This window comes from Arundinibacter roseus, assembly GCF_004348825.1.
Lineage (GTDB): Bacteria > Bacteroidota > Bacteroidia > Cytophagales > Spirosomataceae > Arundinibacter > Arundinibacter roseus.
The window spans coordinates 515,841-573,511 of sequence record NZ_SMJU01000001.1; the positions used below are offsets into that span (position 1 = coordinate 515,841).

At 47.3% G+C, this 57,671-nt stretch carries 43 protein-coding genes and 1 tRNA gene (2 of these 44 cut by a window edge); 27 read left to right on the forward strand and 17 right to left on the reverse strand.

Going from position 1 to position 57,671, the window contains the following annotated elements; genetic code table 11:
* A protein-coding gene (gene arsN2 / locus EZE20_RS24580; RefSeq protein ID WP_132114038.1) for an arsenic resistance N-acetyltransferase ArsN2 crosses the window boundary here: on the reverse strand, positions 1-641 show its beginning. The gene continues 673 nt to the left of window position 1, outside the view; the window shows 641 of its 1,314 coding nt (coding positions 1-641); the start codon lies at positions 639-641; its stop codon lies beyond the left edge, outside the window.
* 72 nt (positions 642-713) lie between these two features.
* Positions 714-1,046, reverse strand: coding sequence for an ArsR/SmtB family transcription factor (locus EZE20_RS02320; RefSeq protein WP_132114040.1), 333 nt, complete (start codon positions 1,044-1,046; stop codon positions 714-716).
* Positions 1,047-1,406: 360 nt separating this feature from the next.
* Here EZE20_RS02320 and EZE20_RS02325 point away from each other — a divergent pair, with 360 nt between their 5' ends.
* Together EZE20_RS02325 and EZE20_RS02330 are read left to right on the forward strand one after the other, a co-directional pair.
* Positions 1,407-3,911 carry a TonB-dependent receptor domain-containing protein gene (locus EZE20_RS02325; RefSeq protein WP_165933389.1) on the forward strand — a complete coding sequence of 835 codons (2,505 nt, stop codon included), beginning with the start codon at positions 1,407-1,409 and terminating at the stop codon, positions 3,909-3,911.
* Between the two features lie 209 nt (positions 3,912-4,120).
* Complete coding sequence (locus tag EZE20_RS02330; protein WP_132114044.1) at positions 4,121-6,532, forward strand: PAS domain-containing sensor histidine kinase; 2,412 nt, start codon at positions 4,121-4,123, stop codon at positions 6,530-6,532.
* Positions 6,533-6,547: 15 nt separating this feature from the next.
* Here the strand turns inward: EZE20_RS02330 and EZE20_RS02335 are convergent, their stop codons facing one another.
* Positions 6,548-7,918 (reverse strand): methyltransferase RsmF C-terminal domain-like protein, encoded by a 1,371-nt coding sequence (locus EZE20_RS02335; RefSeq protein ID WP_228713499.1) that lies wholly within the window; start codon positions 7,916-7,918, stop codon positions 6,548-6,550.
* Between the two features lie 33 nt (positions 7,919-7,951).
* Positions 7,952-9,541 carry a M28 family peptidase gene (locus tag EZE20_RS02340; RefSeq protein ID WP_132114046.1) on the reverse strand — a complete coding sequence of 530 codons (1,590 nt, stop codon included), beginning with the start codon at positions 9,539-9,541 and terminating at the stop codon, positions 7,952-7,954.
* Between the two features lie 210 nt (positions 9,542-9,751).
* Here EZE20_RS02340 and EZE20_RS02345 point away from each other — a divergent pair, with 210 nt between their 5' ends.
* The 5 genes from EZE20_RS02345 (at position 9,752) to EZE20_RS24270 (ending at position 12,271) form a co-directional block, all read left to right on the forward strand.
* Complete coding sequence (locus EZE20_RS02345) at positions 9,752-9,940, forward strand: hypothetical protein (RefSeq protein WP_132114048.1); 189 nt, start codon at positions 9,752-9,754, stop codon at positions 9,938-9,940.
* Positions 9,937-10,194, forward strand: coding sequence for a hypothetical protein (locus EZE20_RS02350; protein WP_132114050.1), 258 nt, complete (start codon positions 9,937-9,939; stop codon positions 10,192-10,194). The genes EZE20_RS02345 and EZE20_RS02350 overlap by 4 nt, the downstream gene beginning before the upstream one ends.
* Entirely contained in the window at positions 10,110-10,331 is a 222-nt protein-coding gene (locus tag EZE20_RS02355) for a type II toxin-antitoxin system death-on-curing family toxin (protein WP_132114052.1), read from the forward strand. Before EZE20_RS02350 ends, EZE20_RS02355 begins: the two co-directional genes overlap by 85 nt.
* Positions 10,332-10,659: 328 nt before the next feature.
* A complete protein-coding gene (locus EZE20_RS02360; RefSeq protein ID WP_132114054.1) occupies positions 10,660-11,436 on the forward strand; it encodes a helix-turn-helix transcriptional regulator in 777 nt (258 codons plus the stop codon).
* Positions 11,437-11,452: 16 nt separating this feature from the next.
* Positions 11,453-12,271: a response regulator transcription factor gene (locus tag EZE20_RS24270; RefSeq protein WP_132114056.1), complete on the forward strand. Its 819-nt coding sequence runs from the start codon at positions 11,453-11,455 to the stop codon at positions 12,269-12,271.
* Here the strand turns inward: EZE20_RS24270 and EZE20_RS02370 are convergent.
* Entirely contained in the window at positions 12,260-12,871 is a 612-nt protein-coding gene (locus tag EZE20_RS02370) for an RNA polymerase sigma factor (RefSeq protein WP_132114058.1), read from the reverse strand. The two genes, EZE20_RS24270 and EZE20_RS02370, sit on opposite strands and share 12 nt — an antisense overlap.
* A 459-nt stretch (positions 12,872-13,330) precedes the next feature.
* Between EZE20_RS02370 and EZE20_RS02375 the strand changes: the two genes are divergently transcribed.
* The 4 genes from EZE20_RS02375 (at position 13,331) to typA (ending at position 21,241) form a co-directional block, all read left to right on the forward strand.
* Positions 13,331-16,936, forward strand: a complete 3,606-nt coding sequence (locus EZE20_RS02375; protein ID WP_132114060.1) for a PAS domain S-box protein — start codon at positions 13,331-13,333, stop codon at positions 16,934-16,936.
* Between the two features lie 129 nt (positions 16,937-17,065).
* Complete coding sequence (locus EZE20_RS02380) at positions 17,066-18,163, forward strand: hybrid sensor histidine kinase/response regulator (RefSeq protein ID WP_132114062.1); 1,098 nt, start codon at positions 17,066-17,068, stop codon at positions 18,161-18,163.
* A 110-nt stretch (positions 18,164-18,273) separates the two neighbouring features.
* On the forward strand, positions 18,274-19,149 hold the full coding sequence (locus EZE20_RS02385; RefSeq protein ID WP_132114064.1) for a bifunctional transcriptional activator/DNA repair enzyme AdaA: 876 nt from the start codon (positions 18,274-18,276) through the stop codon (positions 19,147-19,149).
* A 277-nt stretch (positions 19,150-19,426) separates the two neighbouring features.
* Entirely contained in the window at positions 19,427-21,241 is a 1,815-nt protein-coding gene (gene typA / locus EZE20_RS02390) for a translational GTPase TypA (RefSeq protein ID WP_132114066.1), read from the forward strand.
* A 68-nt stretch (positions 21,242-21,309) separates the two neighbouring features.
* On the opposite strand, the gene EZE20_RS02395 is transcribed toward typA, so the two are convergent.
* Complete coding sequence (locus EZE20_RS02395) at positions 21,310-21,750, reverse strand: NUDIX domain-containing protein (protein WP_132114068.1); 441 nt, start codon at positions 21,748-21,750, stop codon at positions 21,310-21,312.
* Between the two features lie 268 nt (positions 21,751-22,018).
* Here EZE20_RS02395 and EZE20_RS02400 point away from each other — a divergent pair, with 268 nt between their 5' ends.
* A complete protein-coding gene (locus EZE20_RS02400; protein ID WP_132114070.1) occupies positions 22,019-22,741 on the forward strand; it encodes a ThuA domain-containing protein in 723 nt (240 codons plus the stop codon).
* 60 nt (positions 22,742-22,801) lie between these two features.
* Here EZE20_RS02400 and lpcA read toward each other — a convergent pair whose 3' ends face one another.
* Together lpcA and EZE20_RS02410 are read right to left on the reverse strand one after the other, a co-directional pair.
* The gene (gene lpcA, locus EZE20_RS02405; protein ID WP_132114072.1) at positions 22,802-23,386 is read right to left on the reverse strand and encodes a D-sedoheptulose 7-phosphate isomerase; all 585 of its coding nucleotides are present in this window, start codon (positions 23,384-23,386) and stop codon (positions 22,802-22,804) included.
* A 36-nt stretch (positions 23,387-23,422) separates the two neighbouring features.
* Entirely contained in the window at positions 23,423-25,033 is a 1,611-nt protein-coding gene (locus EZE20_RS02410) for a hypothetical protein (protein WP_228713500.1), read from the reverse strand.
* Between the two features lie 280 nt (positions 25,034-25,313).
* Between EZE20_RS02410 and upp the strand changes: the two genes are divergently transcribed.
* Both upp and EZE20_RS02420 read left to right on the forward strand, forming a co-directional pair.
* Positions 25,314-25,958: a uracil phosphoribosyltransferase gene (gene upp, locus EZE20_RS02415; protein WP_132114076.1), complete on the forward strand. Its 645-nt coding sequence runs from the start codon at positions 25,314-25,316 to the stop codon at positions 25,956-25,958.
* A gap of 116 nt (positions 25,959-26,074) precedes the next feature.
* Positions 26,075-26,572: a pyridoxamine 5'-phosphate oxidase family protein gene (locus EZE20_RS02420; RefSeq protein WP_132114078.1), complete on the forward strand. Its 498-nt coding sequence runs from the start codon at positions 26,075-26,077 to the stop codon at positions 26,570-26,572.
* A gap of 82 nt (positions 26,573-26,654) precedes the next feature.
* Here the strand turns inward: EZE20_RS02420 and EZE20_RS02425 are convergent, their stop codons facing one another.
* Positions 26,655-29,699, reverse strand: coding sequence for a TonB-dependent receptor (locus tag EZE20_RS02425; RefSeq protein ID WP_132114080.1), 3,045 nt, complete (start codon positions 29,697-29,699; stop codon positions 26,655-26,657).
* Positions 29,700-30,012: 313 nt separating this feature from the next.
* Here EZE20_RS02425 and EZE20_RS02430 point away from each other — a divergent pair, with 313 nt between their 5' ends.
* Positions 30,013-31,080 (forward strand): mannose-1-phosphate guanylyltransferase, encoded by a 1,068-nt coding sequence (locus EZE20_RS02430; protein ID WP_132114082.1) that lies wholly within the window; start codon positions 30,013-30,015, stop codon positions 31,078-31,080.
* Positions 31,081-31,197: 117 nt separating this feature from the next.
* Here the strand turns inward: EZE20_RS02430 and thiL are convergent, their stop codons facing one another.
* A complete protein-coding gene (thiL, locus tag EZE20_RS02435) occupies positions 31,198-32,232 on the reverse strand; it encodes a thiamine-phosphate kinase (RefSeq protein WP_132114084.1) in 1,035 nt (344 codons plus the stop codon).
* A gap of 81 nt (positions 32,233-32,313) precedes the next feature.
* Complete coding sequence (locus tag EZE20_RS02440) at positions 32,314-32,760, reverse strand: hypothetical protein (RefSeq protein WP_132114086.1); 447 nt, start codon at positions 32,758-32,760, stop codon at positions 32,314-32,316.
* Positions 32,761-32,917: 157 nt separating this feature from the next.
* On the opposite strand from EZE20_RS02440, the gene EZE20_RS02445 reads away from it, so the two are divergent.
* Together EZE20_RS02445 and EZE20_RS02450 are read left to right on the forward strand one after the other, a co-directional pair.
* Positions 32,918-33,145 (forward strand): cytochrome b5 domain-containing protein, encoded by a 228-nt coding sequence (locus EZE20_RS02445; RefSeq protein WP_132114088.1) that lies wholly within the window; start codon positions 32,918-32,920, stop codon positions 33,143-33,145.
* Positions 33,142-33,978, forward strand: a complete 837-nt coding sequence (locus EZE20_RS02450; protein WP_132114090.1) for an N-acetylglucosamine kinase — start codon at positions 33,142-33,144, stop codon at positions 33,976-33,978. Before EZE20_RS02445 ends, EZE20_RS02450 begins: the two co-directional genes overlap by 4 nt.
* 16 nt (positions 33,979-33,994) lie before the next feature.
* Here EZE20_RS02450 and EZE20_RS02455 read toward each other — a convergent pair whose 3' ends face one another.
* Complete coding sequence (locus EZE20_RS02455) at positions 33,995-37,753, reverse strand: putative Ig domain-containing protein (protein WP_132114092.1); 3,759 nt, start codon at positions 37,751-37,753, stop codon at positions 33,995-33,997.
* Positions 37,754-38,782: 1,029 nt separating this feature from the next.
* On the opposite strand from EZE20_RS02455, the gene EZE20_RS02460 reads away from it, so the two are divergent.
* A complete protein-coding gene (locus tag EZE20_RS02460; protein WP_132114094.1) occupies positions 38,783-39,805 on the forward strand; it encodes a hypothetical protein in 1,023 nt (340 codons plus the stop codon).
* A gap of 67 nt (positions 39,806-39,872) precedes the next feature.
* Positions 39,873-39,946: transfer RNA gene (locus tag EZE20_RS02465), tRNA-Pro, on the forward strand.
* 1,091 nt (positions 39,947-41,037) lie between these two features.
* Here the strand turns inward: EZE20_RS02465 and EZE20_RS02470 are convergent.
* The 3 genes from EZE20_RS02470 to folK all read right to left on the reverse strand — a co-directional run bounded on the left by EZE20_RS02470 (position 41,038) and on the right by folK (position 43,796).
* On the reverse strand, positions 41,038-42,201 hold the full coding sequence (locus EZE20_RS02470; RefSeq protein WP_132114096.1) for an AIR synthase related protein: 1,164 nt from the start codon (positions 42,199-42,201) through the stop codon (positions 41,038-41,040).
* Positions 42,202-42,281: 80 nt separating this feature from the next.
* Positions 42,282-43,256 carry a Gfo/Idh/MocA family protein gene (locus EZE20_RS02475; protein ID WP_132114098.1) on the reverse strand — a complete coding sequence of 325 codons (975 nt, stop codon included), beginning with the start codon at positions 43,254-43,256 and terminating at the stop codon, positions 42,282-42,284.
* A gap of 54 nt (positions 43,257-43,310) precedes the next feature.
* Positions 43,311-43,796: a 2-amino-4-hydroxy-6-hydroxymethyldihydropteridine diphosphokinase gene (folK, locus tag EZE20_RS02480; protein ID WP_132114100.1), complete on the reverse strand. Its 486-nt coding sequence runs from the start codon at positions 43,794-43,796 to the stop codon at positions 43,311-43,313.
* 124 nt (positions 43,797-43,920) lie between these two features.
* Between folK and recQ the strand changes: the two genes are divergently transcribed.
* The 5 genes from recQ to EZE20_RS23935 all read left to right on the forward strand — a co-directional run bounded on the left by recQ (position 43,921) and on the right by EZE20_RS23935 (position 49,609).
* Complete coding sequence (recQ, locus tag EZE20_RS02485; protein ID WP_132114102.1) at positions 43,921-46,065, forward strand: DNA helicase RecQ; 2,145 nt, start codon at positions 43,921-43,923, stop codon at positions 46,063-46,065.
* A 106-nt stretch (positions 46,066-46,171) separates the two neighbouring features.
* On the forward strand, positions 46,172-46,450 hold the full coding sequence (locus EZE20_RS02490) for a carboxypeptidase-like regulatory domain-containing protein (RefSeq protein ID WP_207104696.1): 279 nt from the start codon (positions 46,172-46,174) through the stop codon (positions 46,448-46,450).
* Between the two features lie 76 nt (positions 46,451-46,526).
* On the forward strand, positions 46,527-48,302 hold the full coding sequence (locus EZE20_RS02495) for a glycoside hydrolase family 9 protein (RefSeq protein ID WP_132114106.1): 1,776 nt from the start codon (positions 46,527-46,529) through the stop codon (positions 48,300-48,302).
* Between the two features lie 86 nt (positions 48,303-48,388).
* A complete protein-coding gene (locus EZE20_RS02500; RefSeq protein ID WP_132114108.1) occupies positions 48,389-49,375 on the forward strand; it encodes an aldo/keto reductase in 987 nt (328 codons plus the stop codon).
* Positions 49,376-49,435: 60 nt separating this feature from the next.
* Complete coding sequence (locus EZE20_RS23935; protein ID WP_165933390.1) at positions 49,436-49,609, forward strand: hypothetical protein; 174 nt, start codon at positions 49,436-49,438, stop codon at positions 49,607-49,609.
* Positions 49,610-49,786: 177 nt separating this feature from the next.
* On the opposite strand, the gene EZE20_RS02505 is transcribed toward EZE20_RS23935, so the two are convergent.
* Positions 49,787-50,719, reverse strand: coding sequence for a M20/M25/M40 family metallo-hydrolase (locus tag EZE20_RS02505; RefSeq protein WP_132114110.1), 933 nt, complete (start codon positions 50,717-50,719; stop codon positions 49,787-49,789).
* A gap of 415 nt (positions 50,720-51,134) precedes the next feature.
* Between EZE20_RS02505 and gndA the strand changes: the two genes are divergently transcribed.
* From gndA to pgl, 3 genes are read left to right on the forward strand one after another with little or no spacing between them, the layout of a single operon-like run.
* A complete protein-coding gene (gndA, locus tag EZE20_RS02510; protein ID WP_132114112.1) occupies positions 51,135-52,547 on the forward strand; it encodes an NADP-dependent phosphogluconate dehydrogenase in 1,413 nt (470 codons plus the stop codon).
* Between the two features lie 58 nt (positions 52,548-52,605).
* Entirely contained in the window at positions 52,606-54,114 is a 1,509-nt protein-coding gene (gene zwf / locus EZE20_RS02515) for a glucose-6-phosphate dehydrogenase (RefSeq protein WP_132114114.1), read from the forward strand.
* 15 nt (positions 54,115-54,129) lie between these two features.
* The gene (pgl, locus tag EZE20_RS02520) at positions 54,130-54,873 is read left to right on the forward strand and encodes a 6-phosphogluconolactonase (protein ID WP_132114116.1); all 744 of its coding nucleotides are present in this window, start codon (positions 54,130-54,132) and stop codon (positions 54,871-54,873) included.
* A 344-nt stretch (positions 54,874-55,217) separates the two neighbouring features.
* Here pgl and gcvP read toward each other — a convergent pair whose 3' ends face one another.
* Positions 55,218-57,671: the 3' portion of an aminomethyl-transferring glycine dehydrogenase gene (gcvP, locus tag EZE20_RS02530; RefSeq protein ID WP_132114118.1), read on the reverse strand. 435 nt of this gene lie beyond the right edge of the window; only the last 2,454 of its 2,889 coding nucleotides appear in the window; its start codon lies off the right edge, out of view; its stop codon occupies positions 55,218-55,220.

Consider the following 57,671-nt stretch of genomic DNA (forward strand, 5'->3'; position numbering starts at 1 on the left):
AGATAATCGTCTTTCATAATGGCGCCTGACACGCAGCCTGCATACATTTCAGCCGCTTGTCGGAGGTTTTCGGGCAGTTCGCCCGTCAGCACAATGTCCGAAATACTAAAATGCCCGCCGGGCTTCGTTACCCGAAAAATTTCCTTAAAAACATTCCGTTTGTTAGGCACAAGGTTCAGCACGCAGTTGCTCACAACTACATCGGCCACGTTGTCGTTGACGGGCATTTGCTCAATGTCGCCCTGCCGAAACTCTACATTATGGAAGCCCAGTTTCTCAGCATTGGTGCGAGCCCGCTGAATCATTTCTTCCGTAAAATCGACACCAATCACCTTCCCTTCGGCTCCCGTTTCGTGGCGCGCGACAAAGCAATCGTTACCTGCTCCCGAACCCAGGTCAATGACCACATCACCTTTTTTAATATGGGCAAACTGCGTAGGCAACCCGCAGCCTAAACCCAGATTCGCTTCTGACGCATAGCCTTCAAACTGACTATAATCGTCGGCCATGATGTTGTACACTTTGGTTGATACGGGGCCGGAGCCACAGCAGGAAGCCGCATTGAGGGCGGGATCTTGTCCGGCTATTTCGGCATATTTTTGACGAACTATTTCTTTTAGCGCCTGCTCTTGATTTTCCATTGAAGATAATTTTTAGTAAAAAAGAGATAGATTTTTCAATTGTAATATTGCGATCAAAAGGAGTAAATTTTTTTAACAACAGCCTTGTTTCTGAATCTTAATAGCCTCGAATAATACTCCAAAAGCTACCTGTGCTTCTTCCCAAACGGGTTCATTGATGCAGTAACACACTCGTGGCGGGTCGATTTCTCCTTTGATGATACCGATGCGTTTGAGTTCTTTTAGGTGTTGTGAAACAGTGGCCTGCGACAACGGAAGCTCATCGACCAAATCGCCGCAAACACAGGCTTTGCGCTCGGCCAACAGCCGCAAAATAGCTACGCGGGCAGGATGTGCAAACGCTTTGGCTAGTTCGGCGGTACGGTTGTCGGCAATGGTAAATTCTTCGCTTTTGGTAAGTCCCATGACAATTATTACTAATACATCGCAATATTACGATTAATAGTTGTCGAAATCTACTTTTAGACCATTTATTTTCTTTAATGGTCAAATTTTAAATAAAATCCGTGTGGAACAACTTGCTCATTTCGTTGGAAAAAGTGCCAGTTACAAATTTGCTTCTAATTGATTTACAGGCTTTTATTTTATTTTACTTCAAAAAAAATATTGATTAGACGGAAGTCGGGCATGAACGGTCCTGGTTTGGTCCGATAAGCAATCCGGGAAGGAATGAAATTTTTAGTCTCTACTTTCTATTCAAAATTTTTCAAAACTTTTTCCCCTGAAAACAAGTCCTGTTTAGGAAAAAAGATAATCCAACTATTCATGAAGCAATTAATTATCAGTCTATTATCCTTGTTCGTAGTCCTCATCAGAACCACAGCATCTGCACAAAGTATACCTGCTGCCGATTCTGTTCAAACTCAGCAGCAGTCAGCTGTGGAAGGGTTGCTTCAAGGGTTGCTGACCTATGAAGATGACGGAAAAACGCTTCCCGTGGAATTTGCCAGCGTAGCGCTTTTTCGTTCGGCTGACTCAACGGCTGCGGGCGGAGCTATCAGCGATGAAACAGGAGTTTTTCGCATAACAGGCATAGCCGAAGGGAGTTATTATCTGATGGTTCAAACGCTTGGATTCAAAGATTTTATCAAAAAAAATATAACTGTTTCTACTACCAAGCCAACCATTAATCTTGGTACACTGAATCTCACCGAAACCGCTCGCCAATTGGATGCCGTCACGGTAACCGGCCAAAAGGAACTGATTGAGTATTCGCTGGATCGAAAAATTATTAACGTGGATAAACTCCCGGCCACGCTCGGAGGAAGTGCGCTGGATATTATGCAAAATGTGCCTTCGGTAACGGTAGACATTGACGGAAATCTGAGCCTGCGAGGCAGCGAAAATGTGATTATTCTGGTCGATGGAAAGCCTTCCGGCCTGACGGGTCTGGATCGGCAGGCTGTGCTGGATCAGATTCCGGCAAGCAGCATTGAAACTATTGAGGTAATTACCAACCCTTCCTCCAAATTTGACGCTGATGGAGCTGCCGGGATCATTAATATTGTTTTGAAAAAAGAAAAAGCCGAAGGTTTTAACGGAAGCGCTGACCTGAATATCGGTACCCGTGACAAATACAACGCCTCCGTCAATCTGAACAATCGGTTCAAATCACTCAATATGTTTGCGAGTTATAACTTCCGGGAAACGCGCCGGTTTTCGTATCGGGACAATTTTCGCGATAATTTCAATAACGACGAACTGCGTTTTCTGGAACAGCGACAGGACGGAACGAGCCGTGACCTGAATCATAATCTCCGCCTCGGATTTGACTGGGATATTGGCAAACAACTCCAAATGACCGGGTCGATCCTGTACCGTCCTGAGTACGACCGCGACCGCGACACCGGAACATACCGCTACTATAATTCTAACCGCGAAATTTCACAACTGATTAATCGTATTTCAGACGAAGAAGAAACCGGCGACGGGCTTGATTATGTAGTAGGTTTTCGCAAGAAATTTGATAAACCCAATCGTTTGCTCACGCTCGACGCTACCCTATCAACTTCAAAAAGTACGCAGGTATCGCTGTTTGAACAAACCACAACCGATGTTTTTGGCAGTCCACTAACGGATGATTTGTACCAACGAAACAACCGCCTCAACAACAACCGCGTGGGCGTAGTTCAGCTGGATTTTGTAGAGCCACTACAAAACAAGGGCAAAATTGAAACGGGTCTGAAATATACCAACCGTTTTCTGGATGGAGATTTTCAGTTTGAAAACCGCCTCGGCGACTCTCCTACGTGGGTCCCTGATCCGTTACTATCCAACCGCTTTGTGTACGACGAACACACCACAGCGGCCTATACCAACTACGGAAAAGAACACGAAAAATGGAGCTATCAGGTAGGGCTTCGGCTCGAAAATACCTCGCTGATAACTGAGCAACGAACCACAGGCGAAAAAAATACGCAAAACTATACCTATCTGTTCCCAAGTGCTTTCTTGAATTATAACCTTAGCAAGGCACAAAAAATGCAGGTCAACTACACGCGCCGGATCAACCGGCCGTGGGTACGTGCGCTAAACCCGTTCGTAGATATCTCGGACCCACTCAACATTCGCTTCGGAAATCCCGACCTGCGGCCTGAGTTGATCAACTCCTTTGAACTGAGCCACCTGTGGTATGGAAAAACTACTTCGCTTACATCCACGGCTTTTTATCGGGCAACAGTCGACAACGTGACGCGGTATCGTCGTCTGCGCGACGATGGCGTGACGGAACAAACCTACCTGAACCTGGCGCGGTCGTATTCGTACGGTCTCGAATTTGTGGTCAATCAGGACATTACGCGCTGGTGGAAAACCAATGGAAATTTTTCGTACTTCATGGCGACGATTGAGGGCGACCCCGGCGTACCCGACGTGCTGACGCAGTCTAACCGGAGCTGGAGCGCTCGTGTCAACTCTAATTTTACTTTTTGGAAAGGTTTCGAAAGTCAGGTCAGCGTCAACTACCGCTCGCCGTTTATTATCCCTCAGGGAGAAATTCAGTCGTTTTTCAATGTAGATGTAGGTTTCAAAAAGGACGTATTGAAAGGTCGGGGAGCCATTAGCCTGCGGGTGAGTGATATTTTTGACACCTTGCGATTCCGAATCAACACTTTTGGCGAAGGTTTTACGAGTTCTACAACTGCCAAGCGCGAAACGCGCATTGCCTTTTTGGGCTTTACCTACCGATTCGGCAAACAGGTACAGCAACTACAAAAAGAACGTCAGCAACGCGATGGCGGAGATGGCTCGCCCGGCGGAGAAGATTTTTAAAATCCCCAAAAAAAGGAGTTGCCGGCACAGGCAGCTCCTTTTTTCTGTTTCTCAAAGTGAACATAAAACAAAAAAAGTTATAAATTTGACTTAGTAAACCTCTCTCAATCTCGTCTGCTTTTGGCAGTTTCCAGTGCAATTTTTCAGTTGTTAAATAGCCAGAATTTTAATATTTCACTCGAATTATAGGTACATGATTTCCAAATTATATGGAAATAAATCGTGAGCATAGGGTTGAAAATCTGGCAAACAAATCAATCGACAGCCGGGCGTTGTTTGCCCTGGAAGCGGTTGAAATGGGTATTTGGGATATTGACCTGACCGATCATTCGTATTGGTGCAATGAGCGTTGCCGACAGCTGTGCGGCATGAGTTCCGAAGACGTGTGGTCGTATAAACAACTGCTGAAAAGCCTGCATCCGACGGACCGCCTCCGGCTCAACACCCGGATTCAGGAAGCGCTTACCAATCCGGCGCAAAAACGATTTGACGTGGAGTTCAGAATGTCTTCTGAAAATGACCAAACAGAATCGTGGTTTTACGGCAGCGGACAGGTATTTTTTGATACAAATGGAAATGCCTGCCGACTCACCGGAACGCTCCAGAAAAAGACCGAATCCTGCCTGGATCAGCAAACGGCAGTGCAAAGGCAAGTAGAAGTTGAACAACAGAAACTGGTTGCCATTCTGGATGTTAGTCATGAGTTTATTGGATTGGCAGGCGTAGATTTAACCATTCAATATCTCAATCCGGAAGCGTTACATATGCTGGGATGGGACAACTGGCAAGGCAAAAAAATGCTGGATTGTGTATATATCGACGACCTGCCCGTAGCCCAAAAAGCATTGGCTGAGATTTGGGCAGAAGGACATTCCTCGCTGGAAATACGGTTTGTAAATACCCGAAACAAAAGGCCGTTTTGGCTGCACTGGAACATAGCCGTGGTCAGGGATTCGTCTTCGGATGCGATTATTGGCCTGGCTACCGTAAGTACCAATATCAATGAGCGTAAAAAAAATGAACTGGCTTTGCGCGAAAGTGAGGAGCGCTTCCGGGCCGTTGCCGACGATTCGCCCGCCTTTGTTTTTATTGCAAGCCCAACCATTGAGATTGAGTTCTTTAACAAAACATTCCTGCATTATGTTGGGCTGTCGCTACACGAAATAAAAGCAGCTACCTGGAAACAATACACGCACCCGGAAGACATTCAGCGGATTCAGGTTATTTATTCAGAATCCGTACGCGACAAGAAACCATTTACGCTCGAAGTACGTCAGCGCAGGGCCCTTGATGGTGAATACCGCTGGATTTTGTGGAAAGGAATTCCCCGCTTTGGCTGTAATGGAAAATTACTGGGTTTTATGGGCAGCGGTATAGACATTCACGAACATCAGCTTACCGCCGAAACCCTCAAATTTAATGAGTCACGGTTCAGAACCTTAATCGAAGAAGCCCCTGTAGCAACCTGCCTGTTTGTGGGCAGAGACATGATTATTGAGGTAGCCAACGAAATCATGATTGGCTATTGGGGAAAAGATGAATCCGTGATTGGAAAACCCCTTGCAGAGGCAGTGCCCGAGTTAATTGGGCAGCCTTTTCTGGATATTCTGGATGAGGTATACACGACCGGCCTTACCTACGAAGCCAAAGCCACCGAGGTACAACTGGAAGTGAACGGCACCCTGGGTACCTACTTTTTTGATTTTACCTATAAACCCCTGCGAAATGACGCTGGCGAAGTATATGCCATCATGGACATGGCGATTGATGCTACGGAGGAGGTACTGGCAAAACAAGCTCTTAAAGCAAGTGAAGAACGCTACCGCAGACTAACGGCTGATTTGGAATTACAGGTACAGCAACGGACCCGCCAATTGCAGGAATTTAATGAAGACTTGAAGCGATCCAACGAAAACCTGCAACGCTTTGCCTACGTTGCGAGCCACGATTTGCAGGAGCCACTACGAAAGGTGCAGCAGTTTGGCAGCTTACTTAAAAACCGCTACGCAGCTAATCTCGGGGACGGAAGCGAATACATTGATCGCATGCAACTTGCCGCTGAGCGTATGTCAAAGTTAATTGATGACTTGCTCGTATTTTCGCGTATTTCTACACATCGGGAAGAAAGAACCGTCGTTTCTCTGCCTGATTTACTTCAATTGGTAATCAATGATCTTGAATTAAAAATTCTGGAAACGAACGCGCAGATTTTTGTGGGGGCATTGCCAACGGTACAGGGCGACCGCACCCAACTAGGCCAACTGTTTCAGAATCTGCTGAGCAATGCTCTTAAATTTCATCAGCCTGAACGGCCCGTTAAAATTGAAATTAAAGCAAGTACCCTGCTCTTTACAGAGCTGCCGCCCGGCGTTAAGCCTATTCGGGTAAGTCGGGCTTACCAGTGTATTGAAGTAATTGATAATGGTATTGGGTTTGACGAAAAATACCTGGATCGAATTTTTCAGGTTTTTCAGCGGCTGCATGGCAAAGAAGAATTTGCCGGAACGGGCATCGGCCTGGCTATTTGTGAAAAGGTGGCAACCAACCACGGCGGGGCCATCACGGCAAGCAGTCAGCCGGGGCAGGGCGCTACGTTTCGGGTATATCTTCCGATGCAGTAGCGCCCGGCGAGGCCTCTAAATTTCGCGAATATCCATCCGGATTCGCCAGTCTTTGGGTAAATAATTGTTGGTTCGGTTGCCCAGATTTTTCATCCATCCCAGTCCAAGGCCCTTATGCTGTGCCAACAGCCACCCTTTGGGCGCGTCGGGAAGCAGCAAACTCTCTTTTTTCAGAAACTGCAGGCTATTCACTCTGTTTAGTTCTACGGTCGGCACTGCGGTGTGAAGTGCCGTACTCATGGCAAGGCCCTGCGCCGGAATGAAATCTTTGCCTTTAAACTCCCCTGCTTCGCGCAGCCACACCCCCTGCGGCAGCGCTGCGTCCAGCATCATCAATTCTTCATGAAGATTTTTGGGTGCAAAAAGTACAGTACCGTCCGGGCGTTGCAGGTAAAAAAAGTCTTTGGGATTTTGCACCCAATCCTGAATAGCCGCCGCATTTTTTTTGGGAACATCGTACAGCTTGCCCATGTAGCGCGAGGGCTTTCCCTGAAACGTTATGCCTTCTTTTTTCCGAAAAGCCGCCAGATAAAACCCTTCACCCGACAGCCGATGCGGATAGCACTGATAGCCTTTGGCGCGGGCAGTCAGCCCCCATTCTTTCGGAAAATCAAGTAGAAGGTGCGTCAGGCCCTGCGCCGTAGCGAGCCACTCGGCATTCTGATCATTTTCAAATTCATTGTAGGTGCAGGTGCTGTACAGCAGCACACCGCCGGGCGCCACCAACGCATTGGCCGCGGCCAGAATCCGTTGCTGACGAGCGGCACATAACTGCACGTGCTCCGCTGACCATTCCTGAATGGCATCAGGATCTTTGCGAAAAAGCCCTTCGCCAGAGCAGGGCGCATCGACCAGCACCACATCAAAAAAACCGGTAAGTTTTTGAAACGAATCCGGGTCGTAGCTACTTGTGAAGGTTCCGGCATGCCCCCATCGTTCCAGGTTTTCTTTCAGGACCGTTACCCGGCTGCGAATCACTTCATTGGCCAGCAAAAGACTTCCTTCGGGCATCCACGAAGCCAGGAGCGTCGATTTTCCACCGGGTGCAGCGCACAAATCGAGAATCCGCAGCGGATGCTTTCGCGACACGCATTGCGACAAAGCCTCATGAATTATCATGGAAGATGCCTCTTGTACGTAATATCCGCCCGCATGAAACACGGGATCAAGCGTAAAAACCGGTCGCCTGGGCAAATAGAACCCGTCCGGGTGCCAGGGCACCCGGCTTAGCCCGGACGGGTCGTAGGCGGCTTTGGCCGGATTGAGCCGGATACTCACGGGCGACTCGTGCGCGAGTGCGTCAGCAAAGGCCGGGAAATCGGCCCCAAGCTGCGCTTTCATCGACTCCTGAAATGCCGGAGGTAAAGAAGGTTGGTGGTTTGTCAAAATAAGAATCGTTGGATAAATCTCCCGTTCAGCTTAGGGTTTGTTACTGTCAACCTTGATCCGGGCTTCGCGGTTGGTAAGGTCCCAGGCGGTGTAAAATACGAGCTGAACAATGGGTGCCTGTTTTTCAAACATTATTTTCTCGACATCATCACCCGGCCGGTGGTAATCTTCATGAACACCTGTAAAATAAAAGATCACCGGAATACCCTTTTTGGCAAAATTGTAGTGATCTGAGCGGTAGTAAAAACGATTCGGATCCTTGGGGTCGTTAAACGTATAGTCTAGATCGTACTTAATATATTTCTCGTTGGCAGCTTCACTAATGGCGTGCAACTCTGACGAAAGCTTATCAGAACCAATCAAATACACATACTTAGGATCCTTTTCGTGCGCCGTATCCACACGCCCGATCATGTCAATATTCAGGTTGGCTACGGTATTGGCCAACGGCAAAAGCGGATTTTCGGAATAGTAAGCCGATCCAAACAACCCCTTCTCTTCACCCGTTACGTTCAGAAACAGGATACTGCGGCGCGGGCCGTGGCCATTGGCCTTGGCTTTGCTGAATGCTTCGGCCAATTCGAGCAGCGAAACCGTACCGGAGCCGTCGTCGTCGGCACCATTGTTGATTTGTCCGTCCGCCGAAATCCCGATATGGTCAATGTGAGCCGAAATTACCAGTACCTCGTCTTTTTTATCTGTACCTTCCAAAAAGGCCGCAATGTTTTCCGTTTCGATGGTTTCGCTGTTGCGTTCTACCCGCAGCGCAACGTTGCCTTGGGGAGCTTTGCTTACCGGCGTTCCTTTTTTGGAAATATCGGCCTTTAAGCCCTCCACTTTTTTTAGCGAGGTTCCCAGCAGTTTGGCGCCCATTTCGCCAGACACCGTAAATACGGCCACGTTGCTCAGCGACTCATCTACGGGCTTCATCGTCAGGCGGCTCACACGTTGTGACATCACGGCCCGCTGCCGAACGAGCTGCTCAAAATCGTTACCGCTTTTTTCAGAAATCATAAAGACATATTTAGCTCCTTTGGCAAAGGCCGCCGTAGCTTTGCGTTGCCAGGCCGTCGGATTATTCCAGCTTGACTTTTCTTCGTTGCCATTCACAAGGTATTTTCCGTTGGCATCCTGCGGCTCACCTTCCAGAATAACCACCGCTTTCCCCGTCACATCCAGTTCTTTATAGTCGTTATACTGCGCGGCGTCTATCCCATAACCGGCAAAAACCGTGGGTACCGACACCTCGCCATCGGTGGTAAGCAGGCCATTCAGAAAAAAATCTTTGTTGAACTCAAACGATTTCCCTTCGGCCTTAACCGCCACATCGCCCCAGGTTTTGCGATAGAGATTATATTTCTGGAAATAGCTTTTGGACCCGTCGGCTTCTGTCACAAGGGGAGTCAGGCCGTAGGATTTGAAATATTTAGCTACATACTCTGCGGCTTTTTTCTGTCCGGGCGAGCCCGTATCGCGGCCTTCGAGGCTGTCAGAAGCAATAATTACCAGGTGCTTTTTGAGATCTGCCGGCGTGATGCTTTCGGCATATTGGGTGGCCACATCCTGCGCCTGTCCAAGTGTTGCGGTCAGAAGCAGACCACCCAAGAGGTATTTGTTCATTGAAAAGTGTTTGATTTAGATGGTTAGATCCACAAAACGGTGGCTCATTATTTGTTTGTATGACAAATAACGTAATTCTGCCCGTGAATGTGAAATGAGCATGTAAACAGCACCTGACTTACGCGCAGCAAACGCCAATGCCTCTGCAAAACTTTGTGTATCTTTGATTTGTTAGATCTAAATGGTGTAACTGGTTAAACGTGATTTCTTATGAGAGTGATTGACAAAGTAATATTCAAAAAAGCACTCATTGAGTTAGCAAGTAATGATCCTGTGTATTTGCGGGAACTATTGCTGGAAGTAAAGGATGACTTAAAAAAGGCAAAACGTAAACGACTTGAAGAAATCGTAAATGAAGATTTCGAGGAATACGAGGAGGTATTTAGAGCATTAGCATGATTGTAGATTATCTTGATAAAGACGACATTGTCTTCATAAATAAAAGAACAGTATCAGAGCATGGAGGCAATTTTATGCCTCCGGCAAATTTCCTCCATGAAGAAAATCTGGATTACCTGTTGGAAGCCGTACAGGCTGAGATGTTTGGCGAGCCGCTGTATCAGCTGCGTTGTACTGCCTCAACATCATTGGCAATCACATATTCACCGATGGCAACAAACGTACCGGGCTTGGGGCAGCTCTTGCATTCCTAAAATTGAATGGAATGCGTTTGGATAAAAGCATGTCTAATGAATATCTGTATGAGTTTATCATTCGGACCGCCTCCGGCCAATCGAGCCTGGACGAATGCCGATTCTGGTTTGCATCGCATGTAGTAGCTACATCCTAAGTTTTTCAAAAACAATTTCTTCTGAATTTTCAAGTTTTTTGTACTAACCTTGTAATAAATTATAGGTTACTTTTTATACAAATAAAATTGTATACAATAGATACTTATTTTTTCATAAAAAACACTTTTTACTCACCTGATTTTAGATCTATTTCCTAAGTACCAGATACATAATTTTTGTTTTATTGAATTAAACAAATAAAAATTATCAATAATCATTTAATATAAGCCAACAAACCTACGCTACATTTTGTTATTTAAGATAAAGATAAATAACTTACATTTACATATTTTTTAAATCAAAGCACTCACTAAATATAACTTACCGGTGATTTTAGATGATTCGATCAGTTCTATTCTTAATTACTGGGAAACGCTCAATCCTCGTTTTTCAGATCAGGAGTTAGAAAAGGCCATTCTACCTTTAAAAAACTTCGGGCAGTTGTCGCAGTTGACAGAAGGCTACAAAGCTTTTCTGAATACCCGCAGCAAAAGTACCCTGATAGCTTTTGGTGAGAGTGATTATCTGTTGGGTATCCCTACCTACATTTTTCATAATGACCCAATCCGGATATTGGTAAGTAAACTGAGTAGCTCTGCCCAACAAGATCTACATTTTCTACTCAATGAACTAGGCCGCCACCTTCATCAAAAGCAACTTGCTCCGTCTGCGATGCAGGAGATAACTCTGGGTGGAGTGGAGATATGGAGTAGTCATCTGGTTAAAAAGAAATTGCTCATCAGGCTACGTTCGTTAATGAAAGATGCAGATCACACACCTGCGCTTGCGCTACTTTCTATATGGGATGTTTCTCATCTGATGCGCCCTGCTGCCTGTTGGGGAAAGTTTGTTGTGAAGCAGGGCGCTGATACGCAGCTGCTCTTTTCGAGAGAGGGTAAATCTTTCGAGAAAAACATTTTCACAACGCGGGAATCAGCCATTATGCAACAGTTCATGAAGCAGAAAAGTAATGAATACATTGCCCGAAAATTTGAAATCAGCCTTCATACGGTGTGGCAGCATCAAAAAAACATGATTGCCAAAACGGGTACGATCAATCGTACTTCTCTGATATCCTTAGCTCAGATTGCCGATATTGCCTAATCAACTAACTATACACATGCCCGACAACTTCGCCATAAAGCAGAAACGTTTCCCGATTCCTCCCGAGAGTGGCTTGACTGGTATGATCCCTATACCTAAGGAGTCTCAAAAAGTCATTCCCATTTCTTACCCTTTGCCCGAAGGGCTCGACCTGCCGGGAGAATTTTCGACTTTTCAACTAACAGATATACTGCACGGGGCTGTGCTATTGGCAGATAGCGCTACGCTGCACGTACATCCAACGTCCAACGGAACAACCCACTTTTTGGGAAGAACCCTGGATGAATCTATCCTGACTTATTTATATAAAAATGCCACAATTGAGCAATTTCATGTAGTCGACCAGCTGGCTCAATGGCTAGACATGCACAAAGCACAGATTCCCTTTTTTTATAAAGACAAATTTGAACTTATCGTGAGCGGCATCAAAATTCAGCATGCAGACGGGCATTGGGTAAGCCTGCACGCACATGTGATTCCGTATCATGGTTCCAAAAAACCAACAGCAACTTTCTGCATTACGCTGCGCGAAATTACCTACCTTCTAGACTCGCGGGACGTGTGGGCGCGGCTTAGCTTTGGCGGCCTCGAAAAGACAGCCTTTGCCTGGCATTCGTCCTACGAAATTCAAAAGAATAAAGACCTGCTGAGTGACCGCGAAAAACAGATTTTGTTTTTGATCCGGCAACAAAAAACCGATCAGGAGATCGGCGACCTCCTGTATATCAGCAAACATACGGTGCATCAGCATCGCAAAAACATGATTGCACGGCTGGGAGTCGTCGACTCTACTGCCCTGATTGAACTTGCCCTGCTGACTCGCTTACTGAACTAACTCTCTAAAAATAACCGCAGACGACGGAATACTCTCCCGGAGTTTTTTCAGGCATTTCTTTTTCATCCGTATGGTAGCGGGAAGATTGTAGATCCGCATTTTACGGTCAATTTCACTATCGTTCAGGTTGTCGATGCATATCAGATGCAGCATTTCGCGGTAGTGCGGTTCCTGCTGTGAAATATGCTTCATGAGCAGCTTTTTGAGAGCAATGCTCGTTTCTTCGGGCAGATCGCTCGGTTCGGTTTCTGCCAAAGTATCGCTTACTTCTTCAATGGATACGCAGGGGTTTTCGCTGAAAAACTGAATCGTTCGACGAGCTTTATTTCGAAAAATTCCGCAAAAGTAGGTTGCGAGCCGGGCATCTTCCCGAAACTGATCCTTTTGAAGGTTTTCAATCAAGGTCAGAAAACTATCCATAAACAAATCCTCAAAGAGGCTGTCACGGTCGGGGGCGTCAATCCGGAACTGCATACTGAGAGCCTGACGATGCTTCGTACAGGCAGTAAATAAGGCCTCTATTGCCTTACTACGGGACATTTCATCTCCTTTCAACGCCTGAATAAGGAGTTGATCCGGTGGTATCGGTGCGTTTTTCATTACTTAAAAGGGCGCTATTCATTGGGAGTTTACATTGGCAACAAAGGTAAGTCCCAATACGGAACCATAAACTACCCAAAAAGGGTATTTTGCAATTCAGTTTACATACATATGTGCAATTTTTAATACCTTATACATCAGAACATTAACCCGTAATTTCTATCATTTGGCTTTTTTTCTGCCTTTAAAAAAAAGAACTGCCTGGTACTAAAGAACAGAAGGGAATATTTAACTCTCTGATTACGTATACATTAGGATACAAATCAGAGGATCTATATTACTTTATTAGTGTGTGTGTAGTTCTTAAAGGTGTAAACGACAAATAGGTGATCATAAGCACCATGGGTTTACACCTTTTTTGTTTTTCCAGGAAAGCGCTAACGGGTCAGGCTGATAAACACAAAACTCTTTTTTGTAAAGAAAAGAGCTGTGAAGGAGAACGATACAGGTAAACCAAGCATGGTACAGACTATACAAATACTATATATTCAGCAGACTCCACCCCCTCGGTTGGATGAGCTAATGCAGGAAGCTGCTCCTGAGGCAACTTTACAGTATCAGCAGGTACTTAATTTCCAGGAATTGCCTGATACGGATGCAGCCCTGATTATTTGCTACCAAGAGGCCGCTATTACCAAAACAACTTTTGCATCAATTCCCCGGCAACTTCTGATAGCTGTACCGCTGATTCTGATTACGCCTCATCCACAACCCTACATTCAGGAGCAGTGGCCCGCCTTTGGGTTTCAGGATTATCTTTCGCTCCACACAGCTACCGCATCTCAGGTAAAGGCTACGATACATGCTGCTTTGGGCCGGATTGCCTGTCTCAGGCAGTTGGCACAGGAGACAAATTCACAGGCTAAATCTACGGGCGAGCACACATTTCCTGGCAAAAGTACCCTTGAAGAACTTGTGGCAAGTATTTCCACCGAATTTATCAGCCTTCGAGCCGACGGACTGGATCGTACGATTGATAAATCACTGGAATTGGTAGGCCGCGTAGTGGATGTCGACCGCGTGTACATTTTTCTCTATCATACCAAAGCAGCAACGATGAGCTGCATGTACGAATGGTGTGGGGAAGGTATTTCGGTCGAAAAAGACAACCTCAAAGACCTTCCGATTGATCTTTTCCCCTGGTGGAATGCACAACAGCACCTGGGCAATATTATTAATTTATTTGAACTTGACGATCTTCCGCCGCAGGCAGTTCAGGAAAAGGAGATTCTGGAAGCGCAGTATATTCTTTCCCTGCTGGTCATGCCGCTCACTTTTGAAGGCCGTGCCATTGGTTTTGTGGGCTACGATTCCGTGAAACATCACCGCCGGTGGGTTGAAAAGGAAATTCGACTGTTGAAATCTTTTTCAGAAATAATTTCAAACGCACTCAAAAGGCGTGAATATGAATCTGAACTGAAAAAACACGGCTTTGAATCGATCTTTTTTGCTACGGTTGACCTCCACGCAATTCTGGATCATCAGGGCGAGTTTCTGATGGTAAATAAATCCTGGGAAACCGAACTATCTGAAAAAGAATTGGTTGAAAAATACATTTGGGATTTCCTTCCGTCGGTAGCAGCCGGGCAAATGAAGCAACAATGGCAGGAAATGCTCGACTTGTCGGAATCTCGGTTTCTGGTTACAGAATGGGTCGGAACTACCGGAGAAAAGCGACTCATGGAGTGGAAAATGGTACCCGACGAAAACTCCCTGGTTATTATGGTGGCCCGCGATATAACCACAAGGCAGGAAGTAGAGAATCAACTAGCGCTGGCCGGGGAGCGGCTCCGATTGGCTACACAGGCAGCCAAACAGGGCGTGTGGGAATGGGACATCAAAAACAATCATCTCATTTGGGATGAGTATATGTTTGAACTTTACGGGGTTCTGGAAAGTGAATTTTCATCAAACTTAGAAGATTGGCTTCTTACTATTCATCCCGACGATCGTGATGAACAGGTTCAGGAGGTCTCCAAAACGCTGGAAGACGGATTGGGCGTATTTGATACAGCCTTCCGAATTATCAAATACGGGGAAATCCGGCATTTGCTCGGCAAGGGCATGCTTTTATTCGATGAAAATAAACAACCCGACCGGCTCATTGGTATCAACTGGGACGTAACCAATGAACATCTGACCCGGCAAAAGCTGAGACAGAGCGAGGAAAAATACCGCGCTCTGGTCAACAACCTGAGTGAAGTCGTATTTCAGACTACGCCCGACGGCCGATGGGTATTTCTCAGTCAGGCATGGGAACGCTGCATGGGCTATGCGGTAGAAGATACCCTACAGCGCCAAGTGGAAGACTTTCTGATGTATCCCGAAGAAGACAGCCTGGGGCTACACCACCAAATTCAGACCATTAAAGATGAGCGCCTTCTGAACGTAAAAATTGAGGTGAGGTTTCGCCACAAAAACGGTCATAAGTGCTGGATGGAGGTCTTTGCCAACGCAATTGAGGAACAGGGAAAAGTGGTCGGAATTGTGGGTACGATGCTGGATATTTCGGCACAGAAAAAGGCACAAAAAGAACTTCATTTAACTGAACAGCGTTTCAGCGCCATTTTTCATTCGTCTATTCATTTCATCGGACTTATGGAGCCCGACGGGCGAATGATTGAGGTAAACCAAACGGCTATGCGTTTTGCCGGCCATGCGGATGCAACGAGCATTATTGGCAAACCGTTCTGGGAAGGGCCGTGGTGGCGTCACAAGCCAGAACTTATTCAGCAACTTAGAAAGTCCGTAGAAGAAGCAGCTCAGGGAAAAACCGTACGCTATGACATGGAGGTTATTGGCGTACACGATATCGTCCGTACCATCGACTTTTCGATCAAGCCCATGTACGATCAGGGGGGTAAGGTATACATGCTCATCCCGGAAGGACGAGACATAACCGAAATTCTCCAAACCCAACAAAAACTGGCGACCAACGAAAATATACTTCGGGAACTTACCGAAAATGTAGATGAAATCTTTTGGGTACATTCCAAGCGTCCATTCAGGCTATTGTTCGTCAATCGAATGTATGAAGAAATCCTTGGCCGGACGCGTCAGGAACTTTATGACGACCCTCTTTCGTGCATGGCCGATATTGCCGAAACACATCGCCAACTCGCTCAGGATACGCTCATGCGCTATGTTGCAGGTGAAAGCATAGACGAAGAATTTCTGATCGTTCCGCCTGCTCAGTCACCCCGTTGGATCAGACTCCGCACGTTTAACATTACCAATGAGGACGGACAAATCGTCCGGCAAATGGGCATAGCCACTAATATTTCGGATCGAAAAGAAAAAGAGCTGATGTTGCAAAATGCTCTTGAACAGGAAAAAGAACTGAACCGCCAAAAATCGCAGTTTGTGGCCACGGCTTCGCATCAGTTCCGGACACCGCTTACCTCCATTCAGTCGAGTGTAGAAATTCTAAAACTTTTGTCTAAACAGCAACTCAACAGCCCACCGGACCTCATTGGGCATTATTTGCAGGTCATTGAAGGAGAAATAATAAAATTCCGTGAACTCATGACCGACATTTTGACTCTTGGCAGCATCGAAAACGGAAAGGTTCCGTTCACACCCAATTATCATCATGTGGTGCAGATATGCCGGGAAATTGTGGAATCTTACTTTATGCACGAGGAGGAATGCCGAATCGTGTGCCATTTCCCGGAGGAAGAAATTCCGATATTTTGTGATCAAAAACTAATTCGGCACTGCGTCATGAACCTGCTGTCCAATGCCGTAAAATTCTCCAACGGAAAAGTAGAGTTAACCATAGAATTTGATGAAACAGAGGTTTCCATTCGTATTAAAGATCAGGGAATCGGAATCGATGAGCTGGAACTTCCGTTTTTGTTCGATTCCTTTTACCGGGCCAAAAACGCCACCAATATTCAGGGGACCGGGCTGGGGCTAACCATCACCAAACAATTTGTAGAAATTCATGAGGGTAAGATATATGTAGAATCCGTTCTCAATCAAGGTACTTGCTTTACCATTGTTTTGCCTATTCTGCCGATCCACGAAAACCCTCCGATGGATCAGTCTTTACTTTACGTATAAAAATAGTTACACAATCGCACACTTTTAAAACATCCATTCTTTCCACACATTCCCAGGGGGTATGTGTGGAAACCCGTTTGTATGCATGTAAACTTAGTTAATTAGTACAATTAAAAATTCTCCAACAACATGAAAGAGAAAATACTCATAATCGAAGATGAAAAAGTAATTCGTGAGAATGTAGCGTTTTTGTTAAACGCCTCCGGTTTTGAGGTTAGCACGGCACCAAATGGCAGCGAAGGCATCAAACACGCCTCGCAATTTCAGCCCGATTTGATCCTGTGTGACATCATGATGCCCGAAATGGATGGCTTTGAGGTAATTGATCAAATTCGTCAAAATAAAGCTCTGGCCATGGTTCCCTTTATTTTTCTGACCGCCAAAAGTGAACTTTCGGATATGCGCAAAGGCATGATTTTGGGCGCCGACGACTACCTGACCAAACCCTTCACACTCGAAGAATTGCTGGGGGCCATCGAAGCCCGGCTGCGCCGTCGCATTGTCATTGATCAGGTCGTTCAGCAACGCATTCAGCATATTTACAACAACCTCAACAATAACTCGACCCATGAATTTAACACCTCGCTCAACAGCATCATGGGGTTCACGGAGTTTCTGAAAGACCACTACCCAACCCTGGATGAGAGCGAGATTCAGGAGATGTTTGACATGGTGCTGGTCTCATCCAATCGTTTGAAGCGCAACCTGGAAAGCCTCATGATGTTTTCTGAAATTCAGGCACTCACTTCTTCACCAGACACACCAATTCCTTCCTTAGGAACAAGTACCATCAATCAGAATTTTGTACAGACGGTCTGGCAGGAAGTTTCGCATTCTTTCGAAAACGTTCATCCTGCGTTTGAGCTGCATGTAGAAGAAGCTGATTTGCCATTGGATGCGCGATTTCTAAAAAAAATTCTGGTAGAAGTATTCGACAATGCGATTCGTTATGCCCAATCGGAGCCCGTTGTACAGGTTACAGGGCGTCCTACACTAGCGGGCTATTTACTTTCGATTCAGGATAACGGGCAGGGATTTGAAGAGGAAGAGCTGTCAAAAATCCTTCCTTTTCACCAGTTTGAGCGTGTCGTTCAGGAAAAACAAGGCCTTGGGCTAGGGCTCTACCTCAGTCGATTACTCATAGAAAGCATTGGCGGAAGTTTAGTCATTTCAGGTAAAACAGACGGAGAAACCCAGGTGCAGCTTTCGTTTCCCCGCACATCCTGACCTTGAATTAAACCAAAAAGCTTTGGGGAAAATCGACCGGCAAAACCGCAAGTTTCGGATTGTGAGCCTTTGCGCAGGGCTGTATCTTTGCTGAAAATCCTGTTGTAAAAATGGAAGAGCCCCAAAGCTATTTGGCCGATTATCAGCGCATCGAAAAAGCCATTCGTTTCATAGAGTCCAACATCAAAAATCAGCCGGGCTTACGGCAAATTGCAGAGCACGTAGGGCTGTCAGAATTTCATTTTCAGCGGTTGTTTACCCGTTGGGCAGGCACGAGTCCGCATCGGTTTTTACGTTTTCTTACCAAAGAATACGCCAAACAACAGCTGGCACAATCGGCCAACCTGCTCGACGCCACGCTCGAATTGGGCCTTTCGAGTCCCAGCCGTCTGCATGATCTTTTCGTAACCTACGAAGCCATGACTCCGGCTGAGTTTCGGGCGCTGGGCGAGGGCGTCACGATGCGCTACGGCCTGCACAACACGCCTCTGGGCACTTGCCTGATGGTGGTCACGGAGCGCGGCCTTACCGACCTTCGGTTTTTGGATGAGGCTGAATCCGGCGAAACAGCGCTACAAAACCTGCAGACCGAATGGCCGCAGGCCCGTTGGCTTGCCGACCCGGGCGCCGGCCTGCCCTACCTCCAACCGCTTTTTGACGTCTCTTCATCCGCTCAAACCCCTTTGCCGCTGCTGCTTAGGGGAACTAATTTTCAGATCAAAGTCTGGGAAGCGCTGCTACGGATTCCGGCCGGAAAACTCGTCAGCTACGACGACATAGCCCGTACTATCGGACAGCCCACCGCAAGCCGGGCTGTTGGTACGGCAATTGGCAGCAACCGCATTGCCCTGTTGATTCCCTGCCACCGGGTGCTTCAAAAAACCGGTGGATTGGGTGGCTACCGCTGGGGTACGGCTCGCAAACTGGCATTGATTGGCCGGGAGGCTGGCCAACTCGCAGAAATCTCTGATCCTGAATTGTTCTAGCTTTTATACAACTCTCGGTTTTCACGAAACAGGCTAATTCAAAGTTTTTTTTGTATCTAATTATCATACAAAAAAACATTATTTATGTGTGTACCTTCTTTTTTGTACTTCTTTTAGTCAGATGAACGTTTTTTCGTTGTTTACGATTATTTAATTGTAAAAAACTGTTATTCAGGTAAAAAGTCCGTACTTTTGCGGTTTGTTTTGCAGTAAATAACCGAAGCTCGGTGTATGACCTCTGCGAACTAAAAATATAAACTGTTGACTTTAAAAAGAGATGCAATCCATTCGTAACATCGCAATTATTGCGCACGTTGACCACGGTAAAACCACATTGGTTGACAAAATCATTCACGCTTCCAAGCTGTTTAGAGATAATCAGGAATTTGACGACCTGATTCTGGACAACAACGATCTGGAACGTGAACGTGGCATTACTATCGTTTCCAAAAACGTGTCAGTTCGCTATAAAGATGTAAAAATCAATGTAATAGATACACCGGGCCACGCCGACTTTGGTGGAGAAGTTGAGCGTGTACTCAAAATGGCCGACGGCGTGTTGCTGCTTGTAGATGCCTTTGAAGGACCAATGCCACAAACCCGCTTTGTACTAGGCAAAGCAATTGAGCTTGGATTGAAACCTATCGTGGTTGTAAACAAAGTAGACAAAGAAAATTGCCGCCCCGAAGAAGTTCAGGAAAATGTATTTGACCTGATGTTTAACCTCGGTGCTTCGGAAGACCAGCTAGATTTTGTAACTGTATACGGCTCTTCCAAGCAGGGCTGGATGGGGGCCGACTGGAAAACTCCAACGGATAACATTACGTTTTTGCTCGACACCATTATTGAGCAAATTCCATCTGCGCCAATCAACGAAGGTACTGCCCAAATGCAGATTACCTCCCTTGATTATAACGCTTTCGTTGGCCGGATTGCCATCGGGCGTGTGTTGCGTGGCACCATGAAAGAAGGGGTGCAAATGACGCTTTGCAAAGCAAATGGCGTGATGAAAAAGGTAAAAGTAAAAGAACTGCAAATTTTTGAAGGACTGGGACGTCAGAAAGTGTCGGAAGTAGGCGCCGGAGATATTTGCGCCGTAACGGGCATCGACGACTTCGAAATCGGTGATACGCTTGCCGATGCCGAAAACCCCGAAGCGCTGCCCCGTATTGCGGTAGACGAGCCAACAATGAACATGCTCTTTACCATCAACAACTCTCCGTTCTTTGGTAAAGAAGGCAAGTTTGTTACTTCACGCCACCTGCGTGACCGCCTGATGAAAGAAACCGAGAAAAACCTCGCTCTCCGCGTAGAACAAGCCGGAAGCGAAGATAAATTTTTGGTTTATGGCCGGGGTATTCTTCACTTGTCAGTACTGATCGAAACGATGCGTCGCGAGGGCTACGAATTGCAGGTAGGTCAGCCACAGGTACTTTTCAAAGAAGACGAAAACGGACAGCGCCTCGAACCAATCGAAACGATGGTTGTCGATGTGCCTGAAACAACAGCTGGTAAGGTAATCGAACTGGCCACTCAGCGCAAGGGTGAACTGCTCGTGATGGAGCCCAAAGGTGATTTGCAACACCTGGAATTTGAAATCCCATCACGCGGGTTGATTGGTCTGCGCTCTAACGTACTGACAGCCACGCAGGGAGAAGCCGTGATGACACACCGCTTCAAAATGTTTGACGCGTTCCGTGGTCCGATTGCCGGCCGGAACAGCGGCTCAATTATTTCTAAGGGAACAGGCATGGCTACGGGCTATACCATTGATAAATTGCAGGATCGCGGTCGCTTCTTTGTTGATCCGGGTGAAGAAATTTATGGTGGACAGGTGGTTGGTGAGCATAATCGCCCGAACGACATCGTGGTAAATTTGCAGGAAGCTAAAAAACTGACCAACATGCGGGCTTCGGGCTCAGACGACGGGCTGCGTATTGCTCCGAAAATCAACTTTTCTCTGGAAGAATCCATGGAATACATTCAGAAGGATGAATACCTGGAAGTAACTCCACAAAGCATTCGGATGCGGAAAATCTTCCTGGAAGAAACTGATCGCAAGCGGAACGCCGGAAAGCTTGAACTCGTGTAGGAAACTATCAGGTCATATATTTTAATAAAACGCTGTCGGGGCTTCAAAATCCTGACAGCGTTTTTTTATTACTCCACATAGGGCTGATCTATTTTACCCAAATAGGTACCGACGGGCTTACCTTCCAGAAAAGCCCGGATTTCCGGCCCCACATTGGGGTACATATGAGTACTGAGCAGCTCCGAAAGCGAAAGCCATTTTACGTCCAAAGCACTCGTGTGCTCCGGATTCAGTACAGGCATACCCGCAATCAGGTGTACCAGAAATATGGCATGCAGCGCATCCTTGCGGCCGTCTTCTCCGATTACTTCTCCACAAAGCACAAGTTGATCTACCTCCGTCTCGATGCCCAATTCTTCCCGCAATTCCCTCACAATCACTTCCGAAAGGCTTTCTCCTGGGTCAGGATTTCCACCGGGCAGGGCATATACGTCTGTGTCGCCGTATCGGTATTTCATCGTCAGCACGCTATTCCGTTCTATAATCAGGGCACAGGGTCTTACTCGCATAGGATATTTTACTTGTTAAATCAGAATGAGTGAAAACTGAATAATATTCAATGCTATAAATAGGAACATTATCCGCAGAATTCAACGTTTAAAATTATTTTTTTCAAATCAATAATTCTACACCAGGGTAAGTCTACACTTGTTTTTATTGTCTAAAAAAATCATGAAACAGCGCTCATGAAGCCGTAAACAGCTTCTTTGGCTCAGGCAAGTAGAGTTTAACTACTACATTCTTTGGCTTTCAGCTTTTACATAACCTTCTATCTTTATGAAAAAAATTTCCTTTCTGATCTGCTTATTCAGCTTTCTGATTCTTACTTCTCAGGCAGCTCCCGTTCGGGATGCTATTCTGGTTTTTTCAAAAACCAAAGGCTTTCGGCATGCGTCTATTCCGGCAGGAAAGCGGGCGCTCATGAAACTTGGAACTGAAAATCGGTTTCGGGTCGATACTACCGAAGATGCTTCGGCTTTTACGCTCGAAAATTTGAAAAAATATAAATCTGTAATTTTTCTAAGCACAACCGGCGATATTCTAAACCCTGAGCAGCAAGCTGCGTTTGAAGCCTACATTCGTGGCGGCGGTGGCTTCATGGGGATACATGCGGCAGCTGATACGGAGTACGATTGGCCCTGGTACAATAAACTGGTTGGCGCCTATTTTTTGCATCATCCCAAACAACAAAATGTCGATATTGACGTCTGGAACAAGACGCACCCTGCCACAAGTTTTTTGCCCAATCGCTGGCGGCGATTTGACGAACTTTATAGCTACAAAAGCATTCAACCCGGCATTATTGTGCTGGCCACGCTGGACGAAGGCAGTTACGAAGGTGGTCGTAATGGACGGATACACCCGTTTATCTGGTACCACGAGTTTGAAGGAGGTCGTGCTTTTTATACCGGTGGCGGCCACACCGATGAGTCATTCGAAGAACCGCTTTTTGTCCGGCATTTGCTCGAAGGAATCAAATGGACAATGAAGAAGAAGTAAGAGACGCAACAGGTTGAAAAAAGCGTAGAAACGAAATTTTTTCGTCTCTACGCTTTGGTATTATTTTTCAACAACCATCTTTTCAATCAGCAAAATAAAAATGTGAATCACCTTAATATGTATTTCCTGAATCCGGTCGGCGTAGCCACTATGCGGCACCCTGATTTCTACATCGGCCATTCCGGCTAGTTTTCCTCCATCTTTACCAGATAAAATCACCACTTTCATTCCTTTTTGGCGAGCCGCTTCTACTGCCCGGATAATGTTGGCTGAATTGCCGCTCGTACTAATTCCCAACAGCACATCGCCGGCTTGTCCCAGGCCTTCTATAAATCGGGAAAAAACGTATTCATAGCCAAAGTCATTGCTGACGCAGCTTATGTGGCTTGGGTCCGAAATAGCAAGGGCCGGCAAAGCGCGGCGGTTGTCGCGGTAGCGACCCGAAAGCTCTTCGGCAAAATGCATCGCATCACAGTGCGAGCCGCCATTGCCGCAGGAAATAATTTTACGATCCTGACCAATCGCCTCGGCCATAAGCGTAGCGGCTTGTTCGATGACCTGACTATTGGCTGGATTTTGCAGGAAGTCATCCACGACCTGGCGGGCTTCGGTAAGCTCCTGTTGAATGATAGCTTGATATGTCATGAAGTAGTTGATAGCTGCTGTACGCAGGAATTTTGATCAAAAAGTTTGCTGACGATAGGGCAGATTATAGCGCAGCGCCAGCGTACTCAGGCGGGTATTTTGCCGCAGCGTGTAGCGAGGCGACTCTTCCTGTCGGCGCAAAACCCGGCCTTCCAGAAATAGATTGTGGGCGAGCATGTACGACACGCGCAGATCCAGAAAGCGTGTAAAGAGCGGCACTCCCTGCGCAATGACGTTGCCCAAATCGCCAACCCGGGTTTCATAGTCGAGCAGCAAATTCCCCCCCCAGTTTTGTCCGTCAAAATCCATACCCTGTTTGGTCCACATAATGGTTCCATAGGTGGTGAGACGAGGCGTAATTTTATAGCGGATAATGCCGAGAAACTCCCTGAAATTTGCCCCCAAAGGATGTGCCAGTGGCTGCCGGAAATGCGTGTAGTTGCGGGCGCCATCGCGGTGCGTATAGGTGTAGGGCCTGGCAACGTTGTACTCGCCCTGCAAGTCAAAATTCGGAATTCCGAAAGCATCTACGTACTTGAAGCCAAGTTGTCCGCCATATTTTTTGGTCCACGAACCTTCGTTACTAAAAAAATATTTAGTTAAAAATTCATCCAGCATAAACTGCCCGTAAAGCGAAACGCGGCGCCCCATGAGCCAGCGAAAATCCACGCCAAGCAGGGCGTTATCTTCGCTACCGAGGTAAGATTCAACGAAACGATAGAAAATTATAGGATTGAGGTAATTCAGTTCATAGCCTCCACCTACGCTGTCACGATTAAACACTTCGGATTCAAAAATACCCACATTGAACTTATCGCTCAGATTGACGCTCAGGTGGTGCATTGCCGTATACTTCTTCCCTCGCAGCAGATCATTGCCAAAAAAATTCTGGTAATTGATCATGCTCGTAAACAGGTTGGTATACTGAAACTTACCCAAATGCGTATCAATGCGCATGAACAGATACGGGCTGCTGTTGTCCGATAAAATCATGGAGCGGTAGCCATTTCCTATAAAATTACGGTCGTGGCCAAACTGTATATTGATGCTTTTCAAAGGTCGGAATGTGATATACCCTCTCCCCGAAAAGAAATCGACTCCGGTCCGGCGCAGGGTTTTGGCCAGCCCTTCGTTGGGAAAGTTGTAACGATCTGAATACTGACGTACGTAGTTGGCGAAGGTGCCCTGATTGTCCGAAATAAAGGTATAAAAGCCTAATTTTTGATTGATCAGCCCCCTGATTTCAACCCCTCTGCCGGTAAACCACAAACCGGTTTCGGTGTTGTTTTCCCGTCCGACATAATTATTTGTGGCAAAATTCACATGCAGATCCAGATCTTCCGTTTGAAGGCTATACAAATCGGCAGGATGGCTGAAAAATGTTCGTTCTTTTTTAACAGGCGCCGTTTTAATGGTTGGGATAGACCCCATACGGGACAGGTTCAAGGGTACGCTGTCCTCCGCTGTCAGGGCGGGCGCAGGTTCTTCAACAATCCACTCGCGGCTATCCTGCCGCAGGTAATTGATTGTGGCGCGATCTACCCGTGTAAGTTTTATTTTATCGTCCTTCGCAATGCTATCGGTAAGTGCCACTACGGCCTTTCGTTCGTAGGGCTTCAGGGTAGCATGAAATCCTTCTGAAAACATACCCCTCTTGATTTCAAGGCGATCTATAAGATGGTAGTAATCATCATTTAGTGGAATAAACGTACTTTGTCCAAAGCTGTGGGAAGACCCTAAGACGGCAAATATAATACAGGTAAAAAAAGCAACACTATGTTTACTCATGACAGCAAAAGGTCCAGAATTCGGAATAAAGAAATAACCACACAAAAAATGCCAAACAAAAATTCCGTAGCTTTAAAAGTGCCAAATTAGAGAATCAATTTGTATAATCGTTACAGTTTTGATCAAAACCTTTCCCGCTATGTTTATTCTTTCCCAAACTCCTTCCATTGCAAATCATTTTCTGGCTGAACTTCGTGACGTTTCGGTCCAAACCGACCGCATGCGTTTTCGTCGGAATCTGGAACGTTTGGGTGAGTTGCTGGCATACGAAATATCGAAGTCTTTGTCGTACCGTACTGAAACTGTACAGACTCCTTTGGCCGAATCAAAAACCTTTTTACTGCGGCAGCCGGTGGTATTGGCCACCATTCTTCGGGCAAGTTTGCCGTTTCATCAGGGTTTTTTGAACATGTTCGATCAGGCCGAAAATGCCTTTATCGGGGCTTATCGCGGGCATCATCTCAACGACGATACGTTTGAGGTAGAAATGGACTACATCACAAGTCCGAACCTTCAGGGCAAAACGCTCATTCTGATGGATCCCATGCTGGCTACCGGGCGCTCGCTCGAAAAAGTATACCATGCGCTGCTTCGTTTTGGTGTACCGGCCCAAACCCACATTGCGTCCATCATTGCCAGTCAGGAAGGAGTCCGGTATCTTAAAGCCCGAATGCCCGAGTGCAGACTATGGCTGGGGGCCGTTGACGATACCCTCAACGAGCATTTCTACATTGTGCCGGGCCTGGGCGATGCCGGAGATCTTGCCTTTGGCCCAAAAGAGTAAAAATAGGCGGTGGAAGAGATGGTTTGGGGATTATAGATCAGGATTACTCACAGGCCCTGGCATTGTTTTAGTGTCTTTCGGAAGTAGAAGCATGTTACATTTAAACGCTGATTCTGATGAAAACCGAAGAACTTAACAAAGGGCTTAATAAAGTACAAGAGTTGATTGACTCCATTGAAGTAGCCATGATTACATCTATGGAAGCAAACGGCGACCACCGGAGCCGCCCCATGCAAACCCAAAAACTTGACGCAGACGGTTGTCTATGGTTTTTGACTACCAAAACTTCCCATAAAACCGAAACGCTTAAAGAGTTTCCTCAGGTAAATGTGAGCTATGCCGACAAACAAAATCAATCCTACCTTTCGTTAACGGGTACGGCCTCGCTTACCGACGACCCGGAAATTAAAAAAGAACTTTGGAATCCGATTGCCAAAGCATGGTTTCCAAAGGGTCTGGAAGACCCCGATCTGACGATTTTGAAAGTACAGATAAAAGATGCCGAATACTGGGATAGCTCCTCATCAAAAATGGTACAGGCTTTTGAAATTGCGAAAGCACTCATTACGGGCGACACCTACGAAGAGGGTGAACATGGAAAAGTAACGCTTTGAGTTACGTATCTCATAACCAAAAAGCGCTGCCCGAGACCGGGCAGCGCTTTTTGGTTATTCAGGCAGTAAAGCTTGTGAAAAATTAATTCAGAAGCTCGTCAAAAGTAAGCGAGATGTAGTACATAGAACCAACTGCTGCGCTTCCGTAGGCCTGCACGTAAGGCTTGCCAAACAGGTTGGTACCTCCTACTTTCAGAATTGACTTAATACCGGGCATCTTCATGCTTACCTGCGCGTCAATGTTGTTGATTGCCTGCACGGTGGTGTTTGAGAAAAGCGGTACGGTGGTAGTTGTAGGCTGTACAAATCCTGCTTCCCACACGAATGCATCCTGATGACGGTACGATACCGTAAATCCAACCTTATTGGCAGCGCCAATGCGACGACCGAATTTCAGGTTATAGCGGTTTGTCGGCGTGTTAAATCCGGCGTACTGCTGCTCAGGCGTGGGCACAAAGCGTCCCAGTTCATTATTAGCCATATTACCACCGACGTAGTAGCCTTTCGCAAGGGAATAATCAGCGCTGATGGCAAAGCCCTGTACATTGATAGACTCGTTGGTATTGGCCGGCCGCGAGTACGCAATACGTGTGCTCGCACTTCCTACACCCGATTCAATGGGTAGTCCGGGACCAGCCGGAGCGGTGGGTACGATAATTACGGTTGAGCCAATGAAGTTGGTGTATTTGCTGAAATAGTAGTAGGCATCTACAAAAAGTTTCTTTCCGATCACACCTTTATACCCAATTTCATACGAAGCAATGCGCTCGGGTTTTAGCTCAGGTGCCTGATACTTTGGAACTGCGGCCAAAGCAAAGGCAGGCAATACCTGCGCTACAACTCCCGGCAAATTTGCCTGCAAAGCGCCCGGTAACTGTGCGGCTACTCCCTGCTGAATAGCTCCGGCAATGACCTGCGGATTATTCGGAATTTGCCCTGCAGTAACAGCAGCATTGACGGCGGCTGTTACCGCGGCGTTTACCTGTTGTGTAATGGCAGCGGTGGCATATTGCTGAGCCTGCTGCTGAACAGCCGGCTGCGCGGCATACTGAGCAATTACGGCAGGATCAAGATTCTGACGCAGTATTCCATTTTGCAGATTATAGCGATTATTGAATTCATCCAAACCACCAATCAAAATGGCGTTTGGTGTACGAAGATCGATGTACTGATTCTGCGTGGTCGGAATCCGGAATCCTGACTGATACGACAGGCGGATGTTGTGATTTCCGAACGTAGTCACGGCTGACAGACGCGGGGTAAACTGTCCGTCAAAATTCTCGTTTTTATCATAGCGCAACGAACCGGACAATTTCAGGTGATCTTTGAAAAGTTGCTTACCTGCCTGTACAAAGGCACCGTACTCCGTAATACCAATGCTGCCATCGCGGCCGTCTTTGGTATCGGCAAACAGCGTTCCGTTGGAGCGCAGCTGATACTGACGTACATTGGCACCTACCAACAGCTCAACGACCTTGATTTCATTCTTGAAGTTATAAAGACCTTCAGCATGATACATATTCGTCCGATCCAGGAAGTTACTGCCATTTTCCGAAATCGGCGTATCACGCCATTTATTCAATAGTGAATTAAACCGCTCTGAACCCGGTGCGGGCATATCCCGATCAGCAAACTGACGAGCCAGCAAAAACGCCTGCTCCTGCGCAGCACCCTGCGCACGTGCCTGTACAAAAGCTCCGGCATATTCGCCAAACCAGGTGGCGTGCGGTTTGATTTCGTTCAGCATCGACACAGCCGCCAGGCCTGCAAGGTATGAGTCGCCGGAGCGCTCCTGTGTGGTGTAGGCACGAACGGTGAAGTTGTCGCCCCGAAGTTCAAGTTTGCCTTGTGCCAGATTAAAATTACGCAACGAGTAGCGACCCGTGCCCGTGTACACTGTTGTACCGTAGCCGTAGTTAAACTGCCCGATTGCCTCAATTTTATCATTAATCCGATAGTGTAAGGCAAGGTTTGTTTTAAAAGACTTAGTATTATAATCTACCAAATCCCGCTCCGCAAATCCTGTCCGGCTCACGTTCGTGCTTGGTAACAGTCCCAGGGCATTGGCAGGAAGCAACCCGGCACCGACGAGGCTTTGCCCTACGGTATTGAGGTTGGCCTGTACTTCATCCCCGTAGTAGTTCATGCCGTCGTAGTCGTTGTTGACACCTGCGCCGCGGGTTCCGTCCTGCACACCGCCTACGTTGAGGTTGGTGGCGTCGCTTGCCTGCCAATCCTGCGCCTGTATGTACGAAACGTTTACCTTGTAGGCCCACTTGTTATTGAACGCTTTGGCATACCGAATAGAGGCATCGTAAAATGGCGTGTTGACTACATCACGGTTGTTAGCGCTCATAATTCCGGTCTTAACCGACGCACTTAGTCCCTGATACAAAAACGGGCTTTTGCTATTCATCAAAACCAAACCATTGATGGCGTTTGGGCCATACAATGCCGAAGCAGCGCCGGGCAATACATCCACGCTTTCGAGGTCGAGTTCGGGAATTCCTACGATGTTATCAATCGGGAAATTCAGCCCCGGAGCGGAGTTGTCCATTCCGTCAATCATCTGTACGGTCCGTGGGTTTCCGGTTGCGCCAAAACCCCGCATGTTGATTGATTTGAAGAGCAAACCCTGCGTGGTAAGGTCAATACCTTTAAGATTGGCCAAACCGTCATAAAAACTGCCCGCCGGGTTATCCCGAATTGCCCGGATGTCCATCCGTTCTACAGCAACCGGCGACTTCATGACGCTTTCTTCTACCCGTGAAGCCGATACAATGACTTCCTGTCCCATAATCGCCTGCTCTTTCAGGCTAATTTCCAGATCCGACCGATTACCCGAAATCTCAACTTCCTGGGACTCATACCCAACCGAACTGATAATGATCTGAAACGGAGGGCGAGTAGTAGTGGTCAGTTCAAACGTTCCGGAAGCATCAGTAATTGTTCCGATTACTTTTCCTTTAACCTGAATACTCACGCCAATCAGACCGTCGCGAGTTCCTGCATCCAACACTTTTCCGGCAATGGTAACAGAGCCATTCTGACCATATGAAAATGAGGAGTTCATGAGAATTAACAGCACCGTGATGTACGATACTGTCTTTTTTAATACTTTCAGCATAAATTGTTTAGTGGGGGTTAATTGTTTGTTGTTCGCATATAAAATGTAATATTAAAAATAAGTATTATTATTATACCATTTTTTCTCAAAATCATCAAAAAATTACAATTCAGCCGCATTAAAATTATTTAAATAGTACAAAATCAGCCCTTTGCTTTGTAACTCAGGTCCCTAGACGTAAAATATATGTAACTGAATTTAAAGTTGTTTCTAAAAAATCTATTGAGATCGTTTTCTAAAAAACAACAACCTCCGACAAGAAAAGTAATAGATTTGTTTTATTAGTCCTTATCATCAAAATGCACTTCCAATCATGCAAAATACCTATGTAATCATTATGGCCGGTGGTGTCGGAACCCGTTTCTGGCCTTTTAGCCGCACCAACTATCCTAAGCAATTTCATGATGTACTGGGCACCGGAAAATCAATGCTCCAACAAACCGTTGAGCGATTTGAAGGAATATGCCCCATCGAAAATATTTATGTAGTAACCAATCATGAATATGAACAACTGGTTACGGAGCAGCTTCCATTGCTCATGCCGGACCAGATTTTACTGGAACCTCACCGCCGCAATACCGCTCCCTGCATTGCCTACGCCTGCTACAAAATCGGGGCCAAAAATCCCGACGCTAACATTGTGGTAGCACCCGCCGATCACATTATTCTGAAAGAGGAAACTTTTCGCGATACGATCCGGGTGGCTTTGGGAGCCACGCGACAGGAAGATATTCTGGTAACATTGGGGATTCAGCCCACGCGGCCCGATACGGGCTATGGGTATATTCAGTACATTCCGGATAAGCGAATGGTAAAAAAGGTAAAAACTTTTACCGAAAAGCCCCACCTCGACCTGGCTATTCAGTTTCTGGAAAGCGGTGATTTTGTCTGGAATGCCGGGATTTTTGTCTGGAATGTACGTGCACTGAAAAATGCCGTCACGAGCTTCCTTCCTGACATTGCGGAGTTATTTGGAGAAGGGGAAAAGTACTATTATACGCAGGAAGAGGTACCTTATATTAACAAGATTTACTCCCATTGCGGCAATATTTCCATTGACAACGGCATCATGGAAAAAGCTGATAATGTCCACGTAGTGCTTAGCAGTTTTGGCTGGTCTGACCTCGGTACCTGGAAGTCGTTGTATGAAGTTTCGGAAAAAGACGAAAACCAAAACGTCACGGATGGAAATCTGATTCTGCACGATACGCAGGATTGCATCATCAAAACGCCCGCCGATAAGTTGGTAGCCATCAACGGTCTTCATGGGTTTATCGTGGCTGAGTACGACGACGTTTTGCTGATTTGCCGAAAAGAGGAAGAGCAAAAAGTGAAAGAGTTGGTGGCCCAGGCCCGCGAACTCAATCCAAAGTATAGCTAAGCCTAAAAAAGGGAATAGATCAATCGTTCAAAATTGAGTAACAAAAAACCTCCGCTGGAAAGAACCTGTCTACAAAACGGGCCTACCCTCCGGAGGTTTTTCATTTTATTTTTGTAATTATTGATTAAAATGATTCCAGCCCTGCGCCGTAATGGGTAGCCGGTTGCCTCCTTTGGTGGCAAGCTGAATTTCAGCAGGCTTGTCGGTCATGTAGCCAATGACGCTAATATTGGGGCTGTTTTTTACACGATCATAGTCAGCCTGTTTGATGGTAAAAAGCAGTTCATAATCTTCGCCGCCGTTCATAGCTGCCGTAATCGGGCTTAAATTCAGCTCGGTTCCGATCAGGTAAACCTGTTCGTCAATTGGAATATTTTCTTCAAAAACCAACGCTCCTACCCCCGATTGGCTGCACAAGTGCAAGAGCTCCGAAGCCAGGCCATCCGATACATCAATCATAGCGGTAGGCACTACGCCTGCGTCCCGTAGTTCGTAGATCACGTCCATGCGTGCCTCCGGTTTGAGCTGCCGCTGAATGATATATTCATTTCCTTCGAGTTCCGGCTGCATGCCCGGATTAGCCATGTATACCTGTTTTTCTCTTTCCAGCACCTGTAAGCCCATATATGCTCCGCCCAGGTCACCGGTCACACAGAGCAGATCATTGGGTTTTGCGGTCTTGCGATACGTAACTTTTTCCTTAGCAACCTTGCCAAAAACGCTCACCGAAATCAGCAAACCCGAGCGGGAAGCCGACAGGTCGCCACCCACGAGGTCAACTTTGAAATCGTCGCAGGCGGCTCGCATTCCTGCATAAAGTTCTTCCACCGCTTCTACCGAAAAACGATTGCTTAGCGCCAAACCCACCGTCACCTGCCCCGGAATGCCGTTCATGGCGGCAATATCCGACACATTCACGGCGATAGCTTTATAACCGACGTGTTTTAGTGGACAAAAAGCCAGATCAAAGTGTACACCTTCGAGAAGCAAATCGGTGGAAAGCAGGCCATATTCGGTGCCGAGGTCGATCACGGCAGTATCGTCGCCGATGCCCAGAACGGAATCGGGAAGTGTTGGGGTAAAATTTTCGCTTAGACGGCGGATCAGGCCAAATTCTCCCAGCGAGGCTATTTCAGTACGGGATTGTGTCATATACAGAACAGAGTTGTTAAAAACAAGAAGAAGCCGATTCAGCGTAGAACCGGCTTCCTATAATTCCTTTTGATGCTCTTTCTACGGATTTGAAAGAGTGTATTGGTTGATGGTTCCTCCGGTTTTAACGCTTGCCGTAGTACGGGCCAGCGTCATCATGGTATCTTCAAAGGACGAAATAGTGAACTCTATGGTTCCGTTGGTTCCGGTAGGAATTGGATTCAGGTTTTTAAGGATGAGCCGGGTATCCCCGTTTAGCTCCCATTGGCCGGTAAAAACAGTTCCGTCTACTTCGGTCAAGGTAGCTGCGCCCGAAGCGTTGAGCACAAGCTTGAAGCCTGAATAGCCGGGCTTGGTGTTGTTGGCGCCTCCTTTGGTGAATACAACGGTACTTCCTTCACGTACAGACTCCGCGGACCAGGCTTTGGCAATTCGTTCTGTCAGGGGCGGTGGATCTTTTTTACAACTCGTAGCAAACAAACCTATGGCGACAACTAAGCTCCAAAGAATAGGTTGAAATTTTCTCATATCCTCACGATCAATTATTTTTCCTCAAAAGAACGAATTTTTTACGTTTTTTTATACTCAAATTTACACCTAATTCCGAAAACTATACACATTTGCTTTGTTACACTCCATTTATAAATGTATCCAACTATATAGTCAACGACTTTTCCTTTTTCGTATGAAAGAATATACCCGAGCCCAGCTTGCGCTGAGAAACGGACAGGATCGTGAGGAGATTTGGTGTGCTTACCAAGGCCTCATTTATGACGTATCGCCATCGCGTCTATGGAAAAATGGGAAGCATTATGAGCATTGGGCTGGTCAGGACCTGACCCAGGAACTGTCGGCAGCTCCCCATACCGACGGTGTTTTTTCTCGTTTTATTATCATTGGAAAATTAAAATGATGCTCCTAGCCGATAGCGGCTCTACCAAAACAGACTGGCTGTTGGTGGGGCCCGAACTTATTTCTTTTCAATCCGCTGGTTTTAACCCGTTTTATCAAACGTACGAGGCCATTCTGGAAGGTCTGCAAGTGGGCGTAGCCCCACAGGTGCAGGGCGAGGAGGTTTCCGAAATATTTTTTTACGGAGCAGGCTGCGCCGACCCTGTTTCCTCCCGCCCGATTCGGGATGCTTTGGCCGCAACGTTTCCCGACGCGGCCACAATTGACGTCCAAAGCGACCTGCTTGCAGCGGCCCGCGCCCTTTGCGGCAGGGAGGCAGGCATTGCCTGTATTTTGGGAACGGGCTCCAACAACGCGCAGTACGACGGGCAAACGATTCAGAACAATATTGGCTCTCTGGGTTTTTGGCTGGGTGATGAAGGCAGCGGTGCTTACCTGGGCAAGCAGCTCGTATCTCAGTACCTGCACAAGGTTCTGCCCGATGAGCTTCGGCTTGACTTCCAGGCGACTTACCCCGAGGTTAATCGCCTGATGGTACTTGACCGGGCTTATAAGCAACCATTTCCAAACCGCTTTTTCGGCACATTTACCCCTTTTCTTTCCCGACATATGGAGCATCCTGCGGTTCAGAAATTAGTAAAGGATGCCTTTCGGACTTTTCTGAATTTATACGTACGCCCGCATCCAAACGCCTTTTCTCTACCTATCCACTTCACCGGATCCATCGCCTGTGTTTTCGGGAAACCTCTGCTGGAAGTAGTAGCCGAACAGCAGCTGCAACCGGGTAGAATCCAAAAAAGCCCCATGGAGGGGCTTCTTCGGTATCATCAATAACATTTGCGGTTCAATTCTAGGGCATTTTTACAATCTTTACGGCTTTTTGCTTTCCGTTGTCTTCGGTGAGGCGGAGAATATAGGTGCCGGGCGTCGGTGTGGTTTGGGAGAGGTCGAGTTCCAGCAAGGCCCCTTCCACGCGCCAGTTTGATGCGGGTAGCGGAAGTTGGGCACCTTCAACTGACCATACCTCCACCGCTTTCAACGACGAATATCCTTCGGCTGCAATCTGAACCTGTACCCGGTTTGTGTAAGGATTTGGGAATGGTTTCCAAAGCTCAGCCGCCGGCGCAGGTATATACTCGACCACGCCTTCGCGCACCGGTGTGTTACTAGCCACAATAATATCAAACTGTATGGTACGACTCGTGACTACCGTAGTATTGCGATAAGCGGTCACTTTAAACTGATAAGTACCAACCCGGGGTTTAAACCCAGACGTTCCAGGATATAATCCAAAGGGGGCTGCCTCATCCGAACCTTTATAGGTTACAGGTCCCGTCATTTCAAACATAATGGTTGTAATGTTCGCGTTACTTTCAATAAATATGTTGACAGTATCCGAGAGTGTACTTAATGCTATAATGTCGGCATTGGCAATTTCCCGAATAACGCCCGACGCTCCTCCTGCCTTGTGGAGCATGACGCGGAGTTCGGGTTTTTGAACGATAATCCTGAACTCAACTTCTGTCGTACCTCCTTTACTATCTCTTGCGATGGCTTTCATTGGATATTCACCAACCGCCGTCGGATTTCCGGAAAGCCTGGAACCGTTGGCCGTAATGCCGGGTGGCAAAGCTGATGCATAGCTAATCGTGAGGGTGCTGGTTTGAGCATCTTTAAAATATTGCAGGATATCAAAATAAAAGACCTGACCCATGACTGCCAACAGATCGGGTATGCGGTTGAATGCCGGAGGCGCTACATTTTTCCTGACTGTTAGTTTGAACGAGGTTTGTACAAAGGCCTCTTTATTATCAAACGCTTTTACAACAACCAAAAACTCTCCTGTCTGCGTAGGTGTCCCTCCGATGGTTTTACCCTGAGCAGTTAGACCGGCGGGCAGGCCAGAAATTTCCAGGCGGGTAATCTCCCCATCTGTATCCAGAAAAGTATCGTCCGGTAGTACATATGAAAACACTGCGCCACTATCTGCTACCTGATCGGTCAGAGCCTTTGCGACAAGTGGCGCTTTATTTTCAGGGAATACGGTCAATTGAAAAGTTAGTTGAACAGAAGCATTTTCATTGTCGGTCGCAATAGCAATGAGCTGAAAAACCCCGACTTTTTTTGGAACCCCTGATATCAAGCTTCCATTGCCGCTCATGCCCTCCGGCAAGCCCAACACGGTAACAGAGCTGATCTGACCATCGCTATCGGAAAAGATATTACCAGGGATTGTGTAGCTAAATGGTTTGTTGATCTCCGCCGACAAATTGGAAAGCCTTCCGCTTACGTAGGGCGGAATGTTATCTGCTGATATCGTAAATTTAAATTTCGTTTCCGAAGAGCTTCCTCCATTGTCCGTGGCGCGTACGTTTACTGTATAAATACCTTTTTGGGTGGGGGTGCCGGAAATTAACGTACCATCTCCTCTCAGCCCGTCCGGAAGTCCGGTGATGGTAAATGAGTTCAAAAAGCCGTCAGGATCTATAAAGGTGCTGTCCGAAAGCCGAAGGGCAAAGGGCTGCCCCGTCTTGGCAAACAAGTCTGCCGGAACCTTATGAAGTACCGGTGGAAGATTTTGGTTTTGACTGTTTTCCACCACCACAAACCGCAGGACTTGCTCACTCAGCAATGAGCCTTTCAGATTGGCTTGTACATATGATTTTATAGTAAGCGTATAGTTTCCGGATTTCAACATCACTCCGCCATTATCTCCAAACAACCCGTAGGGCGCCTGACTATCTTCGCTGCTGATCGAGTAGGGACCCGACATGGCAAACGAGTAGCTTCCCACTGCACCGCTGCGCGGAGAAACCAGAATATTACTCGTTTGCCTGATGTCCTCGCCCCGTAGCGTATCCCCCTCCTGAATGTACCGCACAAATCGGCGGGTCAGGAAGTTACCGGCTTTGAAAAGACTTACTATATTCCCGCTGGAAGTTCCGGTGACGGATAGTTTGAACGTCGTTGACACTTTCGCTCCCGAATTGTCAGTAGCCGTAATCGTAATCGTATGCTCGCCGGTGGCAAAAGCCTTCCCTTCTATCCGCCAGCCCGAAAGGCTAAGTCCGGTGGGCAGGCCGGTAGCGGTAATACCGGTGATAAATCCGTCGGGATCGCGAAATGCCTGCGTCGGAATTTCGTACTGAAACCATTGGCTAACCGTTGCCAGTTGGTTCATCAGGGGCGTTTGTACAACGGGCAATTGATTTGCAATGGTCGTTTCGCCCAGCATATCTTCCAGCAAAAGGACTTTCACCGGTCTTCTTGTTTTGTTGTACTCTGTGCGCCACCTTCCCTGCACACTGGAAGTCCCACCCTGAGAGACTGCCTCAGAAAGTGTGTAGCTTACGGTTTGGGTTGTCTGAATTTGTTGAACGGGAGAATTTAACCACTTGGCCGCCATTTCCCGTATCAGATTTTCGCCAGCCGGAAAGTTGAAGCTTTGATCAAAACCAAAAAAATTAACCCAATCGGCTCCGTGTTCAAAGGCTTCATTGATGTGTTCTCGCCAGTTTTGTTCGCCAATTGCATTTACGTTTCCTATTTCCTGTCCAACGATTTTGCCGGGCAGGTTACTCCGTACAAGATCCGTCGCAAATCGGTGCGGATACTCGTAGTTATCATTAAGTTTCAATCCATCGGTATTTTCACACAAATCTTTGAAGCCCAGGGTAATCCGCAAAATACTTAACGGATCATAGCAGCTCCCCATATCGTTTATGTACTTGTAGCTGGGATCTACACTTTTGGTTGTTGCAATAAATTTTTGAATGATATTTTTAAGTTCATAGTGTCGAAACAAATACCAGTCCTTCCCGATTGCTCCGTAGGTGGCACTCCACACGTCATTGTAGATGTAGGGGGGTGAAATGTCCGAAAATCGGGAAAAGTCTGAGTTCCAGGCCTGATTCAGATTGCTGAGGTTTTTGTATTTATTTTGAACCCAGTCCTGAAAGGCGCGCCTGGAATGATATGAATAATCAAAAACCATGAGGCCATGTTGCTGAATGGCAGAGTTATATCCATCAATATTGAAGCCTATTTCGGCATGACTTGTGTTTATTACCGTTACAAAGGCAATTTGTCCGGCCTGCTGACGGCCTTTAAAATGCTCCAACACTTCCCTCACAAATCCATTTGCTTCTTCGACGGCGTTCTGATCCGAAAAGCTAAATCCTCCGAGCAACCCTTTTTTATCGCCATTTCCCGAAATTGGCCGCGTCTGCTCGGGCCACCATCCTTCATTTCCGTCATCATGCCTTGCTACCCAAATCCGGAGCATGATTTTACAATTCAATTGTACGGCTAAGGCGGCTTGCTTATCAATCTGATCCCAGTTGGCAGGAGCACCTCGTTTGGAATAAATCCGCTCCCAGTTTACATTAAGCAAAAATGAATTTATCCCCGCCGCTGCGGCTCGTTCCATAATCGGGAGATAATTATCATTACTCTCGACATTCATGATCGATAAACTCAAATATCTCGGGTTTCCGGGAGGGGGCAAAGCTGCGTTTCCAGTAGCTACCACTTTCAAACTCCACATGCAGGCAAGAAGTATGCATCCTGCGCCAAACACTACCTTTTTGGGTGTGTAAAAAACATTCATACGCGGTAACTTTATTTATAAAAAAATGTAATTTTTTCTTGTATAATTCAATTTAACATAACCTCCTGATAATTATCAACAATCAAGCCAACTAAAGCACAGATTCCCCCCTCTCAATACCCTCTATATACTCCAAAAGGTGCATTTTGGTTAAAAATACGTATTGCTCATTTTAAAAAATAATCTTTTTACTATAAAAAGTTACTTATTTTTTAATAAAAAAATAAAACCAAAGGATACATATTATTTGTACATGCTTCTTACAAACGCTCCTTCATTTCTTGGAAACCAGGAGAAATTTTGAAAAAATGATTTAGGTCGGAGTTTAAAGAAAAAGCCAAATTCCCGATTTTGTGGCGGGAATTCCACAATAACGCTTTATACAAACCTCACTATATCAATAAGTTGTGTGGGAGAGAAAAAATGATTACTGATTCAGGCCATGCAAAAACCTCTGGAATCGATGGCTTGTAAAATTTTGGAGAATTAATCCAAATAGTGTGTAGAAGCCTGACTTATGGTGGTGAAAGATAAGAAAAAGTATTTCCTTGACGGTTTTTCTGGTCTTTTATCTCAGCGAAGGTACAAATTAACTGTATTCAAGAACCCTTTTCTGAAAAAATTTAAAAACCTCCGGCATTGATGCTGCCGAATGACTAACGAAGATATGATTTTAAAACGTTAACTACCACATCAATTATTGTGCCACAGTTTGTAGCTCTTTACTAAAATATAGTTTCATATTTTTTAATAATCCTTATGTACGTCGACGATTTTGTCTCAGGATTTGGTCGTTTTCACTTCGTATATGATCGAGGTATATGCAGGAAAAACATACTTTTGGAAGCCTTTCTCTGTTTTGTTACTATTAGTTGAAAGTTACACTTTGCAAAGATCTATCCTGAGAGGATCTTGTAAATAAAAAGGCGATGAGGGCTAAGTTTGAATATACTATTTATATTTACGCCCGAAATATGCTACGGATATCCCACAACTAATTTCAGACATTCTAACCAACGTTCTCCCGGAATGAAAATCGGAAAAGTAGACGTAAGTATCAATTACTACGGAAAACCATATCAAACACTTGTAACTATTTTGACGCTATGGAAGCACTCGGCTCATCATATTGACCGCATCTTTCTGGTAATAGAAAAAGAACAGCCTTATCAACAATACGGCAGTATCAGGATACTACAAAATGCCTTGAAGGACCTGCCGGTCACCTACTATTTTTCGTCTAGTTTCTATTACCATGGTTCACCGCCCTTGGAGTTTTTGCAGATACCTGAAAAACGATATGGGTTGAAATATCAGTTTGGACTCGAAAAAACGGATAAACCCTACCACTTTTTGAGCCATAATGATTGTTTGTATCAGGCAGATCTGCTTGGTATGATGATCAGGCAGGTAGAAGAGGCGCCGACCGAAGCAGAAGTTGCCGGCATTGGTATGATTGGTCAGTGCTGGAACTGTCCGGCGTTCTTTTCCAAACAATGCGATGGCTCTCGATTCGAGCAGTTTAAACCCACTGCGTCCGAATTGCTGCAACTTGTCGAAAACTACCCGCCACCGCGGGCTGCCATCCATCATCGCCTTATTCAGGACGGCTACGTGCACCCACTTCCCGAATGCCGCCTCAACGAATATGCCTGCCTGGTAAATGCAGAAAAATATAAGGCCCTAACGATGCCCAAAGGAGCAATACTGCCGCTGGGGGCGTCCTGGCACGGGAGCGACTGGGGAGCGGTTTGGTTTTATCAGATGTACCACCTGGGCTACAAATTCATACATTTTCCGTTTGAGCCACACATGCAACACGCTCCTTTTAGCGAGGCTAAAAGCGGGCACATGAGTGACCACAACCGGGTCGAATACTTTGAAACAGAGTCAAGAGCACGGAATTTTTTAACGACTAATTTCCCCGAACTACGCTTGTCTACACTGGATGTTCGGGTACGGGCCGGGCTGTTTCAGGCACAGCAGCAGGGACGCCGCCTGCCGGGAAAGCTGCGGTCACAGGTAAAAGTATTGTTAAAGAAATTTCGATAATCCCCGAGTGGAGTGTTGACAATAGCTATTTTTCTACCTAAGTTTGCACTCCCAATTCACATCAGTTCGGGATGTGGCGCAGCCCGGTAGCGCACACGCCTGGGGGGCGTGGGGTCGCAGGTTCAAATCCTGTCATCCCGACAAACATAAAAGCCTGATAATCAAACGATTGTCAGGCTTTTTTTGTATATCTTTATTTGAGATTCATTTTTGGTTTAAACAGGGTTCAAACATTTGAATACTTTTTGAGCAGTGCGAGTTTGTTACGATGCGTATTATACTTTAAATATACTGCGGGGCGTGGGGTCGCAGCCGGAAGCCCGGAGGCGTTCAAATCCTGTCATCCATACAAATATAAAATCCTGATAATCAAACGATTGTCAGGATTTTTTTTGTATATCTTTATTTGAGATTCATTTTGGGTTTAAACAGGGTTCAAACATTTGAATACTTTTTGAGCAGTGCGAGTTTGTTACGATGCGTATTATACTTTAAATATACTGCGGGGCGTGCGGTCGCAGCCGGAAGCCCGGAGGCGTTCAAATCCTGTCATCCCGACAAACATAAAAACCTGATAATCAAACGATTATCAGGTTTTTTTTGTATATCTTTATTTGAGATTCATTTTGGGTTTAAATAGGGTTCAAACATTTGAATACTTTTTGAGCAGTGCGAGTTAGTTACGATGCGTATTATACTTTAAATATACTGCGGGGCGTGCGGTCGCAGCCGGAAGCCCGGAGGCGTTCAAATCCTGTCATCCCGACAAACATAAAAATCTGATAATCAAACGATTGTCAGATTTTTTTTTGTATATCTTTATTTGAGATTCATTTTGGGTTTAAACAGGGTTCAAACATTTGAATACTTTTTGAGCAGTGCGAGTTAGTTACGATGCGTATTATACTTTAAATATACTGCGGGGCGTGCGGTCGCAGCCGGAAGCCCGGAGGCGTTCAAATCCTGTCATCCATACAAATATAAAAGCCTGATAATCAAACGGTTGTCAGGATTTTTTTGTGTGTAAAACTTTCTTAATGATACGTGAGTAGATTCGTAATGAAAGTATAAAGTTTAGGAAATTTGTCAGGCTGAGCGTAGTCGAAGCCAGTCTGCCAACGGGCTTCGACCGCCAGGCGGCCCTGTACGCTCAGCCTGACATTCAAAATTATTTACATTTCAATTCACTCATCAATAATGCTTTCTTATTTAACTCAAAAATCACTTCCTACTCAATACAAAAACTCCCCAAACTCTGACCGGATCGTCAGCTGTTTGTGGGTGGAGGCATCAACCCGGCCTACAATCTGTGCGTCAATGCCAAACGATTGCGAGATTTCGATCACCCGGGCAGCGTACGCTTCGGGCAGGTAGACTTCCAGCCGATGACCCATGTTAAATACCTTGTACATTTCCTGCCAACTCGTTCCGCTTTCTTCCTGAATCATCCGGAATAGCGGCGGTACTGCAAACAGATTGTCTTTTATTACGTGTAGATTATCAATAAAATGCAGGATTTTGGTTTGGGCTCCGCCGCTGCAATGTACCATGCCGTGGAGTTGGGGGCGGAGTTCGTCCAGCAGCGCTTTGGCTACGGGCGCATACGTACGGGTTGGCGAAAGGATCAGTTGCCCTACGTTGAGCGGCGTGCCTTCGACTGCGTCTTGCAAGCGACGCGTACCACTATACACCAGGGACGCATCAATGTCGGCATCATAACTTTCAGGATACTGTGCTGCCAGGTTGTTGGCCAATACGTCGTGCCGGGCAGATGTGAGCCCGTTGCTTCCCATACCTCCGTTATAGGTTGTTTCGTAAGTAGCCTGTCCGTACGAGGCCAGGCCCACAATGACATCACCGGCAGCAATTCGGGCGTTGTCTACCACATCAGCGCGTTTCATGCGGGCAATCACCGTGCTATTGACTGTGACCGTCCGCACCAAATCGCCTACGTCGGCAGTTTCGCCACCTGTGCTGTATATTTCGACACCAAAGCGTCGGAGCATGTCAAGGACCTCTTCGGTACCGTTGATGATTTCGGCGATAACTTCTCCCGGAATTTTATGTTTGTTACGGTCAATCGTTGAACTTAGCAGCATCGGCCCGGTAGCGCCCACGCACAACAGGTCGTCGGTGTTCATCACCACCGCATCCTGCGCAATGCCCCGCCAAACCGACACATCGCCGGTTTCTTTCCAATAGAGATATGCCAGCGAGGTTTTTGTTCCGGCGCCGTCGGCGTGCATAATTGTACAGTAGTCGGGATCGCCGGCCAGCGTATCGGGAACAATTTTACAAAAGGCTTTGGGAAAAATACCTTTGTCCAGTTTTTCTATGGCCTTGTGGACATCCTCTTTGGAAGCCGAAACACCTCTTTGCAAATAGCGGTCAGTCATTGTATCAGTTTTGAATGAGAGAGTAAGTGAATGTGGATTGGCGCACAAAATTATTCAATCAATCACTCATTCACACATTTTTATTCATAGACAAGCCCAATCTCTTCCCGCACGCCGTCCAGCAGGGTCATCAGGTTGAGGCTATCCCTAAGCGACCAGTCGGGTGTTTCGGTCAGACCGGCCCGCAAGGCTTCTCCAACCGCCTTAATTTCAAAATCGTAGCCATGCGTGCTTCGGGCAAAGTCAAAAACCTGCGGCTCCTGATCGGTCAGTTCCAGCGAAAGGGCTTCGCTTTCGTGCCAGCGACCATGCACACGAATACTGCCCAACTCGCCATATACCACAGCTTCGCAATCCGTTTTGGCCAAAAACGTAGCGTCCAAAAACGCAAAAGCACCGCTATCATACGTCAGCACCATGCCCGTAGCGGCATCTACACCCGTTTCGCTAAAAACAGCCGAAGCCTTCATAGTAGCAGGCATGCCGAGTATTGCATACGACCAGAAAAGCGGATAAATGCCAATATCAAGCAAGGCTCCACCACCTAATTTTTTATTGAACAAACGCCCCTCAATATCATAAATTCCTTTAAAGCCAAAGTCGGCCCGAACGCCCAACACTTTGCCAATAGCGCCTTGCTGAATCAGTTCAAGCGTTTTGAGTGTGGTTGGCATAAAGCGGCTCCACAGCGCTTCCATTAAAAACAGCTTTTTTTCACGGGCCGTTTGTACCATTTCCTGCACGTGGCCAAGATTCATCCCAAAGGGTTTTTCGCACAGTACCGGCAGACCGGCGTTCAGGCAAAGCAAGGTATGTTCGTGGTGGCCCGTATGCGGAGAGGCAATGTACACGATGTCGATGTCGGGACAGGCAATTAGCTCTTCGTAGCTGCCGTAGGCGTAGGGTGCATTGTACTGCCGGGCAAATTCCTGCGCACGTTCGAGACTGCGGGAACCTACCGCCACGAGGGTAGCGTCGGCTACTGTCAGCAGATCCTGCGCGAATTTATGGGCGATGCGCCCCGGAGCCAGAATGCCCCATCGAATTGGTTCCATGGATGTCTATTTTTTAGAATTTATTTATTATCAATACTTTATCAATATAAAACATCAACCCTGATACGCCCACACCTCTTCCTGATCGGGGCATTGGGCCAGTAGTTCGGCATTGGTTTTGTGAAAAATCGGATGTACAAAATCCGGGGCAATTTCTACCAAAGGTACCAGCGTGAACCGACGCTCGTGCAGGCGCGGATGCGGAACCGTGAGCCGGGCGGTGTCCATATGCAAAGCGTCAAAATATAGTAAATCAATATCCAGATGCCGGGCGCCCCAGCGTTCGTAGCGGACCCGTCCCAGTTCGTGTTCAATGTCCAGGGCGAGCCTTAGCACTTCTTCGGGCGCAAGGGCGGTTTCTACTTCCAGCACCTGATTCAGAAAAGCAGGCTGCTCAATGCCGCCCCAGGGCGCGGTTTCGTATAGCGCGGAGGTGCGTTTTACGGTGCCAATCTGAGTCTTAATCAAAAGCGCCGCCGCCTGCATCTGCAAAGCGCGGTCGCCGAGGTTGGAGCCAAGAAGCAAATAAACTGTACTCAAAATAGGAATCGATTCGTCAGCAAACAGGCGGGAATTTAAGCAGCTATTCCGTAGTTTTGAAACGAATGACCAAACTATTTTTCATTAATCCCTCATCTGAGTTAGATTCAAAATTTTCATGCCCATGTCGCTTACCAAAGAATACGCCCTCAAACACCACTTCGGATACGATACCTTTCGTCCGCAACAGGCAGAAATCATTGACACCGTTCTGAGCGGGCAGGATTGCCTTGTGCTCATGCCTACGGGCGGGGGCAAATCGGTCTGTTATCAGGTTCCGGCTCTGCTCCTAAATGGCCTTACGGTGGTTATTTCGCCATTAATCGCCCTTATGAAAGATCAGGTAGAAGCGCTGAGGGCCAATGGCATCGAAGCCGCTTTTCTTAATTCGAGTATTTCGGGTTCTGAACAGGATTCGGTGCAGTGGAAAGCCAAATTGGGCGAACTCAAATTGCTCTATATTTCTCCGGAAAGGCTTTTTTCAGGAAATACGCTGGACAATCTTCGGCAGTGGAACGTCCGGCTGTTTGCCGTTGATGAGGCGCATTGTATTTCTTCGTGGGGCCACGATTTCCGGCCCGAATACCGGCACCTTACCAAGCTGAAAACGTATTTTCCCGATGTGCCCGTCATCGCCCTCACTGCCACCGCCGACCGCGTGACGCGCCGCGATATTCTCAAACAGCTCAATGCCCCCGCCGCAATTACGTTTGAGGCGAGTTTTGACCGTCCTAACCTGAGCCTGACGGTGCTGCCGGGGCGGAAGCGAACGCAGCAAATCGAGAGTTTTCTTCTCAAACATCCTACCCAACCCGGCATTATCTATTGCCTGAGCCGCAAAACCACCGAAACCGTGGCCACGCTGTTACAAAATCGAGGCTACAAGGCCAAATTCTACCATGCCGGACTACCCGCGCCGGATCGCTCAAAGGTGCAGGAAGAGTTTCTGAAAGACGACATTCAGATCATCGTGGCTACGATTGCCTTTGGTATGGGGATCGATAAATCCAATGTGCGGTGGGTGATTCACTACAACCTGCCCCCCAACGTCGAGAGTTTTTATCAGGAAATCGGCCGGGCCGGGCGTGACGGCGCTACGGCCGATACGCTGCTGTTTTACAGCTATCAGGATATTATCATGCGGCAGGACATGATCATACAGTCGGAGCAGTCAGAAGAGCAAAAAGAGCTTCTGCACGCCAAGCTCAACCGCATGAAGCAGTATGCCGAAGCGGACTTGTGTCGTCGACGGATTTTGCTCAGCTATTTCAACGAAGCCGTGGAGCAGGACTGCGGCAACTGCGATGTGTGCCGCAACCCCCGCACCCGTTTTGACGGCACGCTCATTGCCCAAAAAGCGCTCTCGGCCATTGCCCGCACCCGCGAAAACGTGGCGATGGGGATGCTCATCGATATTTTGCGGGGCAGCCGCAACCGCGCCATTCTCTCCCACGGCTACGACCAACTACCGACGTTTGGCGTCGGCAAGGATCTGCGTGGCGAAGAATGGGCCGAGTATATCAGCCAAATGCTGAACTCGGGCGTGATGGACATTGCCTACGACGAAGCCCACGCCTTTAAGCTGAACCCCACGAGCCGGCAGATTTTGAAAGGTGAAAAAAAGCTGGAACTTGTCAAGTTTATTCCGCTTGCCGAGCGCAAAGCCCGTGAAGAAGAGCTTATCCCCAAAGAAAAACCCAAGCAGGAGATTATCCGCGATGCACTTTTTGAACAGCTCCGCCTGCTTCGCAAGCAAATGGCCGATGCTCTGAATGTGCCTCCCTACGTTATTTTTTCGGATCAGACTCTCTCGGAAATGGCGCAGAAACGGCCTATTTCGGAGGCTCAAATGAAGGCCGTGTCGGGGATTGGGGATGAAAAATACCGCCGCTACGGAACGGCCTTCGTGCAGGAGATTGTAAAATTTGCCAAAGAAAATACCAAACCCGGTACGCGTGTGGCCAAGGGCATGACCTACATTCAGACGTACGAATTGTACAAAAGCGGGTTTACGCTCGACGACATGGCGCAGCAGCGCGGCCTTGCAACCTCTACCATTGTGTCGCACCTCGTGAAACTCCGGGATGAAGGCCACGAAATCGAACTCCGCCCGCTGATTTCGGACAAAATGTATAACGAAATTATAGCAGCAGCTACCGAACTAAACTACCAACCGGGAGAACCCCTTGCGCCACTGTTTGAGCGCCTCGGCGAGCGCATTGAGTACGGCATGATCCGCCTGGCGCTGGCAATTCGGGGAGGGGAGTGAGGGCTGTGTTTTATAAAAACTGATTCAATAGCAAATGCTAAAAATCGCTTGTAGCTTATTATTTCTCTCAAACCTCTGCCTAAGTCAGGAAAAATGTGGGGTAATTTTGGATGGATCAACTCGTCAAAGTATTCCATATGCTACAATTTATATTCCGGCTACCAAACAAGGGATGTATGCCACAGACAAAGGGACGTTTTGCATGCCATTGGACGAAAGAAAGCCTGATAGTCTGCGGATTTCGGCTATTGGATATACATCCAGGACTATTGATTTTCAATTGATTACTACGCTGGATACTCTGCTGCTTTGGCCAACTCCCATTGCATTGCAGGAAGTGTTGGTAAAAGCTGACCGGCAGAAACTACACGCCAAATGCCCGTAAAACCCCTACAACCATTATATTTCCTTCAAACTGCCTTTCTTTTGTATAGATCACAGAAATCAGTTTGAAACAGCCAATGAAAAAGCACGGGTTTACGGTTCGGAACATACTTCTCAAAATTGCTTTTGCAGGCTTGTTGCTGCCGGGAGGCGTGGTAGCGCAAACGGCCTCTGACGCCATTCGGCTCAATCAACTTGGTTTTTACCCACAGGCCAAAAAAATTGCCGCGGTGATCGGTGCCGGGGCGGGGACGTTCCGTATTCATGCACCGGGGAGTCAAGAAGCGGTTTTTTCGGGTACGCTCAGCGAAAGCCGTCGTTCCCCTTTTTCAGATAAAACAACCCGAATTGCCGATTTTTCGGCCCTTACAAAACCCGGGAAATATGTACTGGAAGTACAGGGAGTCGGAGCGTCGTATGTTTTTGAGATAAAAAATAATGTGCACGAGGCCGCCGCCAAAGCTTCTGCCAAAGGATTTTACTTTCAACGAACCGCCCTGGATCTCGAAGAAAAATATGCTGGCAAATGGGCACGCCCGGCGGGTCATCCCGACCAACAGATCATGATTCACCCCTCAGCTGCCGGGCCGGGCCGTCCGGCGGGGAGCGTTATTTCCAGTCCGTATGGCTGGTACGATGCCGGAGATTACAACAAGTATATCGTCAACTCAGGCATTACAATGGCCACCTTGCTGTCGGCCTACGAAGATTTTCCGGACTACTACAAGCAACTGAACCTCGCTATTCCTGAAAGTAACAACCAACTGCCCGACCTGCTCGACGAAGTTCGCTGGAACCTGCGATGGATGCTGAGCATGCAGGACCCTGCCGACGGCGGTGTGTATCACAAACTCACCAACGCCTCGTTTGACGGCATGGCTGTCATGCCACATCAGGCTACCAAAACCCGCTACGTGGTGCAGAAAAGTACGGCTGCTGCGCTTGACTTCGCTGCCGTGATGGCGCAGGCGAGCCGGGTGTTCAAAGATTTTGGCGTACAGGTTCCGGGCCTGGCCGATAGTTGCCTCATTGCCGCTCAGCGTGCCTGGGGCTGGGCCAAAGTACATCCGGCGGTTTTGTACGATCAAACGTCCCTGAATAATGCCTTTGACCCTGACATCTCAACGGGCGCTTATGGCGACCGACAACTGAGCGACGAGTGGATGTGGGCGGCTTCGGAGTTGTACATCACCACCAAAAGCGACGAATACTATACGGCTGTTAATCTCTTTCCGGATACAGCCATGCCGCTCCCTTCATGGGCTCAGGTACGGTTGCTGGGCTACTACTCGCTGCTACGCCACGCCGAAGGCCTTACCCAAGTGGCTCAGAAAGATTTACCTATCCTTCGGCAGCAGCTCATTGCCATGGCCGACTCGCTCATTCAGGGCAGCGAGTCGCATTACCTCAACACCATGATGGGCCACAAAAAGTCCGATTTTGTGTGGGGAAGCAGTGCCGTAGCGGCCAATCAGGCGGTGGCGGTGTTGCAGGCGTTCAGGCTCACAAAACAGGTTAAATACCTGGATGCTGCGCTCATGAATCTGGATTATCTGCTGGGGAGAAATGGCACGGGCTATTCATTTTTGACGGGTTTTGGCAGCAAACAGGTCATGCATCCGCACCACCGGCCTTCCGTTGCCGATCAGGTTGCAGCGCCTGTCCCGGGTTTGCTGTCGGGCGGGCCCAATCCCGGCAAGCAGGACAAATGCGCCACTTACACCTCGGATGCTGCGGATGAAGCCTTTACCGACGACGATTGTTCCTATGCTTCCAACGAAATTGCCATCAACTGGAATGCCCCCATGGTGTACCTGACCGGAGCCCTGGAAGCGTTCCTGGGTAAAAAGTAGGGGGATTTTTAATATCTTGCCTTATAGAATTAGCGTCCTCCCAAAATTTGTAAAACATCGAAATTTATCAACCAAACCCCTACTTCATGAACTACCGAAAATTAGGAAAAACCGGATTCAACATTTCAGAAATAAGCCTTGGTACCTGGCAGGTGGGCGGCAAATGGGGTGATGCCTTTGACCACACCCTGGCTGAACAGATTCTACACGAAGCCGTAGATGGCGGCGTCAATTTCATTGATACGGCTGATGTCTACGGTGCCGGAGAAAGTGAAAAAGCCGTGGGTAAGTTTGTAAAAAGTCGATCGGAGCGTATTTATGTAGCTACCAAATGCGGCCGTCAGCTCAGCCCACATGTCAACGAAGCGTATCAACCCGCCGTGCTGCGGAAGTTTGTGGAGGACAGCCTGACCAACATGGGACTCGAAACGCTGGATTTAATTCAGCTGCACTGCCCGCCAACGGAGGTTTACTACCGTCCCGAGATTTTTGAACTTTTTGACCGCCTAAAAGACGAAGGTAAAATTCAGAATTTGGGTATCAGTGTCGAGAAAGTAGAAGAAGCGCTCAAAGGCATTGAGTTTGACAACGTCACGTCGGTTCAAATTATCTTTAACATGTTTCGGCAGCGTCCCGCTGAGCTTTTCTTTGCGCAGGCTCAAAAGAAAGACGTGGGCGTGATTGTCCGTGTACCGCTGGCAAGTGGCCTGCTCACCGGTACTTTCTCCCAAAATTCATCTTTTTCCGAAGGAGATCACCGCAACTTCAATCGCCATGGCGAAAAATTTGATAAGGGCGAAACCTTCTCCGGCATCGACTACGAAACCGGCCTGGCCGCGGTAGAAGAGCTGAAAGCGGTGTTTCCTGGCTATGAAAACCTGGCACCCGTAGCTTTGCGCTGGATTCTGATGTTTGAGGCTGTCAGCTGTATCATTCCGGGCGCTTCTCGGCCCGCGCAGGTAGCCTCTAACCTGCACGCAGCAGATTTGCCCCCGCTGACGGAGGAGCAACAGAAAGCAGTGAATACTATTTATAGTCAATACATTAAGCCTTCGGTGCATCCGTTATGGTAGTCAACCGAGTCGTTTAGTAAATGGTATATTTTGTTCTAAAACTTCCCTGACCATACAGCGATGAGCGTTTCTAAAAAAGGCAGGTACTTCTTCGGGAATAGTGCTAAGCTCGGCATTCGGCAGGGAAGTTTTTTCGGCGACTCCTTCCCGCAAGTTAGGTGTGGCACTGGTTGGTTTGGGCAATTAATAGTACCCGGCAACTGGCAGCCGATTCGGGAAAAATGGTTGAAGTAAATTAGACTTCCTAAATGTATTTTAAAATTACTACTCTGAATTTCATCGAAACAGCCTCAGATTGACGATCTGCTTGTAGCTATTCAACCATTATTTCCTTTAAGCTCCCTAAGGAGAGACCCATTTATGGCAACATGGGCTGCGTGTGGTTTATCGCTTATTTCCCAATTCCCCACCCTACTTAACTTCCGTAAAGATCAGCTTAGGAAGTTCCATCGCATTTTCAATAAGTTTGATTTCAAGAGATAAAATACCCGCCTCGGCTTCAGCATTTAGCTTTTCCGGATCGTCGGTTGGTGTATGATAATCGTCGTGGCCGCCCGTATGAAAAAATAGTACGGGTATCTTTTTAGCGTAAAAAGATCCGTGATCCGAGCCACCGCTTCCTGCCCGATCGGTAAAGAATTTAACATCGCCCGTTACATCTTTAAATACTTGTGGCCACGCATCCGACGTGCCGTAGCCGCCAATTCCCACGCCACGCTCGGAGTTATAGCGGCCAATCATGTCCATGTTTAGCATAAAATGAATGTTTTCGAGCGCAAGCGTAGGATTTTCTACAAAATAACGCGAGCCCTGCAAACCTAATTCTTCGGCGCCAAAGGCTATAAACAGAAAATTAAAAGGCTCTGTACGACTGTTTTGGGTAAAGTACCGGGCCAATTCGAGTAGCCCGGCTACGCCCGAAGCGTTGTCATCGGCACCGTTGTGAATCTGTCCTTCGGGTTGTGGCGCTTTGGAACTTCCCTGTCGGCCCATTCCCAAATGATCAAAATGTGCTCCAATAATAATGGTATAAGGCGCCTGATTATTCAGAAAACCAAGCACATTTGCTGATTTACGAACGCTATCCGGCACCACCACCCGCCGGACTTTGGCCATAAAGGGCTGACGGTAGCCGTCGGTTCCCCGAGGTGAAAGGCCCATTTTCTTGAATTGTTTTTCAATATACTTCACCGCTTTTTCCTGCTCCCGGCTACCCGTACCCCGGCCTTTCATTCGGTCAGAAGCCAGGTAATTCACATGTTGACGAATACGCTCCGCCGAAGGAACCTCGTTTTGTGCATGTAGGACATAGGGAAACCAAAGGAGAAAAAAGAGGTATTTCATGAAAAAATATAGGATGAGTAATTTTTGAATAAAGATACTTCCCGGCAAGTTGCAGGCCAACGGTCTGCACTACCTAAACTCTATACTACAATATGCTCCAACACAATTAATTTACTGATTATCAATTATTTAATATAATTTTAAAAAGTTGATTTTAGCTACAAAATACAGGAAATAAAACCATGCAATAGAAACTACATCCTCAACTTATGAAATTCTTTTTACTGGTTCTGTCAGGGAAATACCTGTTTTCCTGCGTTTAAAATGGATGAAAACATATGGAAATTGGTTTTCCATACGGTAGTTTAGCACCCCGAAATTTCCTCCTGCGTAGTTCAGATTGCTTCCTGAAAACTCCTCGATTTACCTAACTTACTATAAAAAAGAACGTAAACATTTCCATAAAACACTACTTATGAACAATTTACAGTACGAATTTGGGATGGTTGGGCTCGGAGTTATGGGCCAAAATCTCATGCTCAATATTGCCGATCATAATTTTTCGGTCATTGGCCTTGATTTGGATCCATTCAAAGCCGCTGCCGTAGAAGAGGAAGCCGGAGCAGACAAGCAGGTGCGTGGGACAATTTACGTGGATGAGTTTGTCCGGTCGATACGCAAACCTCGGGCAGTTATGCTGCTGGTACCTGCGGGTAAGCCCGTCGATGCGGCAATTGCAACCCTGCTGCCGTTGCTGGAACCCGGAGATATTGTTGTTGACGGGGGCAACTCCTACTTTCCTGATACCGAACGACGTGTGCTGGAACTGGAAAAAAAGGGCGTGCATTTTTTTGGCATGGGCGTTTCGGGCGGTGAAAAAGGCGCCCGCTTTGGGCCTAGCATGATGCCGGGCGGAAACCGCGAAGCCTACGAACGGTTGCGGCCCGTATTTGAGGCCATCGCGGCCAAAGTTGACGGCGAGCCTTGTGTAGCCTATCTCGGAAGCGGATCAGCCGGGAATTACGTAAAAATGGTTCATAATGGCATCGAATACGGCATTATGCAACTTATTGCCGAAACCTACGATCTGCTGAAACGGGGCGCCGGATTCAGCGACGACGAACTCCAAAATATTTTTCAGGAATGGAATAATACGGAATTACAATCTTTCCTGATTGAAATTACGGGTGAAATTTTGAGCAAAATGGACGACGAAACCGGGCAAAGGCTGGTCACGATGATTTCGGATCGGGCCCGGTCGAAAGGTACTGGAAAGTGGACGTCCCAAAATGCTATGGATTTGCAGGTACCCGTTCCGACGATTGACATGGCGGTGCTCATGCGCGACATGTCTAAGTATAAAGAAGATCGCGTAGAAGCTGCCAAAGCTCTTCCAAATGACGCGCCCGTCCTGGACGTAAATCGCACCGAACTGGTCGATCAGATGCGAAATGCGTTTTATTTTGCCATGATTTCTACCTATGCGCAGGGACTTGCGCAGCTTACCGCTGCCTCAGAAAGCTACAAGTATGGGCTGAATTTGCAGGATGTAGCAAAAATCTGGCGCGGCGGCTGTATTATCCGCGCAGCCTGCCTGAGCGATATTCGGGCGGCTTATGCGGCTAATCCGCAGTTACCCACTCTTTTGCTGGACCCCAAAATCGGCAGCGATCTGCTGGCCCGACAGGCAGATCTACGAGAAATACTCAAAGCGGCAATTGATCGGGGAATCCCTATGCCAGCATTTATGGCTTCTTTGGCCTACTTCGATGCCTACCGCAGCGAAACTCTTCCGACCAATCTGATTCAGGCACAACGCGATTATTTCGGTGCCCATACCTACGAGCGTGTAGACCGGGAAGGAATTTTTCATACCCAATGGAATTAATTTATTTTCAATAATCTGGTGTTAATCCGTTCGTCTTATTTTTCCATCCACCGCATACATGAACTCAATTAAGAAAGTTGCACCAACCATCGCCGTTATTTTTGGAGGAACGGGCGATTTGACAAAAAGAAAGCTGATTCCTGCTTTTTATAACTTGTTTCTTGATGGCTGGATGCCTGAGAAATTTGCCGTGATCGGCCTGGGGCGTACGGCCTCGGATCATTCAAAGTATAAGGTCCACTTAAAAGAGGGTTTGGATGATTTTTCGCGCAGCGGAAAACCCAAAAAAGACCCATGGGAAAAGTTTAGTGAATCCATTTATTATTTACAATCCAATATCAACGACCCCGCTTCGTATCAGGCACTGGCCGAGCAGATTCAGGCTCTGGAAGAATCCTGGGGAACACGCGCCAACCGGGTTTTTTATCTATCCGTAGCACCAAATTTTATTGAACCCATCACGCTTCATCTCGCCAAAGTTGGCATAGCAGGCGATGTGCAGAAAGATCGGATTGTGGTAGAAAAACCCTTTGGTCATGACCTGAAATCGGCCAAAGCCCTGAATCAGCTGCTGACGTGCGCTTTTCAGGAATCGCAGATTTATCGTATTGATCATTATTTGGGTAAAGAAACCGTTCAGAATATTCTCGCCTTACGGTTTGCCAACGCACTTTTTGAGCCGCTGTGGAATCGTAATTATATTGATTATGTACAAATTACAGTAGCTGAGGAAGTTGGCGTAGAAGACCGCGGCGGCTACTACGAAGGTTCGGGGGCGCTGCGCGATATGATTCAGAACCATTTGTTGCAGCTGCTGTGTATGGTGGCAATGGAGCCTCCCATCACGTTTGAAGCCGAAGAAATCCGAAACAGAAAGGTTGATGCTTTGAAGGCAATTCGCCGCTACTCGCGTGAGGATGTTGGCAAATTTGCCGTTCGTGGGCAATATGGCCCCGGCTGGATGAAGGGTAAAAAAGTAGCCGGCTATCGGGAAGAGAAAGGCGTTGATCCTAAGTCGGGAACAGAAACGTACGCCGCGGTTAAGTTTCATCTGGACAATTGGCGCTGGCAGGGCGTTCCGTTTTATCTGCGGACCGGCAAACGGATGCAGGAAAAAAGCTCGTCTATCACCATTCAGTTTCAGCCCGTTCCGCACCTGACGTTTCCGACGTTGATGTCTGAGAACATTTTACCCAATCGCCTGGTGATAAATATTCAGCCGCAGATGGATATCAGGCTTCGGTTTATGGCCAAAAAAACTGGTCTCGAAATGGCTCTGACTCCCGCAGAAATGGTTTTTGATTTTAATGGGAATGATTCTGACGGTCAGTCGCCCGAAGCCTACGAAACCCTACTACTTGACGCCATGAATGGCGATGCGACGCTTTTCATGCGCTCAGATCAGGTAGAAACGGCCTGGGAGGTAATTACGCCGATTCTGGAAACCTGGGAATCGCGCCAATCCCTGGAATTCCCAAATTATCCCGCAGGTATGTGGGGGCCCGAAAACGCCGAAGCGCTCATTGCCCGCGATGGACACACCTGGACCGTAACCGTATCACGTTGATATTCTTCTTTCTTTATGATTCAGATTTTTCAAAATAAAGACCTGCTCAGCAAAGCAGCCGCCGATTTCTTTGTGCAAAAAGCACAGGAAGCTATTCAGCAGCACGGACGATTTGTGGTAGCCCTCACGGGTGGTTCTTCTCCGGTAGAATTGTACAAACTCCTGGCTCAACCTCCGTACACTGAACTGATTTCCTGGCCGCAAACCTTCATTTTTTGGGGCGATGAGCGCTGGGTTCCGTTAACAGACGAACGGAGCAATGCCCGAATGGCGCACGAAACGCTTTTGGATCATGTTCCGATTCCGGCAGAAAACATCTTTCCAATGCGCGCAGAAAGCATTGAACCTGAGACTTTTGCTTTACTTTATGAACAGCATCTTCGTGATTTTCTGGGCAATGAATCTCCCGCATTTGATTTGATCCTTCTAGGCATGGGCGACGATGGACACACTGCTTCGTTATTTCCGGGTACAGCGGTGCTACATGAGGAGTCGCGTTATGTTCAGGCCTATTTTTTAGAACCTCAGGCTATGTACCGTATCACGCTCACAGCGCCACTAATCAATCTGGCCAAAGCTGTTTGTTTTTTAACGTTTGGCAGCAACAAGGCTCCGGCTTTGTTTGAAGTGCTTGAAGGCAAATCAAACCCAGAGCACTATCCGTCGCAACTCATTCGACCTGAAAATGGCGAGTTGCTTTGGCTTGTAGATGAGCAGGCTGCTTCACTTTTGACATCTGCGAATTCTGGCAATATGTAGAGATTTTGGTTGAATAAATAGGTTAGTTGTTTCATTTTAAGCTGTTTACTTTGTGCAATTATTGATTCTGTACAGGTCAATTGCAGGAAACTAAAACAGTAGAAATAATACTGACAACCCTGCGTCTGGACAAGGTCAATCAGGTACTCGACATGTTTGGTTGTGAAGCCGGACCTATTGTAAAGGAAGAAAATTATGTATAGGGCGGGGAAAGTGCATTATCAGGAGATCCTGACAAAGTGTGAGATTACTCAATTATCTACAATATCAAAGTACTCATAACCAACAACGGCCCGAAGGATAAACCTCCGGGCCGTTGTTGGTTATTCAGATCTTTACAAAAATCACTCTGCTGTTACTACCTCTGCATATTCCTCCACCGGAATACACGAGCAGATCAGATTCCGGTCGCCGTAAGCGCTGTCGATGCGGCTCACACTTGGCCAAAACTTATTGAAACGCAGCGCAGGTAAAGGGAAAGCAGCTTTTTCGCGGCTGTACGGGCGCTTCCAATCAGCGGCCAATACGACACGAGCGGTGTGTGGAGCATGTTTCAACACATTTTCGGCCCGATCAGCAATTCCTTCTTCTACCTCCCGAATCTCGTTTCGGATGGCAATCATAGTATCGCAAAAGCGGTCAAGCTCGGCTTTTGACTCCGATTCGGTAGGCTCAATCATCAGCGTACCTGCTACTGGGAACGACAACGTTGGTGCGTGATATCCGTAATCCATTAGACGTTTGGCGATGTCTTCGGCTTCCACTCCAACAGTTTTAAAGGAGCGACAGTCCAAAATCATTTCGTGTGCACACCGACCGTTACTTCCGGTATAGAGCACATCGTACTGGCCTTTCAGACGTTCTTTAATATAATTTGCATTCAAAATAGCCATTTTGGTGGCGTTGGTCAGGCCTTCGCCGCCCATCATCGCAATGTATGCATACGAGATGGTAAGAATACTGGCACTGCCAAAAGGTGCAGCAGATACGGCTCCTGCTTTGCCTACCTTACCGTTTTGATTGACGTGACCAGGTAAAAACGGCACCAATTGCTCAGCAACCCCGATGGGTCCCATGCCGGGTCCGCCTCCACCGTGCGGAATGCAAAACGTTTTGTGAAGGTTGAGGTGGCACACATCCGCACCGATCATTCCGGGGCTTGTCAGGCCAACCTGCGCATTCATGTTGGCGCCATCCATGTATACCTGTCCGCCATGCTCGTGAATGAGCGCACAGATTTCTTTAATACTTTCTTCAAAAACTCCGTGCGTTGATGGGTACGTAACCATCAGACAGGCCAGTTCGTTGCTATATTGCTCAGCTTTGGCGCGAAGGTCGGCTACGTCAATATTGCCCCGCTCGTCGCACTTGGTCACGACGACTTTCATACCTGCCATGACGGCGGAGGCAGGGTTAGTTCCGTGGGCCGACGAAGGAATCAGAGCTACATTGCGGTGGCTTTCGTTGCGGCTTTCGTGGTAAGCCCGAATCACCATCAGCCCGGCATATTCGCCCTGCGCACCCGAATTGGGTTGCAGCGACATAGCAGCAAAGCCCGTGATTTCGCATAACCAATCATTCAATTGCTTAAAAAGAAGCTGATATCCACGCGTTTGCTCAGCCGGTGCAAACGGATGAATCGCTCCAAACTCAGGCCACGTTACGGGAATCATCTCCGTGGTTGCGTTTAGTTTCATGGTGCAGCTCCCTAGAGAAATCATGGAATGCACCAGCGAAAGATCCTTGTTTTCAAGCATTTTGAGGTACCGCAGCATTTCGTGCTCGGTATGATGCGAATTGAAAACCGGATGCGTCAGATAAGGTGTTTGGCGGGCGATGGCGTCAGAAAAGGTAATTTCCATTTCTTCCTCAATCATCATTTCACCCTGAAAACCAGATACTTCGGCAAAAAGATTGAGCAATTTAATTACATCCTCAAAAGATTTTCCCTCATCAAATGAAACCCCAACGCGGCTATCAGGAAAGGTATAATGACGCAGATTGATGCCCCATTTCACCGATTCTTCTTTCAATTTCCGGGCAAGCGGCGTTTGAATAGTAACTGTATCAAAAAATTCTTCGGTAACTACCTGAAAATTGAATTTGCGAACGGTATCGGCAAACAGTTTAGCCAGGCCGTGGGTACGGGCAGCAATTGTTTTGAGGCCTTCGGGGCCGTGATACACAGCATAGGCTCCGGCCATGACGGCCAATAATACCTGTGCAGTACAAATATTTGAGGTTGCCTTTTCGCGACGAATATGCTGCTCACGCGTTTGGAGTGCCATACGAAGTGCGCGATTTCCCTCGGCATCTACGGATACCCCAATGATGCGACCCGGCAACTGTCGTTTAAATGCCTCTTTGGTTGCAAAAAAAGCCGCATGCGGCCCACCATAGCCCATCGGTACGCCAAATCTTTGTGCCGAACCAACCACAACATCAGCTCCCATTTCACCGGGTGCTTTGAGCAATGTAAGCGCCAATAAATCAGCGGCTACGGCTACAAAAAGATTGAGCTCATGCGCTGTGGCAATAAAATCGGTATAGTCGATTACGGCTCCGTCGGTTGCCGGATATTGCAGCAATGCACCAAACAGGCTTTCGTCCGTCAGGTCAACGGTGCGGTGATTTCCCACTTTAATTTTGATCCCAATCGGCGTTGCACGAGTAAAGAGCAGGTCAATAGTCTGAGGATGACAGAGTTCAGATACAAAAAATGTATCCGCTTTCTTTCGGGCAGCCGGACGTGCGCTGTGCAGCATCGTCATTGCTTCGGCAGCAGCGGTGGCTTCGTC

What these genes read in the sequence shown, in the direction of transcription:
- EZE20_RS02320 (WP_132114040.1), bottom strand. Translation starts at nt 1,046, where the DNA reads ATGGGACTTACCAAAAGCGAAGAATTTACCATTGCCGACAACCGTACC.
- EZE20_RS02325 (WP_165933389.1), top strand. Translation starts at nt 1,407, where the DNA reads ATGAAGCAATTAATTATCAGTCTATTATCCTTGTTCGTAGTCCTCATC.
- EZE20_RS02330 (WP_132114044.1), top strand. Translation starts at nt 4,121, where the DNA reads ATGGAAATAAATCGTGAGCATAGGGTTGAAAATCTGGCAAACAAATCA.
- EZE20_RS02340 (WP_132114046.1), bottom strand. Translation starts at nt 9,541, where the DNA reads ATGAACAAATACCTCTTGGGTGGTCTGCTTCTGACCGCAACACTTGGA.
- EZE20_RS02345 (WP_132114048.1), top strand. Translation starts at nt 9,752, where the DNA reads ATGAGAGTGATTGACAAAGTAATATTCAAAAAAGCACTCATTGAGTTA.
- EZE20_RS02350 (WP_132114050.1), top strand. Translation starts at nt 9,937, where the DNA reads ATGATTGTAGATTATCTTGATAAAGACGACATTGTCTTCATAAATAAA.
- EZE20_RS24270 (WP_132114056.1), top strand. Translation starts at nt 11,453, where the DNA reads ATGCCCGACAACTTCGCCATAAAGCAGAAACGTTTCCCGATTCCTCCC.
- EZE20_RS02370 (WP_132114058.1), bottom strand. Translation starts at nt 12,871, where the DNA reads ATGAAAAACGCACCGATACCACCGGATCAACTCCTTATTCAGGCGTTG.
- EZE20_RS02375 (WP_132114060.1), top strand. Translation starts at nt 13,331, where the DNA reads ATGGTACAGACTATACAAATACTATATATTCAGCAGACTCCACCCCCT.
- EZE20_RS02380 (WP_132114062.1), top strand. Translation starts at nt 17,066, where the DNA reads ATGAAAGAGAAAATACTCATAATCGAAGATGAAAAAGTAATTCGTGAG.
- EZE20_RS02385 (WP_132114064.1), top strand. Translation starts at nt 18,274, where the DNA reads ATGGAAGAGCCCCAAAGCTATTTGGCCGATTATCAGCGCATCGAAAAA.
- typA (WP_132114066.1), top strand. Translation starts at nt 19,427, where the DNA reads ATGCAATCCATTCGTAACATCGCAATTATTGCGCACGTTGACCACGGT.
- EZE20_RS02395 (WP_132114068.1), bottom strand. Translation starts at nt 21,750, where the DNA reads ATGCGAGTAAGACCCTGTGCCCTGATTATAGAACGGAATAGCGTGCTG.
- EZE20_RS02400 (WP_132114070.1), top strand. Translation starts at nt 22,019, where the DNA reads ATGAAAAAAATTTCCTTTCTGATCTGCTTATTCAGCTTTCTGATTCTT.
- lpcA (WP_132114072.1), bottom strand. Translation starts at nt 23,386, where the DNA reads ATGACATATCAAGCTATCATTCAACAGGAGCTTACCGAAGCCCGCCAG.
- EZE20_RS02410 (WP_228713500.1), bottom strand. Translation starts at nt 25,033, where the DNA reads ATGTTTTCAGAAGGATTTCATGCTACCCTGAAGCCCTACGAACGAAAG.
- upp (WP_132114076.1), top strand. Translation starts at nt 25,314, where the DNA reads ATGTTTATTCTTTCCCAAACTCCTTCCATTGCAAATCATTTTCTGGCT.
- EZE20_RS02420 (WP_132114078.1), top strand. Translation starts at nt 26,075, where the DNA reads ATGAAAACCGAAGAACTTAACAAAGGGCTTAATAAAGTACAAGAGTTG.
- EZE20_RS02425 (WP_132114080.1), bottom strand. Translation starts at nt 29,699, where the DNA reads ATGCTGAAAGTATTAAAAAAGACAGTATCGTACATCACGGTGCTGTTA.
- EZE20_RS02430 (WP_132114082.1), top strand. Translation starts at nt 30,013, where the DNA reads ATGCAAAATACCTATGTAATCATTATGGCCGGTGGTGTCGGAACCCGT.
- thiL (WP_132114084.1), bottom strand. Translation starts at nt 32,232, where the DNA reads ATGACACAATCCCGTACTGAAATAGCCTCGCTGGGAGAATTTGGCCTG.
- EZE20_RS02440 (WP_132114086.1), bottom strand. Translation starts at nt 32,760, where the DNA reads ATGAGAAAATTTCAACCTATTCTTTGGAGCTTAGTTGTCGCCATAGGT.
- EZE20_RS02445 (WP_132114088.1), top strand. Translation starts at nt 32,918, where the DNA reads ATGAAAGAATATACCCGAGCCCAGCTTGCGCTGAGAAACGGACAGGAT.
- EZE20_RS02450 (WP_132114090.1), top strand. Translation starts at nt 33,142, where the DNA reads ATGATGCTCCTAGCCGATAGCGGCTCTACCAAAACAGACTGGCTGTTG.
- EZE20_RS02455 (WP_132114092.1), bottom strand. Translation starts at nt 37,753, where the DNA reads ATGAATGTTTTTTACACACCCAAAAAGGTAGTGTTTGGCGCAGGATGC.
- EZE20_RS02460 (WP_132114094.1), top strand. Translation starts at nt 38,783, where the DNA reads ATGAAAATCGGAAAAGTAGACGTAAGTATCAATTACTACGGAAAACCA.
- EZE20_RS02470 (WP_132114096.1), bottom strand. Translation starts at nt 42,201, where the DNA reads ATGACTGACCGCTATTTGCAAAGAGGTGTTTCGGCTTCCAAAGAGGAT.
- EZE20_RS02475 (WP_132114098.1), bottom strand. Translation starts at nt 43,256, where the DNA reads ATGGAACCAATTCGATGGGGCATTCTGGCTCCGGGGCGCATCGCCCAT.
- recQ (WP_132114102.1), top strand. Translation starts at nt 43,921, where the DNA reads ATGTCGCTTACCAAAGAATACGCCCTCAAACACCACTTCGGATACGAT.
- EZE20_RS02495 (WP_132114106.1), top strand. Translation starts at nt 46,527, where the DNA reads ATGAAAAAGCACGGGTTTACGGTTCGGAACATACTTCTCAAAATTGCT.
- EZE20_RS02500 (WP_132114108.1), top strand. Translation starts at nt 48,389, where the DNA reads ATGAACTACCGAAAATTAGGAAAAACCGGATTCAACATTTCAGAAATA.
- EZE20_RS23935 (WP_165933390.1), top strand. Translation starts at nt 49,436, where the DNA reads ATGAGCGTTTCTAAAAAAGGCAGGTACTTCTTCGGGAATAGTGCTAAG.
- EZE20_RS02505 (WP_132114110.1), bottom strand. Translation starts at nt 50,719, where the DNA reads ATGAAATACCTCTTTTTTCTCCTTTGGTTTCCCTATGTCCTACATGCA.
- gndA (WP_132114112.1), top strand. Translation starts at nt 51,135, where the DNA reads ATGAACAATTTACAGTACGAATTTGGGATGGTTGGGCTCGGAGTTATG.
- zwf (WP_132114114.1), top strand. Translation starts at nt 52,606, where the DNA reads ATGAACTCAATTAAGAAAGTTGCACCAACCATCGCCGTTATTTTTGGA.
- pgl (WP_132114116.1), top strand. Translation starts at nt 54,130, where the DNA reads ATGATTCAGATTTTTCAAAATAAAGACCTGCTCAGCAAAGCAGCCGCC.